Genomic DNA, 57,671 nt, shown 5'->3' with positions numbered 1-57,671 from the left:
CGAAGAAGTCTGCTCAGGCCTGACCGGCCACGCCGAAGTGGTGCTGGTGGTGTATGACAAGGCGCAAGTCAGCTACGAAGAACTGCTGGCGATGTTCTGGGAATTGCACAACCCGACTCAGGGCATGCGTCAGGGCAACGACATCGGCACGCAGTACCGCTCGGTGATCTACGCGACCTCGCCAGAGCAACTGGATGCCGCGCTGGCGAGCAAAGCGACCTATCAGGCTGAACTGTCGAAAGCGGGCCTGGGTGAAATCAGCACCGAGATCGAACAGGCACCGACCGTGTACTTTGCCGAGACGTATCACCAGCAGTATCTGGCGAAAAACCCGGAAGGCTACTGCGGGATTGGCGGCACTGGTGTGTGCATGCCACCGAGTCTGGCCGGTAACTAAGCCTTAAAGCAAAAGATCGCAGCCTTCGGCAGCTCCTACAGGAGTCGAGATCGTCCACAAATGTGTGAGCGTTCACCGAACCCTGTAGGAGCTGCCGCAGGCTGCGATCTTTTGATCTTGCCGTTGATCAGCTCTCGGCAATCAGCCAATCCATCTGCCAGCCACCCTGGGTCTGCCCCAGCTTCTTCGACAACCACGGCAGCAGCTCACGCAATTCTTCCTCCAGCCCCCACGGCGGATTGGCAATCGCCATCCCCGAGCCGTTCAGGCTGTTCGGCGTATCCAATGGATGCACCAGCAACTCCACGCGCAACAATTTCGGCGCGCCAGTGCCGGCCAGGTCCTGGTAGAAACGGCGCAAGGCACGCTGATCCTTCACCGGGTACCAGATCGCCGTCACGGTTTGACGCATCCGGCCAATGGCTTCTTTCATCGACGCCGCACAACGCTGCATTTCATCGAGCTGCTCGAACGGCGGATCAATCAACATCACCGCGCGCTTCTCCTGCACCGGCAACATCGCCCGCGCAACATGCCAGCCCTCGCCCAGATGCACTTTCACCCGACGATCGCCGGCCATGTTGTCTTTGAGCAGCACGCCGTCTTCAGGGTGCTTCTCGTTGAGCATCACCCGATCCTGCGGCCGGGTCAGACGCCGCGCCAGCTCCGGCGAACCCGGGTAGTAGCGCAACTGGCCATCCGGGTTCATCTCGTGCAGCACTTTCATGTAGTCGGCGGTCAGCGCCGGCAGGTCCGGCTGATCCCACAGGCGCGCAATGCCTTCCAGGTACTCGCCGGTACGGTTGGCCTGATCGCCCTGCAAGTCATACAGACCAATGCCGGCGTGGCTGTCGAGATAGGCAAACGGCTGCTCCTTGCGCGACATCAGGGCGATGAGGCGGGTCAAGGTCAGGTGTTTGAACACATCGGCGTGATTGCCGGCATGGAAGGCGTGACGATAATTCATGATTGCTCCTGCGAAGGCCGCGAAGTTTACCTTTTACCGGGCGGCAAGTCAGGGGTTGGTAGCCGAGCGGCCTCTTACATGTTAAGAATCTGACCCAACCCCATCGCCACAGGTCATTTATCTCGCTTAACAGGCAGGTACCCGCCGACAGGAAGTCCAACCCATGCGTCACCCGATCTTTTTCTCTCTGTGCCTGATCTGCTCAATGCACGCTGTTTCGGGCGAAAACCACATTGCGCAGGCCCGCCAAATGCTCAAGAACTACGGCTTGAGTCACTGCATCCTGAAGCCATTCAAAGAAAATTCAGCCTTGGAAAAGGACATCGGTCTGTCCGCTGGTGCTTACTCGTTCATGGGCAAAGGCATGCACTCCGTCCTGCAGAATGAAGACACGCTGCAAGTGCTGCACGATCCATATAAAGAAACCAGAAACTATGTGTATGCGGCCTACAAGCAGACACCATCGATCAGCAAACACTCGAACAGCAATGTCGTTTTTTATGGGTGCCTGGAGGTCTACAACTCAGAGGCTTTCGACAGTTTTATCAAGACACAGGATCGCTACATCGCAGACTGACTGCCGTACCCTCAACGTCAAAAGATCGCAGCCTTCGGCAGCTCCTACAGGGGATTTCATGTAGGAGCTGCCGAAGGCTGCGATCTTTTGATTTTGCTCCTGAAAATTCAGGAAGGCATCGCGCGCAACCGCTTGCCGATGACATCCAGCACATCACAGCCGTCGCGCAGCGGAATCACGCAGAGCTGGGCGAAGTCGCTGAGGATGACGGAGTCGCATTCGACCGAGCCGCGCATGCACATGTTTTCCAGGACCTGAATCACGGCGCGCAGGCGATGGTTGGCGGCGTCCAGGAGGATGTCGAGGGGGACGTGGGTGTCGATGAACAGGGTGGGCATGTCGCTGCAATTGCCGGTCAGGGCCATGAAGCGGTTGTCGGGATGGGGGATGATTTTTTCGTAGGGTGGATCGGGTTTTAGTGTTGGCATCTTTTATTAACCTAGGTGGATAAATTGTAGCTACCACCATCCTTCCTACAGGTTTGGGTGGCAGCCGTACGCGAGAGTAGGAAACTGAAGATCCACCAACTCAGCTCACGCCGAAGCGTGTCCCGCGCACAGCCGCCGCGAACGATGTTACGGGCACAAATTAAGTGCCGCAATCAAACGACAGCGATGATGCACGGTGGATCTAGGGTTCCTACACCCTGTCACCACTCTCGCAGTGACAACGAAAAGCCTACCCCTGCAACCCAACGCCCACCAGTTCATGAAAACCGCCGCAACTCGAAGGAAACGTCCGAGGCCTTCGCCCGGAAATTTCACACCGACTCTGCCAGCAAAAACTCCAATAACGCCGATTGCGACGATTCTTCCGACACTGCAACCCGGAAAAACTGCCTGACCTTGCAGCGCATAACAGCCTCGGGAAATGCCTCGTACAACGCCGGATGTTCCTCGCTCAGCCACTGCACAGCATTGCTGACCTGAACCTCATCACCATTCAAGGCCAACACCGAATCAGGCACCGTCCACCAAGGAAACACCCGCCCCGAAACCTGTGCCCTGCCCCCGACATCAACAGGCTGACCATTGATGAGTCCGCGCGCGACCACCGGCAACAGCTGCGCCGATTCCACTTCTTCAGACTGCAGGATCGGCAACAGAAACCGCCCATCCCAAAACCGGAAAAACACAGCCTTCCCGTCCGGCATCAGCACTTGCGTCAGGCTGCGAAAATGCTCGATCACCACTTCAAGGCTCGCCGAAGAAACCGCCAACCACCCCCAGTCGCGGGACTCGGTAGTCGCCACCCAATCCAGGAACTCACTGTCCGCCGCGACAATTCCCACGAAGGGCATCACCGCATCCCACTCGGCGTAGATCGTGTCCGCCCAAACCGGGCTCGGCGCCAACTGCATCGGCGGCTTGGCAGCGCTGGCATTACTGAAAATCGCAAACAACTGCTCCGACGGTTTCAGCGGCTGACGCGCCAGCCATGCGTGTGGGTCGAGACATTCAGGCTGCACAAACACCCTCCTTGCAGCGCTCACACTCTTCGCAGAATGGCGCGTCACCTTTGAGACTCATGATCTGCGCGGCCGCCAGCATCGCTGCCGGGGCCGCCACCAAATTTTCCGGCAGCCCCGGCACACTCGGCGCCGCGCTCATCGCCGCCATCGGCGCGCCACCCACCACAATCGGCACGCTGCTGAAAATTCCGCCGGGGCCGATGTTGATCCACTGCCCACCGGCCTGAATCGTTGCGCTGGCGCCACCATCAATCACCACTTGCTGGCCGGCGCTGACGTGGAATTGCGCACTGGCGCTGGTCGCCTGATTGCTCACGCGGATATGCCGATCGCCAACGACGGTCAGATGATCGTCCTGCCTCACTTCAGTCTGGCGTTGGCCATGGGTAATGCGTTGTTCGTCAGCCTTCAACTCATGCCTGGCGATGCCGGTGACGACGATGCTGCGCTGGTTGTCGACCTGCACTTGTTGATCATTCAACACATGCTGAGTCCAGTTGCGCTGGGCACGCAGGTAAATTTCCTCGGCGCCTTTTTTGTCCTCGATGCGCAGCTCGTTGTAGCCACCGCCACCGGGGCTGCTCTGGCTGCGGAAGATGCTGCGGGTCTTGTCCGCTGGCAAGTCCAGTGGCACCGGGGTCGCTGCGTTTGGCAGACACCCCATCACCAGCGGTTTATCCGCGTCGGCATCGATGAAACCGACCAGCACTTCCATGCCGACCCTTGGAATCAACACGCTGCCGTAACGATCGTGAGCCCAGCCAGTGGCAACTCGCAGCCAGCAACTGGCGTGCTCGTTGAGCTCTCCGTCGCGATCCCAGGCCAGTTGCACCTTGACCCGACCGTACTCATCGCAGTGGATTTCGCTGTCCTGCGGCCCGGTGACGACGGCCGGTTGATAGCCGAGCATCCGTGGCTTTTCCGGCCCCAAGGCTGGACGAAAGAACACGTCCCACGGCGTCGCGAGAAAGGTATTACGGTAACCACGGAATTCTTCCCCATCGCTGGTCACCGATTCCTCCAGCACTTGCGGCTGCCGACCACGGTGTTCAATGGCGGTAAGCAGCCACAGATCATTCCATACCTGACGCGGGTGCCCGGTCAGTTGCAGGAAATGTCCACAAGCCAATGCGGATTCATCGCTGATGCCTTCGGCTTGACGGTAATCGGCGATATGTCGCTCAAGTGCGCGCTGGGTGAGGTGCTTGCCGGTTTCACGGTCGTTGAATTGGCCGGGAAAGCGGTAATCCTCCAGCACCGGGTTCTGTTCGCCGTCGATGCGACTCTGCAGTTGCAAGCGCGGCTTCTCGAAGTTGTAGTCGCGCCGGGTGACCACACTGGTACGGGTTTGCACGCGAACATTGAAGCGCTGAATCGCCGGCGCCCCGCCTGCCATGCCAGTGCCCGGCAAATAAAGGGTCGGCTCGGCCAGGCGCGGGAACACCGTTTGATCGTCGCCGAACACCAACAGGTGGCCTTCGGGACTGTGCTGAAAATGGTAGTGAATGCCGACTTCGGCGCACAGGCGCTGGATAAACGCGAGATCACTCTCTGCGTATTGCACGCAATATTCGCGCACCGGGTATTCGCTGCCGAGGCGAAATTCGAAGGCATCACGCAGGATCGCGTGGTCCTTGAGAACCTGCGCAACGATCTGCGGCACGCTCTGGTGCTGGAATATCCGCTGATTGATGCGGTGCCCCAGGTACGTCAGACGCGGGACAAGGCTCAGGTGATAACGAGTAAGACGTTTCCCGGAGTCGCCCTGTCCGACCTGATAGATCTGACCGTGAATACCGGAACCATCCGCAGCAAAGCTCAGAAACGCCTGACGGTGCAGCAGGCTTTCGAGGTCCAGGTCCGGCCGCTCACTGACCAGTTCCAGCTCGAAGCGAAAGGGTTGGCTGATGGCTTCCGTGCCCGTGAACTCAAGGACTTTGAGGTCGTGCGGGGCGCCTTCGAGGGTCAACGTGAAACGCGGTTGATTGGCAGGCGCGAACATCCGATGTCTCTCTGCAGAATGAAGGGCGGGCGATTCTGCATGAGAGGCAAGGGAGGCTGGGTGGGTGACGGAAAAATCAGATTTGCCCTACTTTGACCGTCTAAATGCCCTACTCAAATTGCCGCATCCAACTACAGACAGATCCCTCGAACCCTGCACTGAACCCTGTGGGAGCTGGCTTGCCAGCGAAGGGGCCAGCACATTCAACAGATGCAGTGACTGACAAACCGCCATCGCTGGCAAGCCAGCTCTTACAGGGTTTTCCAGTGTTCTATAGAAAACACGGGCACAAAAAAACGGCCCGCCTCTTGTAGGAGACGGGCCGTTTTTAGTGAGCCTCAGCTCAGAACAATCACTTGTTCAGGTTGTAATCTTTTTCTGCCGCTTCGAAACGCTGCACCATGCCAGCCGTCGGCTTACCGAGCTTGCTGACGATGTAGATGACCAGGCTGGCGAGGATGAAGCCCGGGATGATTTCGTACAGACCCATCACGTCCAGCTGCTTCCAGGCGACCACGGTGATCGCGCCGACCAGAATACCGGCCAGTGCGCCGTCACGGGTCATGCCTTTCCAGATTACCGAGATCAACACAACCGGACCGAATGCTGCACCGAAACCGGCCCAGGCATAGCTGACCAGACCCAGTACCTGGTTTTTCGGGTTAGCGGCCAGTGCGATGGCGACCAGTGCAACCAGCAGCACCATGGCGCGACCGACCCAGACCAGCTCTTTCTGCGAAGCGGTCTTGCGAATGAACGCTTTGTAGAAGTCTTCAGTCAGGGCGCTCGAGCACACCAGCAACTGGCAGCTCAGGGTGCTCATGACAGCCGCGAGGATGGCCGACAGCAGAACCCCGGCAACCCATGGGTTGAACAGCAGTTTGGCCAGTTCGATGAACACGCGCTCGTGGTTCTCGGTCACAGGACCCGCTACTTCCGGGTGCGCCGAGAAGTAAGCAATACCGAAGAAGCCCACGGCCACGGTACCGCCCAGGCACAGGATCATCCAGGCCATGGAGATGCGACGCGCCTTGGCAATCGATTTGACCGAATCAGCGGCCATGAAACGCGCAAGGATGTGCGGCTGGCCGAAGTAGCCCAGACCCCAGCCCAGCAGCGAGATGATGCCGATGAAGGACGTGCCTTTGAGCATGTCGAAGTTGCTTGGATCTTGTGCTTCGATCGCCAGGAACGTGGTATCGACGCCGCCGGTGGCCAGCAGCACGATAATCGGCGTCAGGATCAGCGCGAAGATCATCAGCGTGGCTTGTACGGTGTCAGTCCAGCTCACCGCGAGGAAACCACCGACGAAGGTGTAGGCAATCGTTGCCGCAGCACCGGCCCACAGCGCAGTCTCGTAGGTCATGCCGAAAGTGCTTTCGAACAGACGGGCGCCAGCGACGATGCCCGAAGCGCAGTAAATGGTGAAGAACACCAGAATCACAACGGCCGAGATAATCCGCAGCAGGCCGCTTTTGTCTTCGAAACGGCTGGAGAAGTAATCAGGCAGGGTCAGTGCGTCGCCGTTGTGCTCGGTCTGCACGCGCAGACGGCCGGCAACGAACAGCCAGTTCAGGTAGGCACCGATGATCAGGCCGATGGCGATCCAGCTTTCGGAAAGACCGGACATATAGATGGCGCCCGGCAGGCCCATCAACAACCAGCCACTCATGTCGGAAGCACCGGCAGACAGAGCAGTCACGACGCTGCCCAGGCTACGGCCGCCCAGAATGTAGTCAGAAAGGTTGTTGGTGGAGCGATAGGCCATGAGACCGATCAGCACCATTGCTGCGATGTAGATCACGAATGTGATCAGGGTTGGATTACTTACGCTCATTGAGTTACGCCCTGGCTTTGTTTTTATGTAGCGGCGGTGGTGAACCGCTCGCAAACGACGACGTTTGGCAGACGATCCGGGATCCCGCGCATTTAAGACTGATGTTTCCCCAGGAAAGCCATCAGCCGGGTACATCGGGAATTCCGGTTGCACCTTGGGCGCGAATGCTATGCAACAAATCAAATAAGGTGCAACCAGTTTCGCGAGAATAAGTTGCACCTAGTCGGATTTATCGACGACGACCCCGTTTTTGCTCCCTTTTGTAACAGTTATGGCCTGTTGCTAGAAGCAAAAGCACCAAACAGGAGCAGCACTTTCGTACCAGAAAATATTTCCTGACGAGCTGCTTATATTTCCGACAAAAAAAGGGTTGCACCCGGTTGCACCTCATTCGGCGCACGGCTAATCTTGCCGCCAGCTGATGCCACGCAACTGTGGCAACCATGAGGATAAAAATATGGCTACCACCACCCTTGGGGTCAAACTCGATGACCCGACCCGCGAGCGCCTGAAGGCCGCCGCAACCTCGATTGATCGTACGCCGCACTGGCTGATCAAGCAGGCAATTTTCAATTACCTGGAAAAACTCGAGGGTGGTGCAACCCTGACCGAGCTGAACGGCTTGTCCGCCAAGGACGCCGACGACTCGGGCGAAGTCCACAACGATCACGCCCACCAGTGCTTCCTGGAGTTCGCAGAAAGCATTCTGCCGCAATCGGTGCTGCGCGCCTCCATCACTGCCGCTTACCGTCGCCCTGAGCCGGAAGTGGTACCGATGCTGATCGAGCAGGCTCGCCTGCCGGTCGCAATGGCCGAAGCCACCAACAAACTCGCGGCGTCCATCGCAGAAAAACTGCGCAACCAGAAAAGTGCCGGCGGTCGTGCAGGCATTGTTCAAGGTCTGTTGCAGGAATTTTCCCTGTCGTCCCAGGAAGGCGTGGCGCTGATGTGCCTGGCCGAAGCGCTGCTGCGTATCCCGGACAAGGGCACTCGCGATGCGCTGATCCGCGACAAGATCAGTACCGGCAACTGGCACCCGCACTTGGGCAACAGCCCGTCGCTGTTCGTCAACGCCGCCACCTGGGGTCTGCTGCTGACCGGCAAACTGGTGTCGACGCATAACGAAGCCGGCCTGACTTCGTCGCTGAGCCGCATCATCGGCAAGAGCGGCGAGCCGATGATCCGCAAGGGCGTCGACATGGCCATGCGCCTGATGGGCGAGCAGTTCGTGACCGGCGAGACCATTGCCGAAGCACTGGCCAACGCGAGCAAGTTCGAAACCAAGGGCTTCCGCTACTCCTACGACATGCTTGGTGAAGCAGCGCTGACCGAACACGACGCGCAAAAGTACCTGGCGTCGTACGAACAAGCGATCCACTCGATCGGCAAAGCCTCTCACGGTCGTGGGATTTATGAAGGCCCGGGCATCTCGATCAAGCTGTCGGCACTGCACCCGCGTTACAGCCGTGCGCAGTACGAGCGTGTGATGGAAGAGCTGTACCCGCGCCTGCTGTCGCTGACCTTGCTGGCCAAGCAATACGACATCGGCCTGAACATCGACGCTGAAGAAGCTGACCGTCTCGAACTGTCGCTGGATCTGCTCGAGCGCCTGTGCTTCGAACCGCAATTGACTGGCTGGAACGGCATCGGTTTCGTCATCCAGGCTTACCAGAAGCGCTGCCCGTATGTGATCGACTACGTGATTGACCTGGCTCGCCGTAGCCGTCATCGCCTGATGATCCGTCTGGTGAAAGGCGCGTACTGGGACAGCGAAATCAAGCGCGCCCAGGTCGAAGGCCTGGAAGGCTACCCGGTCTACACCCGCAAGGTGTACACCGACGTTTCCTACATCGCTTGCGCACGCAAACTGCTGTCGGTGCCGGAAGTCATCTACCCGCAGTTCGCCACGCACAATGCCCACACCCTGTCGGCCATTTACCATATTGCCGGTCAGAACTATTACCCCGGCCAGTACGAATTCCAGTGCCTGCACGGCATGGGCGAACCGCTCTACGAGCAGGTTGTAGGCAAAGTTTCCGAAGGCAAACTGAACCGTCCGTGCCGCGTGTACGCACCGGTTGGCACTCACGAAACCCTGCTGGCGTACCTCGTGCGTCGTCTGCTGGAAAACGGTGCGAACACCTCGTTCGTCAACCGCATCGCCGACCAGTCGATTTCGATTCAGGAGCTGGTGGCCGATCCGGTTGCTCAGATCGAGCAGATGGCGACCGTGGAAGGTGGCTTCGGCCTGCCGCATCCGCGTATCCCGCTGCCGCGTGACCTTTATGGTGCCGAGCGCGCCAACTCCAGCGGCATCGACATGGCCAACGAACACCGTTTGGCGTCGTTGTCCTGCGCTTTGCTCGCCACCGCACACAACGACTGGAAAGCCGCGCCGATGCTTGGTTGCGCTTCCAGCACCGAAACGCCTGCGCCAGTGCTGAACCCTGCGGATCACCGTGATGTGGTCGGCCACGTGCAGGAAGCTACGGTTGAAGACGTCGACAACGCTATTCAATGCGCCCTGAACGCTGCGCCGATCTGGCAGGCCACCCCGCCCGCTGAACGTGCCGCGATTCTGGAGCGTGCCGCTGATTTGATGGAAGGCGAGATCCAGCCGCTGATGGGCCTGTTGGCTCGCGAAGCCGGCAAGACGTTCGCCAACGCCATCGCCGAAGTCCGCGAAGCTGTCGACTTCCTGCGTTATTACGCGGTGCAGGCACGCAACGACTTCAGCAATGACGCCCACCGCCCACTGGGCCCAGTGGTGTGTATCAGCCCGTGGAACTTCCCGCTGGCGATCTTCAGCGGTCAAGTCGCCGCCGCTCTGGCTGCCGGTAACCCGGTACTGGCCAAACCGGCCGAACAAACCCCGCTGGTGGCGGCTCAGGCTGTGCGCCTGATGCTCGAAGCCGGGATTCCGGAAGGTGTGCTGCAACTGCTGCCGGGTCGCGGTGAAACCGTCGGCGCAGGCCTGGTCGGTGATGATCGCGTCAAAGGCGTGATGTTCACAGGCTCCACCGAAGTCGCGCGTCTGCTGCAACGCAACATCGCCGGTCGCCTCGACAACCAGGGTCGCCCGATTCCGCTGATCGCCGAAACCGGTGGCCAGAACGCGATGATCGTCGACTCGTCTGCTCTGACTGAACAAGTCGTGATCGACGTAGTGTCCTCGGCGTTCGACAGCGCTGGTCAGCGTTGCTCGGCCCTGCGCGTACTGTGCTTGCAGGAAGATTCTGCTGATCGCGTCATCGAAATGCTTAAAGGTGCCATGGCGGAATCCCGTCTCGGCAACCCTGAGCGTCTGTCCGTGGACATTGGACCGGTGATCGACGCCGAAGCCAAGGCCGGTATCGACAAGCACATCCAGGGCATGCGCGACAAAGGTCGCAACGTGTACCAGGTGGCTATCGCTGACACCGAAGAAGTCAAACGCGGCACCTTCGTCATGCCGACCCTGATCGAACTGGAAAGCTTCGACGAGCTGCAACGCGAGATCTTCGGCCCGGTGCTGCACGTGGTTCGCTACAAGCGCAAAGAGATCGACCAGTTGATCGGCCAGATCAACGCTTCCGGTTATGGCCTGACCCTCGGCGTGCACACCCGTATCGACGAGACCATCGCCAAGGTGATCGACAACGTCAACGCCGGTAACGTCTACGTCAACCGCAACATCGTCGGTGCTGTGGTCGGCGTGCAGCCGTTCGGCGGCGAAGGTTTGTCGGGTACTGGCCCGAAAGCCGGTGGCCCGCTGTACCTGTATCGCTTGCTGTCGACGCGTCCGACCGATGCTATCGAACAATCCTTCGCTCGCGGTGATGCTGCCGTAGCCCCGGACGTTCGCCTGCGTGACGCCATGAGCAAGCCGTTGACCGCCCTGAAAGCCTGGGCTGACAGCAACAAGTTCGCTGACCTGAGCACCCTGTGCGTTCAGTACGCCGCGCAATCGCAAAGCGGCATTACCCGCGTGCTGGCCGGCCCGACCGGTGAGAAGAACAGCTACGCGATCCTGCCGCGTGAACACGTGTTGTGCCTGGCGGATGTTGAAGGCGATCTACTGACCCAACTGGCCGCGGTACTGGCTGTAGGCGGTTCGGCGGTGTGGCCAGAGTCCGACATCAGCAAGGCATTGTTCGCACGTCTGCCGAAGGAAATTCAGGCGCGGATCAAACTGGTAGCCGACTGGAACAAGGACGACGTGGTATTCGATGCCGTTCTGCACCACGGCCATTCGGACCAGTTGCGCGGCGTTTGCCAGCAGATTGCCAAGCGTGCCGGCGCGATCGTTGGGGTTCAGGGCTTGTCCCAGGGCGAGACCAACATTGCGCTGGAGCGCCTGGTGATTGAGCGCGCGTTGAGTGTTAACACCGCTGCGGCGGGTGGTAATGCGAGTTTGATGACCATCGGTTAGTACCGAAAAACCGGGCACCTGCATAGGTGCCCGGCATGGCAACAATCCCTGTGGGAGCTGGCTTGCCAGCGATAGCGATGTGTCAGTCACCATTAATGTTGACTGATCTGCCGCCATCGCTGGCAAGCCAGCTCCCACAGTGTTTTGGGGTGTTTGTTAAGTCGGCGCTCTAGCCCAACATCACGCTTATCAATCTTCCTGTTCAGTGTTTATCAGCAAGCCTAGACTCGGCCCAACCCCAATTTCAGGTAGGCCGCCATGTCCGAGACGCTGCTCAGTTCCCGCAATCTGGCTTTCGAGCTGTATGAAGTCCTTGATGCCGAGGGCCTGACCCGGCGTGAGCGCTTTGCCGAGCACAACCGCGAGACCTTCGATGCCGCCATTGGCACCGCCCGCAACATTGCCGAGAAATACTTCGCGCCGCACAACCGCAAGGGTGATGAGAACGAGCCGCGCTACGAGAACGGTCAGGCGATTCTGATTCCCGAGGTGAAACCGGCGGTGGACGCTTTTCTCGAAGCCGGATTCCTCAACGCTGCGAGAAGTTTCGACGCCGGCGGCATGCAACTTCCTACACTGCTGTCGCAAGCCTGCTTCGCGCATTTCCAGTCGGCCAATGCTGCTTCGACTTCGTACCCGTTCCTGACCATGGGCGCGGCCAACCTGATCGAAAGCTTCGGCACGGATGAACAGAAGCAGCGCTTCCTGCAACCGATGATCGACGGCCGTTTCTTCGGCACCATGGCCCTGACCGAGCCGCACGCGGGCTCTTCGCTGTCGGATATTCGCACCCGCGCCGAGCCTGCGGCCGACGGCACCTATCGCCTCAAGGGCAACAAGATCTTTATTTCCGGCGGTGATCATCCGCTCTCGGAAAACATCGTGCACATGGTGCTGGCCAAGCTGCCAGACGCGCCGCCGGGGGTAAAAGGTATCTCGCTGTTCATCGTGCCGAAGTTTCTGGTCAATGATGACGGCACCCTGGGCCAACGTAACGATGTGCTGCTTGCCGGGCTATTCCACAAGATGGGCTGGCGTGGCACGACGTCTACCGCACTGAACTTCGGCGATAACGGTGAATGTGTCGGCTATCTGGTCGGTGAAGCGCATCGCGGTTTGAGCTACATGTTCCAGATGATGAACGAGGCGCGGATCGGCGTCGGCATGGGCGCGGTGATGCTCGGTTACGCCGGTTACCTGTATTCGCTGGAGTACGCTCGCGAACGTCCGCAAGGCCGGGTGCCGGACAGCAAGGATCCAACCACTGCGCCCGTGGCGATCATTCAGCACGCCGACGTCAGACGCATGCTGCTGACGCAAAAGTCCTACGTCGAAGGTGCCTTTGACCTCGGGCTGTATGCGGCGCGGTTGTTCGATGACACCACAACACTGGAAACCGAAGCCGAGCGCAAGCACGCCCATGAACTGCTGGATTTACTGACACCCATCGTCAAATCCTGGCCGTCGGAGTTCTGCCTCAAGGCCAACGAACTGGCGATCCAGATTCTCGGCGGCCACGGTTACACCCGCGAATACCCGGTTGAGCAGTATTACCGCGATAACCGTTTGAATCCGATCCACGAAGGCACCCACGGCATTCAGTCGCTGGACTTGCTCGGGCGCAAACTGGCGCAGAACGGTGGGGCAGGCTTGAAGCAACTGGTGCGGCTGATCGCCGACACCGCTGAACGCGCTGTTGCGTACGAATCATTAACCGCACTACGTGAGCCGTTGGAAAAACTGGTGGCGCGCCTGCAAGTGGTGACCATCGGTTTGCTGACCGATCTTGCCCAGGGCAAGGTCAACAGCAGCCTGGCGAATTCGGCGCTGTATCTGAAAGTGTTTGGCCACACGGTGATTGGCTGGCGCTGGCTGGAGCAGGCTATTCGCGCCGAGGAAGGCTTGGCCAAGGGCAATGCCGCGGACGCCGACTTCTATAAGGGCAAGTTGCAGGCGGCGCGGTATTTCCTGACGTGGGAAGTGCCGGGCTGTCACCACGAGTTGGCGTTGCTGGAGGCGCGGGATGATACGTGCCTGGCGATGCAGGATGCTTGGTTCTGATCTGGATTATGCGTGCGGCTGATACCGTCTTCGCGGGCAAGCCCGCTCCCACAGGGTTCTGTGGTGTTCACGCACCATGTGAACACGCCGCAATACCTGTGGGAGCGGGCTTGCCCGTGATGGGGGCGGAACTGACAGGACATCAGCTCAACCTGAACCCACCCATCTGCCGCGCCAGATCATCCGCCAGACGCTGCAACATCTGACAATCCTCGCGACACGCCCGAACCTCCCCCGCCGTCGCCCGGGCCAGATCGGAAATACCCTGTACGTTACGGTTGATCTCTTCAGTCACCGCTGACTGTTCTTCGGTCGCGGTCGCCACCTGATGGTTCATGTCGCTGATGCGCTCGACCTGCCCGGTGATTGCCGTCAGCGACGCACCGGTACGCTGGCTCGACTCGACCCCAGTGCCCGTCGCTGCTTGCCCGGTGCGCATCGATGACACGGCATTTTCCGCGCCCTGCTTGAGGCTGCCGATCATCAGTTGAATTTCGTCGGTGGACGCTTGGGTCCGTCGCGCCAACGTGCGGACCTCATCGGCTACTACAGCAAAACCACGCCCCATGTCACCCGCCCGGGCAGCCTCGATAGCCGCGTTAAGGGCGAGCAAATTGGTCTGTTCAGAGACGCCGCGAATCACCGCCAGCACCGAGTCGATCGATGCCACTTGCTGCGCCAGTTCACCCACCGCACCGGCCGCCAGGCCGATTTCATCGGACATGCTTTCAATGTGCCGAATCGAGCCGCCCACCACTTCCCGCGCTTGCATGGCTTCATCCCGCGCGTTTTGCGAAGCGAGTGCGGCGTTGCCGGCGTTTTGCGCGATTTCCTGCACGGTCAGGCCCATTTCGTGGACAGCCGTGGCGACCATGTCGGTCATTTCCTGCTGGCGACCGGAACGCTCGGCAGTGTTTTCCACCACTTTCGCCACCTGCCCCACCGCCGTGCGCAGGCGCTCGCTGGTGGTCAGGACTTCGCCAATCATTTCGCGCTGACTGTCGAGGAAGCGATTGAAGCCGCGCGCCAGGTCACCCAACTCGTCTGCACGACTGGAATCTAACCGATGGGTCAAATCCCCCCCACCGCTACCGATTGCCACCAACGCGGCTGTTACCTGACGGATCGGCCGCACCAGCCCCTGCGCCAGCCACACCACCAGCAGCAGGCATACCAGCGCCACTGCCAGACCGATTGCGCCGCTGATCCACATCGCCTTGCGGGCTTCGGCGTAGATCTGCGATTGCGGCACTTCGGCGACCAGCGTCCAGCCGAGATCGCGTAACGGCAGGCTGAAAGCGAGGAAATCCTCGCCGTCGCGCTGAAATGAGCGATTCGTCGCCACTTTCTGGCCCATGACCGCTTGCGCCGCTTCGGCGCCGATCTGCTCGTTCAAGGTGCGTTTACCACTGAACTGCGCTTCAGGATGAACCTGGATCAAACCGTCGGAACGCACGAGATAGACCTTGCCGCGCTCACCAAAGCTGAAATTATGGATCAGCTCCGACAGCTCTTTCATGCTCAACCCAAGGCCCGCCACACCGACGACTTTGCCAGCCTGTTCGACCTTCAAATCGATGAAAAGCGCCAGCTCTCCCGTCGCCACATCGTTGTCGATATTGAGGGTGCGCGGCTGATCGCTGTCGAGGAAGGAGTAAAACCAGGCGTCGGCCGGTTTGGTACGGCTGAGCGTGCGATCCAGGCCTTTTTCGCTGATGTAGTGATTGGATTCAGTGCCGATGATCAAAGCAGTAAATGCTTTATGTTCGGCGCGGATGCCTTCCAGATACTGCGCGAAGCCGGCCGTTTTGCTGCTGTCTTCACCGGCGGCCAGCCAGTCGCGCACCATCGAATTGCTAGCGATATCTTTCGCGGCGGTCAGCGGTTGTATGAGGATGCGTTCGATATCGTTGCGCGTCGCTTCAATGCTCGACGGCAGCGCTTGTTCGACCAGATAGCTCTGGGCGAGGCGGTTGACCACCAGGGTATAAATGCCAACCACGATCAGGATGCTGACCAGCAGGGCGGTGCCCATACTGAGAATCAGCTGCCATTGAATACTGCGTCGCCACAAATGCATGGAGCACCCCCAAAGAATAAGTGGCCGAAACAATGCAACAGCCGTGCCGATTGTATACAACTCAATCGACAATCTATTCTTTGGTTGTGCGCAACCCCATCAACCCTGATTGATGGTCTTGGCGATGGTGTCGACCGTGGCGCTGACTTGCTCTTGATAACGGTCGAGTTCTTGCTGGTGCTGTTTCTTCATTTCGATCTGCTGCGAGCACAGATTCATCGCCGCCAGCACCAGCAGGCGGTCGCCGATCAGCGTCGGGTATTTCCTTTTGGTGTCCGCCAACGCGGCCTTGAGCATGAGTGCGGCGTCCAGCAGGGTCTGTTCTTCCCCGGCCGGCGCCTTGATCGAATAGTCCTCCCCAAGAATGGAGACAACTTTTACCCCTGCTGTGTGGTGGCTCATGCGCTGACAGGACCTGCGTTGACGCGATCAACCAGGGCTTGAATGCGCGCGGCGGTGGCGCCGTGTTTTTCTTCCTGTTCCATCAGGTTCAGTTGCAGGCTTTCGTTTTCATCCTTGGCCTGGGCCAGTTCCGTGGACAGGGTCTGGTTGGTTTGCGAAAGGGTCTGGTTCTGTTGCACCAGGTCGCTGACGAGCTGTTCCAACTGGCTGAGGGATGCTTCCAACATTTTGATCTTCCAAGCGTTTTTCAAAGGGCGCGTACGATAAAGAAAAGTCGTCGTGGACGCTAGGTTTAAACCGGCGCAAAGCCTTGATTTTCCTGACGGCCGACCGTTCTCGCGAGTTTAAAAGACTGTGATCTGCCAATCTGGTTCCTGCACTTCGTCGCTCAAAGCGGGGTGCGACAAATCCGCACATGAACTAAAGAGTTCATTTGCCTGACCGATAAGTCATGCATTAGCAGTCTCAGCCCGCATGGATGCGGCCCTTTTCGGTACCCGCCCATGTCCCTCCGCAATATGAATATCGCCCCCCGGGCGTTCACTGGTTTCGCCCTGATCGGCGGCCTGATGTTGATTCTTGGTGTGTTCGCCCTGAACCAGATGGACAAAATCCGCGCGGCAGGCGAAGACATCGCCACCGAGAGCGTGCCATCGATCAAGGCCCTGGACGAATTCACTCAACTGACGCTTCGTCTTCGGGTGCTGTCGTATCGCTTGCTGATCAACCGTGAACCGGACGTCCAGCAAAAAACCTTCGAGCTCTTCGAACTGCGCAACAAGCAGATCGCCGACGCGCAACGCGCCTATGAGCCAATGATCGACGGCCCACAGGAACGCTCGGCTTACGACCAGTACGTGCAATTGCTCGCGCAGTACCGCCAGTTGGAAGACAGGATGAAAACCCTGTCGCGCAACAACCAGATCGATGAACTGCGGCAGATGCTCAATAGCGACTTGCTGAGCAATTCGGAAGCGGTGAATGCCGCGTTGGCGCGCTTGCTGGAAATCAACACCCAGCAAATCGCCGAAACTGATAAAGGTGCGTCTGACCAGTACTCCATGTCGTTCAACCTGGTGGTCACTCTGCTGATCATTGCCAGCGGCCTGACTGTACTGTTCGCCTGGTTGCTGACCAACAGCATCACCAAGCCAATCTCCAAAGCACTGGAAGCGGCAGAGACCATCGCCGAAGGCAATCTGACGCAGCCGATCCACGTCGACGGCAGCGACGAAGCCGGACGCCTGCTGGCGGCGATGGCCAAGATGCAATCGAAGCTGCGCGACACCCTGCAGCGGATTTCCGGTTCGGCCACGCAACTTGCCTCGGCCGCAGAAGAACTCAACAGCGTCACCGACGAAAGCGCCCGCGGCCTGACTCAGCAGAACAACGAAATCGAACAGGCGGCTACGGCGGTCAACGAGATGACCAGCGCGGTCGAAGAAGTCGCCCGCAACGCGGTAAGCACCTCGGAAGCCTCGAAGAACGCCACCACGTCAGCAGGCGACGGCCGTGATCTGGTGCAGGAAACGGTCAGCGCCATCGAACGCATGAGCGCCGACGTGCAGAGCACGGCGAGCCTGATCGGCGATCTTGCCAATGAATCCCGTGACATCGGCAAGGTGCTGGACGTGATTCGTGGCCTGGCTGATCAGACCAACCTGCTGGCGCTGAACGCCGCGATTGAAGCCGCGCGTGCCGGTGAGGCCGGTCGTGGTTTTGCGGTGGTGGCGGACGAAGTGCGTGCCTTGGCCCATCGCACACAGCAGTCGACCAGCGAGATCGAGCGCATGATCGGCAGCATTCAGAGCGGCACCGAACACGCTGTGGATTCGATGCGCAACAGTACTGAGCGTGCTGAGTCGACGCTGAACATCGCCCGTGGCGCCGGGATGTCGCTGGACACCATCAATACCGCCATCGTCGAGATCAACGAACGCAACCTGGTAATCGCCAGCGCCGCTGAAGAGCAGGCGCAGGTGGCGCGGGAAGTCGACCGTAATCTGGTGAACATCCGCGATCTGTCGGTGCAATCGGCGACCGGCGCGAATCAGACCAGTGCAGCGAGTAACGAGCTGTCGCGGCTGGCGCTGGATCTGAACAATATGGTTGGGCGGTTCAGCCTTTAATCGCCAAGAGCAAAGATCGCAGCCTGCGGCAGCTCCTACATGGGATTGATGTACACCCTGTAGGAGCTGCCGCAGGCTGCGATCTTTTGATCTACCAAAAACCTTTTTGACATCACCACATTTCAACAGGTTAGAATCGCTGGCACGCAGACTGCATGGTCAGTTTGCGCCCGTCTTTACGCTTCTGGAGTACTGCCTTTGAATGCGACGACCATCAACAGCCTGTTCTTGATCGGCGCGTTGCTGGTAGGCGCAAGCATTCTTGTCAGCTCACTCTCTTCCCGGCTCGGCATTCCGATTCTGGTCATTATTCTCGCGGTCGGCATGGCCGCCGGGGTCGATGGCGGCGGGATCATTTTCGACAATTACCCCACGGCTTATCTGGTCGGCAACCTCGCGCTGGCGGTGATCCTGCTCGACGGCGGCTTGCGCACGCGGGTATCAAGTTTCCGCGTGGCGTTGTGGCCGGCGCTGTCGTTGGCGACGGTCGGAGTCTTGATCACCACCGGACTGACCGGCATGGCAGCGGCCTGGTTGTTCGACCTGAACCTGATCCAGGGCCTGCTGATCGGCGCCATCGTCGGCTCCACCGACGCCGCGGCGGTGTTCTCGCTCCTCGGCGGCAAGGGCCTGAACGAACGGGTGAGCGCCAGCCTGGAAATCGAATCCGGCAGCAACGACCCGATGGCGGTGTTCCTCACCGTGACCCTGATCGACATGCTCGCCAGCGGCCAGACCGGTTTGCACTGGAGCCTGTTGACCCACCTGATCCGCGAGTTCGGTATCGGTGGCATGGTCGGGCTCGGCGGTGGCTGGTTGATGTTGCAAATGGTCAACCGGATCAACCTCGCCGCCGGCCTGTATCCGATTCTGGTGATCGCTGGCGGTCTGGTGGTGTTTGCCCTGACCAACGCCTTGCACGGCAGCGGTTTCCTCGCGGTGTACCTGTGTGGCCTGGTGATCGGCAACCGCCCGGTGCGCAGCCGTCACGGCATCCTGCACATGCTTGATGGCATGGCGTGGCTGGCGCAGATCGGCATGTTCCTGGTGCTGGGGCTGCTGGTCACGCCACACGATTTGCTGCCCATCGCCCTGCCCGCCCTCGGCCTGGCGCTGTGGATGATTCTTTTTGCGCGGCCGTTGTCGGTGATGGTCGGCCTGCTGCCGTTCAAGGCGTTCCATGGCCGCGAGAAAGTCTTTATTTCCTGGGTTGGCCTACGCGGCGCGGTACCGATCATTCTTGCGGTGTTCCCGCTGATGGCCGGGCTGCCGAACGCGCAGCTGTACTTCAACCTCGCCTTCTTCATCGTGTTGGTGTCACTACTGGTGCAGGGCACAAGCCTGCCGTGGGTCGCCAAACTGCTGAAGGTCACCGTACCGCCGGAGCCTGCGCCGATTTCGCGATCCGCACTGGAAGTGCACATCACCAGCGAGTGGGAGCTGTTCGTTTATAAGCTCGGCGCGGAGAAATGGTGCATCGGTTCGCCCCTGCGCGAGCTGAAAATGCCCGAAGGCACGCGCATCGCCGCGCTGTTTCGTGGCCAGCAACTGCTCCATCCGTCGGGTAGTACGGTGCTGGAAGTCGATGATTTGCTGTGTGTTATCGGCCATGAACACAACTTGCCGGCGCTCGGAAAACTGTTCAGCCAGGCGCCGCAACGTGGGCTCGACCTGCGTTTCTTCGGCGACTTCGTGCTCGAAGGAGACGCCCAGCTTAAAGCGGTTGCCGCGCTTTATGGCTTGCCGGCCGAAGGCATCGATCCGGACATGACCCTGGGCACCTTCATTGCCCACAAGGTCGGGGGGGCGCCGATCGTGGGTGACCAGGTGGAGTGGAACAACACCCATTGGACGGTGGCGGTCATGGACGGGAACAAGATTGCTAAAGTGGGCGTCAGATTCCCCGAAGGAAGTCGCCCGGGCCCCGGACTCTTCCTCTAAACTGCGTCCACTATCACTTGCTTGACCGGTCTCTATGCCTACCCTGCGCTCCTTTTTCGTCGCGGCCCTTCTGGGCCTGAGTCTTACTGTCGGCCCGCTGTACGCCGCCGAACCACCGTCGAGCCAATCCGTGCAGGCCAGCCTCGACAAGCTCGCCGACAGTAAACTGCCGGATGCCGATAAAAAGACTCTGCAAACTGTCCTGCAGAACACGCTCAATCATCTGAACAATCAGCGTGATTACGAACAGAAGCTGATCGATCTCAAGCAGCAACTGGCCTCCGCGCCCCGGCAGACCATCGAGAGCACCCGCGAACTGACGCGTCTCAAGGCCACTGCGGTGGTACCGGTGACCCAGCGCTTCCCCAAGGAGTCGATCCAGCAGCTGGAGCAAATCCTGACGGATCGCTCGACCCAGCAAAGTGATCTGCAAAAAGCCCTGGCCGAGGCCAACAGCCTGATCATCACCGCGCAGACTCGTCCCGAGCGGGCTCAGGCAGAAATTTCCGCCAGCCAGACGCGCATTCAACAGATCAACAACATCCTCAAGTCCGGCAAGGAAGCGGGCAAGACGGTCAGCGCCGAGCAGCGCGACCAGTTGAATGCCGAGCTGGCGGCGCTGAACGCGCTGATACCGTTGCGCCGCCAGGAACTGGCCGGCAATAACCAGTTGCAGGATCTGGGCAACGCTCAACATGACCTGCTGTCCGAAAAATCCGACCGCCTCGACCGCGAGATCCAGGAACTGCAGACCCTGATCAACCAGAAGCGTCTGGCGCAGTCTCAGGAAACCGTCACCCAGCAATCGATCGAGGCACAGAAGGCCGGCAGCAGCAGCCTGCTCGCCACTGAAAGCGCCGCCAACCTCAAACTCTCGGACTACCTGCTCAAGAGTACCGATCGTCTCAACGAAGTCACTCAGCAGAACCTGCTAACCAAACAGCAACTCGACACTCTGACCCAGAGCGACTCCGCCCTCGACGAGCAGATTGCCGTGCTCAAGGGCAGCCTGCTGCTGTCGAAGATTCTCTACAAACAGAAACAGGCTCTGCCCCGCCTGAAGGTCGACCGTGATCTGGCGGATCAGATCGCCGACATCCGCCTGTATCAGTTTGATGTCAGCCAGCAGCGTGAACTGCTGAGCAATCCGGCGTCCTATGTGGACAACCTGCTGACTACCCAGCCGCCGGAAGAGATTACGCCGCAGCTGCGCAAAAGCCTGCTGGACCTGGCCAACACGCGCGCCGACTTGCTGGAGCGGCTCAACCGCGAATTGAGCGCGATGCTCAACGAATCGATCACCCTGCAACTCAACCAGAAGCAACTGCTGAGCACCGCGCAAAGCCTGCGCGCGACCCTCGACGAGCAGATGTTCTGGATTCCCAGCAACAAGCCGCTGGACCTGGAGTGGATGCGCGGCGTGCCGGATCGCCTGAAGCGTCAGGTCGATACGTTGCCGTGGGCTTCCAGCCTGAGCGAGTTGACCGACGGTCTGACCCAGCGCCCGTTGCTGTTCCTGCCGCTGGCGCTGCTGATCGGCGCGTTGCTGTGGCGGCGCAAGAGTCTGTATGGGCGCCTGAACAAGGTTCACCAGGACATCGGCCACTTCAAACGCGACAGCCAGTGGCACACGCCGCAGGCGATCCTGATCAATATTCTGCTGGCGATGCCGGTGGCGCTGGGACTGGGCCTGTGCGGCCTGGCCTTGCAGATCGACGCCCGCGGACAGAACGCCAACATGGGCGCGGCGCTGCTGCAAATGGGTCAGGCATGGCTGGTGTTCTACACCGCCTACCGGATTCTGGCGCCAGGCGGCGTGGCCGAATTGCACTTCCGCTGGGAAAAACCCCAGGTCGAATTCCTGCAAGGCTGGGTGCGTCGACTCGGCCTGGTGGTCATGGCACTGGTGGCAGTGGTCGCGGTCGCGGAATTGCAGCCAGCGGCGCTGGCCGACGACGTCCTCGGCATGCCGGTGGTGCTGACCTGCTACGCGTTGATGGCATGGCTGCTCAGCCGTCTGCTGATCAGCAGCCCTACCCACCAAAACACCTCGCTGTTCCGCAAGGCTCTTGGCGTGATGTTTACCCTGCTGCCAATCGCGTTGTTCGTAGCCGTTTGCTTTGGTTACTACTACACCGCGCTGAAACTCAGCGATCGCTTGATCAATACGCTCTATCTGCTGATGTTCTGGCTGGTGATCGAAGCGACCTTCGTTCGCGGCCTCAGCGTTGCCGCACGGCGTCTGGCCTACCAGCGTGCCCTGGCCAAGCGCCAGGCTGCGAAAGAGGCCGGCGAAGGCGAAGCCGTAATTGAAGAGCCGACCCTGGACATCGAAAAGGTCAACGAACAGTCCCTGCGCCTGATCCGTCTGGCCCTGCTCGGCGGTTTCATCGCGGCGCTGTACTGGGTCTGGTCGGACCTGATCTCGGTATTCTCGTACCTCGACAACATCACCCTTTACGAATACACCAGTGGCACCGGCGCCAACATGAGCATGGTGCCGATCAGCATCGGCGACATGCTTGGCGCGCTGATCATCATTGGCATCACCTTTGCCCTGGCGCGCAACTTGCCCGGCCTGCTCGAAGTGTTCGTGCTGTCAAAACTCAATCTCGCGCAGGGCAGTGCTTACGCGACCACGACACTGCTGTCCTACGTGATCGCTGGCATCGGCTTCGTCACGACCCTGTCGACCCTCGGGGTGAGTTGGGACAAGTTGCAATGGCTGGTGGCGGCGCTGTCGGTCGGCCTCGGTTTCGGTATGCAGGAGATCTTCGCCAACTTCATCTCCGGCATCATGATTCTGTTCGAACGCCCGGTGCGGATCGGCGACACCATCACCATCGGCAACCTGTCGGGCACGGTGAGCAAGATCCGCATCCGCGCCACGACCATTACCGACTTCGACCGCAAGGACATCATTGTCCCGAACAAGACGTTCATCACCGGGCAACTGATCAACTGGTCGCTGACCGACACCGTCACCCGAGTCACGCTCAAACTCGGTGTCGACTACGGTTCCGATCTGGATCTGGTCAAGGAGCTGCTGCTCAAGGCCGCCCGGGAAAACCCGCGCGTGCTCAAGGAGCCGGAACCGCTCGTGTACTTCCTCAACTTCGGCGAAAGCACCCTCGACCACGAACTGCGCATGCACGTACGCGATCTGGGCGACCGCAACCCGGTGCTTGATGAGGTCAACCGCTTTATCAACCGCGAGTTCAAGAAGCAGCACATCAACATCTCGTTCCGCCAGATGGAGGTTTACCTGAAGAACCTGCATGGCCAGGAATACAAGTTGGTGCCCATCGAAGCGGAGACCAAAACCATCGTGCCGGTTGGCGCCGAGCAAAAACCGCTGCAAGATTCGCCACAAGAGCCTTTGCAAGAGCCGCCACCGACCAAACTCGACTAACCCGGTTAATCCCAGCAGAATGCTCGGACATTCTGCTGGAGCCGGCCCTTGAAAGCCCTCGACGAACTGACCTTCGACAATCGTTTCGCCCGCCTTGGCGATGCATTCTCCGCCCACGTGCTGCCCGAGCCGATCGACAACCCTCGTCTGGTCGTCGCAAGTCCCGCAGCGCTCGCCCTGCTGGATCTAGAGCCGGCCACCGCCGAAACGCAAGAGTTTGCCGAACTGTTCGGCGGCCACAAGCTGTGGGCCGATGCCGAGCCGCGAGCGATGGTTTATTCCGGACATCAGTTCGGCGGCTACACGCCGCAACTGGGTGATGGTCGCGGCTTATTGCTCGGCGAGGTCTACAACGCGGCCGGCGAGCACTGGGACTTGCACCTCAAGGGCGCAGGGCAGACGCCGTTTTCGCGCATGGGCGATGGTCGCGCCGTGCTGCGTTCGTCGATCCGTGAATTCCTCGCTTCCGAAGCGCTGCACGCGCTGAACATTCCGTCCTCGCGCGCAGCCTGCGTGATCGGCTCCGACACCCCGGTCTGGCGCGAAAAGCAGGAACGCGCCGCGATGGTGCTGCGTCTGGCGCCGAGCCATATCCGCTTTGGCCACTTCGAATATTTCTATTACACCAAGCGTCCCGAGGAGCAGAAGTTGCTCGGCGAGCATGTGCTGGCGATGCATTTTCCGCAATGCCTGGAGCAACCCGAACCGTACCTGGCGATGTTCCGCGAGGTCGTCGAACGCAACGCCGAACTGATCGCTAAATGGCAGGCCTACGGGTTCTGCCACGGCGTGATGAACACCGACAACATGTCGATCCTGGGCATCACCTTCGACTTTGGCCCGTTCGCCTTTCTTGATGACTTCGACGCCAACTTCATCTGCAACCACTCGGACGACCAGGGCCGGTATTCCTTCAGCAATCAAGTGCCTATCGGCCAATGGAACCTCAGTGCCCTGGCCCAGGCATTGACGCCGTTCATCAGCGTTGAAGCCCTGCGCGAAACACTTGGCTTGTATTTGCCATTGTTCCAGGCGCACTACCTCGACCTGATGCGCCGTCGTTTCGGGTTCACCACTGCTGAGGATGACGATCAATTGCTGCTGGAAAACCTGCTGCAATTGATGCAGAACAGCGGCGTCGACTACACGCTATTCTTCCGCCGGCTCGGTGATCAATCCGCAGAACTGGCCGTTGCTCAATTGCGTGACGACTTCGTCGACATCCAAGGCTTCGACGCCTGGGGCGAACGCTATGTGGCGCGGGTTGCCCGTGATGGCGCGCTCGATCAAGAGCAACGCCGCACGCGCATGCACGCGGTCAATCCGCTGTACATCCTGCGTAATTATCTGGCGCAAAAAGCGATTGATGCGGCGGAACAAGGGGACTATTCAGAGGTTCGCCGGTTGTATGCGGTGTTGAGCAAGCCATTCGACGAACAACCGGGGATGGAAAGCTATGCCGAGCGCCCGCCCGAGTGGGGCAAGCATCTGGAGATCAGTTGTTCGTCGTGATGGCATCAAACTGGCCAGGCGCAAATTGGAGCGCCGGCGCTGCCAATTGGTGCGGGCAGAGCGAGCGCTCAGGTCTGTGCGACCGCGAATCTCAATCGCGGTCGCAGGGCCTCGCCAGCGTTGAGTTACGCAGCTTGCGTGTGCGCAGAAGGCCGCTCGCCTTGCTTGAATAGCACGAAGTCGCGCTCTTCGCTGTCCGTTGCGGCGCTCTTGAGCAGGAACCCGATCACTAGCCCGCCGCCAAACAATACCCCCGAGAATCCCGGGAAAGGCGGTTTGGCAAAGAACATGAAATAGAGCGTCGCGAGCAGGCTGATCAAGAAATACGGCCCCAGAATCAACAACGCCAACTTACCGATACGGGTGGCCGTATGCAGTTTTTTGTCCAGCACCTGACGGTCGGCTTCATCAAGCAATAGATCCGAGCTGCACTGATAACAGTTGATGGGTTGCAACCGAACCAGTTCGAACGCTTGGTGATACGTCGGTTTGAGCGTGTAGTTGCAATGCCCGCAACTCATGCTCGCGTCCTTGTAAGGCGTGGAGTCGGTAGGCACAGCGGCCTCTTGGGTGTGGCTCATGACAGTTAATTCCCTTTAGTTGACAGCTACGGCTGAAAAAGCCGCGCGACATGCTAGCAGAGTGCGACTGTCATGGCGCTGCATGGTCTTGCCGTGCCCTTCAGATAAATACATCTACCGGCAGCTTGAAATAATCAGCCAACCAGCGGACCTGACGCAAATTGAGCTGGCGCTTGCCGCTCAGGATCTCCGAAATGACTGACTGAGGGCCAACACCGGGCAAGTCGCTCTGGGTCAAGCCATGTTCGCGCATCAGATATCCCAGCACTTCATAACCGGGCGGTTTGGGCATTGGATGATGCGTGTGATCCCACTCTTCGATCCAGTCCCCGATAATATCCACCAGGCTCATCAAAGGATGGGACTCATCATCGCCGGTCATTTCGAGTAACTCGTCGAGCGCTTGAACCAGTCTGTCGTAATCGCCTTCGTTTTTCGGCTTGCGCAGCAATGGCGAGACGAACTCCCAGTGCTCGGCGGCTTTTTTGATCAGAACACTCATGCCTATGCCTCCTTCCATTTACCGCGATCGTATTCGCGATGATCCAACACATGCTTGATGTACAACTTCTGCGGCCGATATCTGACATAGGCGATCAACCTCAGCTTATTACCGCCAATATCGAAAACATGAAATTCACCCACCTTGTCGATAGCCGGAAACAGCGCCCTCATCGCGGCAAAATCTAACGGTTTGCTGCCTTTCGCCACTTCAAGCCAGTGATCCAGTGCGGTGGCTGCATTAGGCCATCTGGCCTTCGCTTCTCGTATTCGTTTTGCAGTGATGACATGCATGCAACATCCTTATCGCATTCTGCTATAGAAAGTTAATCACAGATCGAAATTATCGCAAGTTGCGATACTACCGAGCAGACCAACGGACCCGCTCGGTGTGCTCCAGCCTAGGTGCAGCCTTGAAGCCTGCACGATTGAAAATATGAGCAAACGTCTCCAACTTACGCTTATCAGCTCTTCACCGGACTTTGCTCATGACCGACCCACTGCTCATCCCCTGCCCCACCTGCAACGGCCTCAACCGCATTCCCGCCGAGCGCCTCGCTGACCAGCCGAAGTGCGGTCGCTGCAAATCTGCGGTGCTGCTGAACAAACCCTTCGAACTCAAGCAAGACGATTACGCCAGCCAGATCAAGGGTGATCTGCCGTTGTTGGTGGACGTGTGGGCGGACTGGTGCGGGCCGTGCAAGTCGTTTGCGCCGATATTCGAGCAGGCGGCTGCGCAGTTGGCGGGCAAGTGCCGGCTGGCCAAGCTTGATAGCGAGGCGAATCAGCAGTTATCGGCGCAGTTGGGGATTCGCTCGATTCCGAGTCTGATTCTGTTCAAGAACGGTCGGGAGGTGGCGCGCCAGAGCGGGGCGTTTCCGTTACCGCAGTTGATGGCGTGGCTGCGTAGTCAGGGCATCTGACACACCCTGAAAACTCTGTGGGAGCAGGCTTGCCAGCGATGACACTGGATCAGGCACTTCAGATGCTGAACGTGCCGGCCTCATCGCGGGCAAGCCCGCTCGCACAGGTTTTGTGGGAGCTTCGAGAAGTCACGCGTCTTCGAGCAGGTTGTGCAACTCGACAAACTGCTGGGTCAGCTTGTGCCGCGGATCGAGGTGGATCAGCGGCATGCTCGCCTGATGCGATTCACGCATGCGCACTGAACTGGTCAGATACACCGGCAATACCGGCAAACCTTCGGCAATCAGCTCATCGAGAATCTGCTGCGGCAGGCTGGCCCGCGCTTGGAACTGGTTGACCACGATGCCTTCGATTTCCAGCCCTTCGTTGTGGTCTTCCTTCAATTCTGCAATTTCCGCCATCAATCCGTACAAGGCCTGACGCGAGAAGCTGTCGCAATCGAAGGGAATCAGCACGCGATCTGCCGCAATCAGCGCCGATACCGCATAAAAATTCAGCGCTGGGGGTGTATCGAGGTAAATCCGGTCGTAATCTTCGGACAACTCATCGAGCAATTTGCGCAGCTTGTTGATCTTGTGCTTCGCCTCAAGCTTCGGCTGAAGATCGGCCAGCTCGGCGGTAGCAGTGATGATGTGCAGGTTGTCGAACGGGGTTTCGTAGATATCCGCCTGATTCTTCTTCGAGAACGGCCCTGAAGACAGCGTTTGCTTGAAGAAATCGGCAATGCCCATCGGGATATCGTTGCCGGTGAGCCCCGTCAGATATTGGGTGGAGTTGGCCTGAGCATCCAGATCGACCAACAGTGTGCGATAACCCTCACTGGCGCTGACCGCTGCCAGATTGCAGGCAATGCTGGATTTGCCTACGCCACCTTTCTGATTGAACACCACGCGCCGCATGACAAAACCTCCGTGTATCAAAGAATGACCGAGTGTAGATGCGCGCCGCCTCGCTTCGCTACCTTCGCGGACATGGACTACAGGTCAGGTGCAATTTTCCGCGTGCAGGACCAGTAAAAACCACCAGCAATCGCCGAGATGGCCGACAGACAAGCCGCTGACAATCTGGATAATGGCCAAGTGACAGTTTTACCGCGAACCATTCGGTACATTTCACTGCACAAAATGTAACCAGCATTTGCTACACACCCGTGTCACCGGGATAATGCGCGCCACCCGGCGCCAAGCGCCACGTCAAGCCTGCTGCGGCTTTGGCGACTCACGCCTCAACAAAAAGCCCGCAGGGGCGGGATGAATGTCCGTGATCAACTTCAACATCGCCCAGTGGCGCGCATGGGCCCCGGGGCTCGATAGCGTGGACGCATGGCAAGCCTGGAGCCGACAACCGGTCGTGCTCCAGAGCAGTGATGCCGCGCCCGATGTGTCGTTCTTGCCGGCCATGCAACGCCGCCGCCTCAGCCGACTGGCCAGAATGGCTTTCAGTGTCGGCTGGCCACTGGCCGACGGACGGGAAAATCTGCCGCTGGTGTTCGTCTCGCGACACGGCGAGACCCCGCGCACTTACGAGATCCTCAGCGACCTTGCCAAAGACGAACCGCTGTCGCCGACGCAATTCAGCCTCTCGGTGCACAACGCGATCATCGGCCTATGGTCGATCATGCGCGGCGAAACCAGCGAAATGACCGCCCTCGCCGCCGCTGGCGACGGTCTCGAACACGGCATGCTCGAAGCCGCAGCCCTGCTCAATGAAGGCGCTCCGGCGGTGTTGCTGGTGATTACCGAAGAACAGCCGCCCGCAGCCTATTCGGCGTGGATCGACGATGTGCCGTTTCCTTACGCGCTGGGTCTGTTGCTCACTCCCGGTACCGACTGGCGGCTGACCCTGAACAGCACCACCGAAGCACGGTCCAAAGCGCACTGGCCACACGCGCTCAACTTGCTACGCACCCTGCTCGGCCAGCAGCCCCTTTGCCAACATGCCTGGAAAAATCGCGTATGGACCTGGCAACGCAACCCGTGACCGAGAAGAACCGCGACGCCTACTACTGGCGTCTGCTGGCCACCGCGGCGAGTTTCGCGCTGTTCGGGCTGGGCGGGCTGTGCCTGCGCGTGCTGGTTTTCCCGGTGCTCGGCTGTCTGCCCGGTGATGCCCTGAAGCACCGTCAGCGTGCGCGGCAGACCGTCAGTCGGCTGTTCTGGTTTTTTGTCCGATTCATGGCTCGCACCGGCGTATTGACCTACGACATTCAGGGCGCTGAGCGTCTCGGTCGTCCAGGGCAGATGATCATCGCCAATCATCCGTCGTTGATCGATGTGGTGTTCCTGATCGGTCTGGTGCGCCAGGCCAACTGCGTAGTGAAGAAAAGCCTGTGGGAAAACCCCTTCACCCGTGGCCCGCTGCGCAGCACCGAATACATCAGCAACGACGGCAGCATGGACATGCTCGATGCGGCCGCCGAGTCCCTGCAAAACGGCCAGACCCTGATCATTTTCCCTGAAGGCACCCGTACTCAACCGGGCCAGGCACCAGCCTTTCATCGGGGGGCTGCGGCGATTGCCCTGCGGGGTGCGAAAATCCTTACGCCGGTGGTTATCAAGGTCAACCCGACCACCCTGACCAAAGCCGAGCCCTGGTATCGGATCCCCAGCCGCCGCGTGCACTTCAGTTTTCGTGTCGGGGCCGATATAGATCCACAGGCATTCGCAGCACAAGGCCCGGCACCGCAGGCCTCGCGCAAGCTCAACGACTATTTGCATTCTTACTTCATCAAGGAGCTCGCCGAAGATGAGCGATCTACACCGTGAGATTAAATTGCTGATCATCGACGCCCTCGGCCTCGAAGACATCAGCGTCGACGACATCGGCGACGATCAAACATTGTTCGGCGAAGGCCTGGGCCTGGATTCTGTCGACGCACTGGAACTGGGTCTGGCGATCCAGAAAAAGTACGGCATCAAGATCGACGCCGACGCCAAAGACACCCGCAACCATTTCTCCAACGTGGCGAGCCTTGCGGCCTTCGTCATGGCAAAACAGGCAGCTTGAGACCGGACCATGCAAACTCGTGACGATATTTTCAACACCCTGCGTGATGCCCTGGTCGAGCTGTTCGAACTGGATCCCTCCCGTGTAAGCCTGGATTCCAACCTGTATCAGGATCTGGAGATCGACAGCATCGACGCGGTCGATCTGATCGACCACATCAAGCGCCAGACCGGCAAGAAGATCGCCGCCGAAGAATTCAAATCAGTGCGCACTGTCGGTGACGTGGTCGAGGCGGTCTACCGTCTGGTTCACCCGGCCGCATGAGCCGACTGATCGGCCTCGGCCTGTTGCTGGCCGGTCTGCTGTATCCCTTTGCGGTGTATTTCGGCATGGAGCACTTTGCCCCGTGGCAGTTCGGCCTGCTGTTGGGCAGCCTGTGGCTGGCGCGAGCACTGGTCGGCGAACGCAAACCCGGCAGTCTGTGGATGGCCTGCGTGGCGATGATGTTTTGCCTGTTGCTGGCGCTGTTCGACAGCCCGCTTTTGCTGCGCTGGTATCCGGTGCTGATCAGCGGTTTCATGCTGGTGCTGTTCAGCCTGAGCCTGAAATACGGCCCGCCGATGGTCGAACGCCTGGCGCGGCTGCGTGAACCGCATTTGCCGGCCAACGCAATTGCCTACACGCGCAAGGTCACGGTGGCCTGGAGCGTGTTTTTCTTCTGCAACGGTTTGTGCGCCGCGCTCCTGACCCTGTGGGCGCCGCTGAGTTGGTGGATGTTGTACACCGGCCTGATCTCCTACGGATTGATCGGCCTGATGTTTGCCATTGAATGGCTGATACGACAACGGGTAAGAGGCCGTACATGAACTGGATAAAACTTGAGCAACTGTTGCTCAAGGCGTTGCCGGCGCGGGCGATCAGCCAGGCCCCGGCATTGGATCACGCACAGCTGTGCGAGCAGGCGTTGAGCTTGGCTGCCGGCCTGCAGGCCCAAGGCGTGCAGCGTTTGGCCGTACATCTGGAAGATGCCGCCGACCTGGCCATCGCCCTGCTCGGTGCCTGGCGCGCTGGCGTCAGCGTATTGCTGCCCTCGGACTTGCAAGCGCAAACCCGCCAGCGCTGGTCCGGCGAAGTGGATCTGTGGCTGACCGATCAAACCGGCGACAGTGGTTTAGCTCAATTCCATCAGACGCCACTTCCCGGCGCCGAGCTGGATCTGGATCAGTGTCGCTTGAGCCTGTGCACTTCCGGCTCCAGCGGCGAGCCCAAGCGCATCGACAAGACCCTGCGCCAGCTGGCCAATGAGGTCGAGGCGCTGGAACAGCTGTGGGGCGCGGATCTCGCCGAGGCATGCATCATCGGCAGCGTCGCCACCCAGCACATCTACGGTTTGCTGTTTCGCGTGCTGTGGCCGCTGTGCGCCGGGCGAACGTTCGTGCGCAAACAACTGGCATTCCCCGAAGACCTGCAACGCGCCAGCCGCGAGTATCCAGCCTTCGCCTGGGTTGCCAGCCCGGCGCTGCTCAAGCGCATGGGCGACAACCTCGACTGGCTGGCCCTGAGCGCTGTGCGCCGGGTGTTTTCCTCGGGTGGCGCACTGCCTGTAGACGCGGCTCAAAGCCTGCAGCAACGCTTGCAACAGTGGCCGACTGAAATCCTCGGCAGCTCGGAAACTGGCGGCATCGCCTGGCGTCAGGGTAAGCAGCTGTGGCAGCCGTTCGCCGGTGTCGAATTGAGTCAGGACAACGACGGTGCACTGCTGATCGCCTCACCGTACCTGCCTGCCGGGCATGTCGAACACACCGCCGATGCAGCACGCATTGCCGCCGATGGCCGTTTCGAACTGCTGGGTCGACTGGACCGAATCGTCAAACTCGAAGAAAAACGCATTTCCTTGCCGATGCTTGAGCAAGCCCTGGTCGCCCACGATTGGGTTGCCGAAGCGCGCTTGGGCGTTGTTCAGGAAAATCGTGCGTCCCTCGGCGCCTTGCTGGTGCTCAGCGAGTCCGGCCTGTTTGCTCTGCGCGAACACGGTCGACGTAGCCTGACCGAAGCCCTGCGCCAGCACTTGAAAGAGCACTGCGAAGCTTTGGCCCTGCCACGTCGCTGGCGATTGCTGCGGCAAATGCCGCTCAACAGCCAGGGCAAACTGCCGCAGGCGGATATCGAGGCGCTGCTGCTCGGCCCTCGTCCGAAAGCCCCCGAGGTGCTGGAGCAAACCGAAACGGACGGCGAATGGAGCCTGCAACTGAGCGTGCCGCCGGATCTGGCGTACTTCAGCGGCCACTTCCCCAAAGCCCCCGTGTTACCCGGCGTGGTGCAAGTGGAATGGGCACTGAACCTCGCTCGGCAACTGCTCAACCTGAGCGGTGCCTTCGCTGGCATGGAAGTGCTGAAATTCCAGCAACTGGTGCGTCCCGGCGATGAAATCCAGCTGCACCTGCGCTTCGATCCCGAACGCGGCAAATTGTATTTCGCCTATCGCAATGACATGGCGACCTGCTCCAGTGGCCGCATCCTTCTGGAGACTGGCAATGCATAATCCCTGCGCCGTGATCCCGGTCTACAACCACGAAACCGCAATCACCGCCGTTGTCGACGCCCTGCTCGCCCAAGGTCTGCCGTGCCTGCTGGTGGACGACGCCAGCAAGCAGTCCTGCGCGCGGGTGCTGGACGTGCTGGCCGAGCGCGACAACGTGCATCTGGTGCGGCTAACCATCAATCAGGGCAAGGGCGGCGCGGTGATGACCGGCCTGCGCGAAGCCTCGCGCCTGGGCTTCAGCCACGCGCTACAGGTCGACGCTGACGGTCAGCACGATCTGCAAGACGTTGCCCGCTTCGTTGAGGAGTCCCGCGCACATCCGCAAGCGATGATCTGCGGCTATCCGCTGTTCGACGAAAGCGTGCCCAAGGGCCGCTTGTACGCGCGCTACCTGACCCACGTGATGGTCTGGATCAACACACTGTCGCTGCAGATCCGCGATTCTATGTGTGGCTTTCGCGTCTATCCGGTTGCAGCGACGCTGGCGGTGATCGACTCGGCCAAGGTCGGCAAACGCATGGATTTCGACTCGGACATTCTGGTGCGCCTGGCGTGGCGCAATCAGCCGATGCGCTGGCTGGAAACCAGCGTGCATTACCCGCTGGATGGCGTCTCGCACTTCCGGCTGTTCCATGACAACGCGCTGATTTCGAGCATGCACACGCGGCTGTTCTTCGGCATGTTGCTGCGCTTTCCGGTGATCCTCTGGCGACGGTGGCGGACATGACCGTCGATACCGAAAAGAAACACTGGGCCGACCGCGAGGAACGCGGCAGTTTCCTGCTGATGAAATTCACCGCGCTCGCCGCCAAGGTGCTTGGTCGCCGCCTGCTGAGCCCGTTGTTATACGGCATCGTCCTGTACTTTTTCCTGTTCGGCCGCACGGCCCGACACAGCGCCCGGCAATACCAGCAGCACCTGGCCGACTGGAGCCAACGAGAAGACCTGCGCCCAAGCCATTGGCGGGTGTTCGGCCAGTTCATGGCATTCGCCGATTCGCTACTCGACAAGCTCGACGTGTGGAACGGCAAGCTGCGCATCGAGCAAATCGAAATCATCGACCCGGCGCTGCTGCGCACTCAGTTGCGCGGCAGTCGCGGGCAATTGCTGGTCGGCGCACACCTGGGCAATCTCGAAGTGTGCCGGGCGCTGGCGGAGATCGGCGAAAAGGTCACGATGAACGTGTTGGTGCACACCAAGCACGCCGAGCAGTTCAACCGCTTGCTGGGGGAAGCCGGGGCGACCAATCTGCGCCTGATCCAGGTCAGCGAACTCGACCCGGTGATCATGCTGCAACTGCACGAACGCCTGGAGCGCGGCGAGTGGCTGGCGATTGCCGGCGACCGTGTGCCGCTGCACGGCGGCCGTAGCGTGACCGTGGACTTCCTCGGCCATCCGGCGCCATTCCCGCAAGGCCCATGGCTGCTGGCCGGGCTCCTCAAATGCCCGGTCAATCTGCTGATGTGCCTCAAGCAACCCGACGGCCATTATCGCCTGACCCTCGAACCCTTCGCCGACGCCGTAGTGTGGAAGCGCAGCGAGCGCGAGCAGGTCATTCATCAGTGGGCCACCCGCTACGCGCAGCGCCTGAGTCACTATTGCCTTGAAGCTCCGCAGCAATGGTTCAACTTTTACCCTTTCTGGAAGACCGATGACGACGCCAACCCATGAGCCGGTAACCTTCGGCGAACGCCCTCTGCGCATCGAAGACGTGCTGGCCCTGGCCAACCGTCAGGCGCCCGTACAGTTGCAGAGCGACGCCGCGTACCGCGAGCGGATCGCCAAGGGCGCACGGTTCCTCGATTCGCTGCTGGACAAGGAAGGCGTGATCTACGGCGTGACCACCGGTTACGGTGATTCCTGCGTGGTCGCGGTGCCGCTGCATCACGTCGAGGCGCTGCCGCGTCATCTCTACACTTTCCACGGTTGCGGATTGGGCAAACTGCTCGACGCCCAAGCCACCCGCGCAGTGCTGGCGGCGCGTTTGCAGTCGCTGTGCCACGGCGTTTCCGGGGTGCGCATTGAACTGCTCGAGCGCCTGCAAGCCTTCCTCGAATACGACATCCTGCCGCTGATTCCCGAAGAAGGCTCGGTTGGCGCCAGCGGCGATCTGACGCCGCTGTCCTACGTCGCGGCAACCCTGTCCGGTGAGCGTGAAGTGATGTTCCGTGGCGAGCGCCGTCAAGCGGCCGACGTCCATCGCGAACTCGGCTGGACGCCGTTGGTGTTGCGCCCCAAAGAAGCGTTGGCACTGATGAACGGCACCGCCGTGATGACCGGCCTCGCCTGTCTCGCCTACGCCCGCGCCGATTACCTGTTGCAACTGGCTACCCGCATCACCGCGCTGAACGTCGTGGCACTGCAAGGCAACCCGGAGCATTTCGACGAACGCCTGTTCGCCGCCAAACCGCATCCGGGGCAGATGCAAGTGGCCGCGTGGCTGCGCAAGGATCTGGCGATCGACGCGCCGACCGCGCCGCTGCACCGTTTGCAGGATCGCTACTCGCTGCGCTGTGCTCCGCATGTCCTCGGCGTGTTGGCCGACAGCCTGAACTGGCTGCGCTCGTTCATCGAGATCGAACTCAACAGCGCCAACGACAACCCGATCATCGACGCCGAAGCCGAGCGTGTGCTGCACGGCGGGCACTTCTACGGCGGGCACATCGCGTTCGCCATGGACAGCCTGAAAAACCTCGTGGCCAACGTCGCCGACCTGCTCGACCGTCAACTCGCGCTGCTGGTCGATGAACGTTACAACCACGGTTTGCCGAGCAATCTGTCCGGCGCCACGGCGGATCGGGCGATGCTCAACCACGGCTTCAAGGCTGTGCAGATCGGCACCAGCGCCTGGACCGCCGAGGCGTTGAAAAACACCATGCCGGCCAGCGTCTTCTCGCGCTCCACCGAGTGCCACAACCAGGACAAAGTGAGCATGGGCACCATCGCTGCCCGTGATGCGATCCGCGTGCTGGAGCTGACCGAACAGGTCGCCGCCGCCACGCTCCTCGCCGCGAACCAAGGCGTATGGCTGCGCGCGCAAGCCGAAGACGCCCGAGCGCTGCCGCCTGCGCTGGCCGCCATGCACGAAGAACTTGCCAAGGACTTCCCGCCGGTCATCGAAGACCGCGCACTGGAAGGCGAACTGCGCCTGTGCCTGCAACGCATCGCTGCGCAACACTGGAGGCTGCATGCGTAGCGCCGGAGTACTGCACGCCGATACGGAAATCCTCGTCCCGTTCTTCGACGTCGACACCATGCACGTGGTCTGGCACGGCCATTACGTCAAATACCTCGAAGTAGCGCGCTGTGCGTTGCTCGACAAGATCGGCCACAACTACACGCAAATGGTTGAATCCGGTTACGCCTGGCCGATCATCGATCTGCAACTGCGCTACGTGCGTGGCGCGGTGTTCGGTCAGAAGCTGAACGTGCGCGCCAGCCTGGTCGAGTGGGAAAACCGTCTGAAGATCAACTATCTGATCACCGACCTGCAAAGCGGCGAACGCCTGACTCGCGCAAGCTCCGTGCAAGTGGCAGTCGAAGTGAGCAGCCGCGAGATGCAGCTGGCTTCACCAAAAGTCTTCACTGATGCCGTGGAAAGGATGCTGCGATGAACCTGTTTTCTAAAAGTCTTGGTGCGCTGGTGCTGCTGGCGGTGTCATCACTGGCCCACGCCTTTGACCTGCAACAACTGAGCGCACAACTGGCCAAGCCGGACGTGATCCACGGCCAGTTCGTCCAAGAAAAACACCTGCGCGCCCTGCCCCAGCCGCTGATCAGCAAGGGCAGTTTCGTCCTCGCAAAAAACCAGGGCCTGCTCTGGCTGCTGAAAACCCCGCTGCAACAGGATTACCGCATCAGCGCCAAAGGCATTGCCCGGCGTGACGGCAACGGCTGGCAACTGCTGCCGAACAAGAGCGCCGGGGCCGAGCAGAACCGTTTGTTTCTCGCTGTGCTGCAAGGTGACAGCAGCGGCCTGCAACGCGACTTCGAACTGGCGCTCAGTGGCGACGCGCAACGGTGGAAACTCACCTTGACCCCACGTTCGCTGTTGCTCAAGCAAGTGTTCAACCAGATCAACATTGACGGCGGCGAACTGGTGCAAACCATCGAACTGCTGGAAACCCAAGGCGACAGCACCGTGCTGCGCATGCAGGACAGCACCGCCGGCCAACCGTTGAGCGACGCGGAGCAACATGACTTTGCCGAGTGAACGCAAGCTGCCCTGGCTGTTCCTGATTCTGCTGCTGGCGGTGGTCGCGCTGGCCGGTTGGCAGTGGCGTGACGGTGCGCCGTTGTCCGCCAACCTGATGGAACTGGTGCCGGGCACTGACCCCGACGCCCTCGAACTGCGCGCCGAACAACGCATGCAGGAGCCTCTCAACCGCGAAATGCTGGTGCTGGTCGGCCACGCCGATCGCCAGCAAGCAGTGGCCATGGCGCAAACGCTGGGCGAGCAATGGCAAGCCAGCGGACTGTTCGAAAAAGTGCAGTGGAACCTGCAAGCAGACCTCCCGGCCTTGCGCACGCAATTGCTGCAAGGGCGGCTTGCGATGCTCTCGGCGAATGATCGGCAACTCCTGATCGAACATCCCGACGCCTTCATTCAGCAACGGGTGCAGGCACTGTTCGACCCGTTCAGCGGTTTCAGTCTGGTGCCGAGTCAGGACGACTGGCTGGGCCTGACTGCACGCATCCAGAACAGCCAGCCGCAACACGGCGCGGTGCAGTTGGACATCGGCAGCGGTGCATTGGTCGCCGATGCCGACGGCAAGAGCTGGGTGCTGTTGCGCGCACGCACCACCGGCAATGCCTTCGACATGAACCTGCCGCTGCAAGTGGCCGATCTGCTTAAGCACAGTCGTGATCAGGCCGCGAAATCCGACGTGCAGCTTCTGGCCGCCAGCGGTCTGTTGTACGCGGCCAGTGGTCAGCAACAGGCCACTCGCGAGATGACCTGGGTGGGCGGCGGCGCCACAGTCGGGATTCTGCTGTTGCTGCTTTTGGCGTTCCGTCGCTGGCGCGTGTTGTTGGCATTTGTGCCGGTGCTGGTGGGCATGTTGTTCGGTGCCGTGGCGTGTGTGGCGCTGTTCGGCCATATGCACGTGATGACATTGGTACTCGGTTCCAGCCTGATCGGCGTGGCGGTGGATTACCCGCTGCACTATCTGTCGAAGAGCTGGAGCCTGAAACCGTGGCGCAGTTGGCCCGCCTTGCGCCTGACCCTGCCCGGGCTGACGCTGAGTCTGATCACCAGCGCCATCGGTTATCTGGCGCTGGCGTGGACGCCCTTCCCGGCGCTGACGCAAATCGCCGTGTTCTCCGCCGCCGGCTTGCTTGGCGCCTATCTGTCGGCGGTGTGCCTGCTGCCGGCGCTGTTGAAGAATGTCGAACTGCGCCCGGCGCAATGGCCGCTGCATCTGGCCAAACGGCTAATAAACCTGCGGGAAAAACTGCTGGAGCGCATCTGCACGCCAATACTGCTGGCGCTGTTGATCGCCTTCTGTGTTGGCGGTCTCGTGCAACTGCAAAGCAAAAACGACATCCGCCAATGGGTCGGCGCGCCACAGCAACTGACCGACGAAGCGCAGACCATCGCACGCATCACCGGGTATCAGCCGACCAGTCAATTCTTCCTGGTGCGCGCGGCCAATCAGCAAGAACTGCTCGCACGACAAGCGGCACTGAGCGAACGTCTGGAGCAACTGGTCAACCTCGACAAGCTGCAAGGTTTTCTGGCGCTCGATCAACTGGTCAGCCCGCCAAGTCAACAAGAGCAAGTGCGCCAAGCGCTGAACAAGCTTCCACAGTTCTGGCAGCCGCTGCTCGATCTCGGCGTGCCGGTAACGGCCCTGCAAAACGAGTTGCAGCAGTTGCAAACATTGTCCTTTGAGGACATCGACGCCGCGCTGGTCGGTCCGCTCGGCGAGCCCTACCGCACGCTGTGGCTTGGCCCGACCGAAGAGGGCGTGGCGGCGATCACCAGTCTGCAAGGCCTGAACAATTCTTCGCTGCTGCGGGTGCAGGCGCTGGATTTACCGGGGGTGGTGCTGGTGGATCGCCTCGGGGAATTGAACAGTGTTTTCGCCGCCACGCAGATCAGCGCGGCAGAACTGAAACTCGCCTCCTGCGTGTTGATCGTGCTGGTGTTGATCCTGCCGTTTGGTCTCGGCGGCGCCCTGCGCATCGTCACGCTGCCGTTGCTGGCAGCGCTGTGCAGTCTGGCCAGCCTCGGTTGGCTCGGCCAGCCGCTGACATTGTTCAGCCTGTTCGGCCTGCTGCTGGTGACAGCGATCAGCGTCGATTACGCGATTCTCATGCGTGAGCAAGTCGGCGGCGCGGCGGTGAGTCTGCTCGGCACGTTGCTGGCGGCCGTGACGACGTGGCTGTCATTCGGTTTGCTGGCGGTATCGAGCACGCCAGCAGTGAGCAACTTCGGCTTATCGGTCAGCCTCGGTCTGGCCTTCAGCTTCATGCTGGCACCGTGGGCCGGGCGTCACCCTCACACCGCAACAGTCGCGGAGCCGGCAGCATGATGGTCGTCGGATTCTGGCTGCTGGCCCTGGCGCTGTTCTTTGTCGCGACCCGCGTCGGTCGCCACTTCGGCCTGATTCCGATTGTCAGCCAGTTGCTGGTGGCGAGTTTCGGTTTGCCGCTGCTGATGTATTTCTGGATCGAACCGGGCTGGCAGCTCAGCGGCGCCGAACTGATTGCGCCGACGTGGCTGAAAGACCTCTACAGCCTGAGTTTTGCCCTGTTGCTCGGGCACATCCTCAGCGATGTGATCGACCTGCGTCTGGATCGCCAGAGCGTGAAAATCGCCTTACCGAGTTTCGCCGTGCCGTTCGCCTGTGGCCTGGCGACCGCCTATTGGCTGCTGCCGGCGCAACCGTGGCTCAACTCGTTGGCCATCGGTCTGGTGTTCGCCATCACGGCCATTCCGGTGCTGTATCTGTATCTGCGCCACATCGACTACCCGCCCGCCGCCACGCGGCGGCTGGTGCAAACCGCGATCCTGATCGATCTGACCTGCTGGACCCTGTTCGGCCTCGCCCAAGGCAGTTTGCACCTGAGCAGTCTGTTGCTGCCGCTGGGGCTGGCGTGCGTGCCCTTGCTGCTGCGTTTGTTCGGTGTGCAGCGACCGCTGACTTATAGCCTCGGCTTCTTCGCGTTATTGGTGCTGGCCGAGCACTACAAACTCAATGCGCTGATTTTCGGCATCGGCTACCTGTTGTGCATGGCCACGCTGAGAATACCGCTGGTGCTGCCGTTGCCGGCGCGCTGGATGAGCCGTTTGCAGACGTGGATCGCGATCCCGTTGATCCTCACGTTCGGCATCGTGCAGATCGACGTACACGCCGCCCTCGCCAGCCTTGGCGCGCTGCAATGGGCGGCACTGCTGCTGGTGCCGATTGCCAGTAAACTGCTTGGCAACTGGCTTGGCCTCGGCTGGGCCGGTGCCTCGTTCGAGGGTGCCAGTCGCTGGCGGGAAAGCGTGCTGCTGAACATTCGCGGCCTGAGCGAAATCGTCTTTCTCAACTTGCTGTTGCAACAACAGCTCATCACGCCGGCGCTGTACTTCGCGCTGATGCTGATGGGCCTGATCGCGACGTTGCTGCCAGCCCTCATCGGCCTGCATCGCGCCCCATTGAATTCGAACAACCCACTGCCCCGGAGCTCACGTGCCAATCGTTGAAATGGAATCGCGTCAGGTCGTGATCATCGGCGCAGGCCCCTCGGGCGCCATCGCCGCCGCCCTGCTCAAGCGCAAAGGGCACGACGTGCTGGTGATCGAGCGTCAGCACTTCCCAAGGTTTTCCATCGGCGAAAGCCTGCTCAGCCATTGCCTGGACTTCGTCGAAGAAGCCGGCATGCTCGACGCCGTCAACGCCGCCGGGTTCCAGCGCAAGACCGGCGCTGCGTTTGCCTGGGGCGAGCGCTACAGCGCGTTTGATTTTGGCGACACCTTCACCAACGGCAAGCCGACCACGTTCCAGGTGCAGCGCGCCGACTTCGACAAACTGCTGGCCGATCAAGCCGCTTTGCAAGGCGCCGAGATTCGCTATGGCGATGCCATCGTCAGCGTCGATTTCAACCGGGCAAAACCGCAGTTGGATGTGCGCCGCGAAGACGGCAGTGAATACCGCGTCGAAGCGGATTTCGTGCTGGATGCCAGCGGTTACGGTCGCGTGCTTTCACGCTTGCTGGATCTGGAGGCGCCGTCGAATTTCCCGGTGCGCCAGGCGGTGTTCACTCACGTCGAAGATCACATCGACAACCCGGCGTTCGACCGCGAAAAAATCCTCGTCACCACACATCCGCAGCATCGCGATATCTGGTTCTGGACCATCCCGTTCAGCAATGGTCGCTGCTCGGTCGGCGTGGTCGCCGCTGCCGAACACTTCGAAGGTCGCGATACCGATCTTGACGCCTGCCTGCGCGGTTTCATCGCCGAAACGCCAAGTCTGGCCGGCGTGCTCAACAACGCCGTGTGGGATACCCCGGCGCGCACCCTCGGCGGCTACGCAGCCAACGTCAAAACCCTGCACGGCCCGGGCTTTGCGTTACTCGGCAACGCGGCGGAATTTCTCGATCCGGTGTTCTCCTCCGGCGTAACCATCGCCATGCGTTCGGCGAGCATGGCGGCGGCGGTGTTGCATCGTCAGTTGCAGGGCGAAACGGTGGATTGGCAAAGCGAGTTTGCCGAGCCGCTCAAACGCGGCGTCGACACCTTCCGCTGCTATGTCGAGGGCTGGTACGCCGGGACCTTCCAGGACGTGATTTTTTATGAACAGAGCCAGGCCGACATTCGCCGGATGATCTGCTCGATTCTCGCCGGTTATGCCTGGGATGAACGCAACCCGTTCGTCAGCGAAGCTCGGCGCCGGTTGAAGATGATTTCCGAACTTTGTGCAAAGGACGCCCCATGAATTACCTGAGCGACAGCTACGTCGAGGAAACCCGCTTCGGTTTCTGGTTCCTGCGCAGCCACACCTGGCAGCATCACGTATTGCGCGTGGCAATCAACGATCTGCGTGGGCTGTTCAGCGAAGCACCGCCGGCAAACCCGGTGCTGCTCGATGCCGGTTGCGGTCAGGGCAAATCGTTCGGCCATTTGCGCCAGACCTTTGCACCTCAACGTTTGATCGGCATCGATGCCGATCCGCACAGCCTTGAATTGAGCGCCGAAGAAGCGGCGCGTCAGGGATTGCAAGTCGAGCTGATCGGCAGCGATTGCGCAACGCTCAACGTGGCGGACGCCAGTGTCGATCTGCTGTTCTGCCACCAGACCTTTCATCATCTGGTCGAGCAGGAAAAGGCCTTGGCCGAGTTTTATCGGGTGCTCAAGCCTGGCGGTTATCTGCTGTTTGCCGAATCGACCGAGGCTTACATCGATACCTGGGTGATTCGCTGGCTGTTCCGCCATCCAATGCACGTGCAGAAAAGCGCCGCGCAGTATCTGGGGATGATTCGCGAGCAGGGTTTTGAGTTTGGCGAGCGCAATGTTTCGTACCCGTATTTGTGGTGGAGCCGGTCGAAGGATTTCGGTTTGCTGGAGCGGTTTGGATTGCTCAAGCCCAAACCGTTCGGGCAGCGGGAAGAGACGCTGGTGAACGTGGTTGCGCGCAAGCCGCTGGAAGGTGAGATCTGATGTACGGCAGTCGATCAGTACACAACCCACCCTGTGGGAGCTGGCTTGCCAGCGATAGCGGTGGATCAGTCATCCTCAATATTGGACGTGCCGACGCAATCGCTGGCAAGCCAGCTCCCACAGGTTTTTGGGTGTTGCGACTGTTTTCGTTGGTCTGCATCGCGCTGCTAGGTGCCTGCGCAACTCAGGCACCACTACCAACGGGCAACCCGACTCTACCGCTGCCCCTGCAACTGCACATCGAACGCAACCTCGCCGAACAACGCCAGGACTGGCTGCTGGTGATCCAGCGTGAAGGTTCCGGCATCCGCTGGTCGATGATGGACCCGCTGGGCATTCCCCAGGCACGTCAGCAACTGATCGACGGGCGCTGGCAGGCCGATGGCCTGCTGCCGCCCAATCCCGAAGCCCGGGAGTTGTTCGCCGCGTTGCTGTTCGCCCTGACCCCGTCCGGCGAACTCCTGCGAAACTACCCCGCCGCGCAGCAACAGGGCGAGCAACGCTCCCTGCCAGCGCGCTGGAATATCCGCTACTCACAACCGTTGAGCTTCGAATTGAAACTGCCTCAAGGCCCGCACTACAGCGTCTCCCCCCTCGGTGAACCGACGCCATGACCGCCTACTTGAATGCCCTCGGCGTAATCTGCGCACTGGGCCGCGACAAGCATGAAGTTGCGCACAACCTGTTCGCTGGCGACTGCTCCGGCATGCGTCGCGAATCCGGCTGGGTGCCAGAGCGTGAGTTGCCAGTGGCCGCCGTGCACGGTGAGCTGGCAGCGATTGCGCCAGAACTCGCCGACCAGCGCAGCCGCAACAATCAGCTTTTGCTGGAAGCCGCGTTGCAGATCCGCGATGACATCGACCGGGCCATTGAGACTTATGGCCGCGAGCGCATCGGCGTGGTGCTCGGCACCAGCACCTCGGGCATTGACGAAGCCAGTCGCGGTCTGGCGCATTTCCTTCGTGAACAGCAGTTCCCGAGCGGATACGACTATCGGCAGCAGGAACTCGGCGCCCCGGCGAATTTTCTTGCCGACTGGCTACAACTGAGCGGTCCGGCCTACGTGATTTCCACCGCGTGCACTTCCAGCGCACGCGCCCTGATGAGCGCGCAGCGCCTGCTCGATCTCGGTCTGTGCGATGCAGTGCTCTGCGGCGGCGTCGATAGCCTGTGCAAACTGACCCTCAACGGTTTTTCATCGCTGGAAGCGGTATCCGATGAGCGCTGCAACCCGTTCTCGGCCAATCGCAACGGCATCAACATCGGCGAAGCCGCGGTGCTGTTCGTGATGAGCAAGCAACGCGGGGAGGGTCCGGCCATCGCCCTGCTCGGCGCTGGCGCCAGTTCCGATGCGCACCATATCTCGGCGCCGGAACCGAGCGGGCGCGGCGCGCTGCAAGCGATGCAAAAAGCCTTGAGTCGCGCGCAATTGCAGCCCGGGCAAATCAACTATCTGAACCTGCACGGCACCGCAACCCAACACAACGACGCCATGGAAAGCCTGGCGGTCGCCACGCTGTTCCCCGACGGCGTGGCGTGCTCGTCGACCAAACCAATGACCGGTCACACGCTCGGTGCTGCCGGCGCGCTGGAAGCGGCGTTCTGCTGGCTGAGCCTGAGCGCTGACAACCCAGGCCACGCGCTACCGCCGCACGTCTGGGACGGCCAACCCGATCCCGACCTGCCAGCGCTCAAGTGGGTGACCGCAAGTGAACCCCTGACGTCCATTGCACCCCGCTACCTGATGAGCAACTCGTTTGCCTTCGGGGGCAACAACGTCAGCCTGATTATCGGAGACGCCCCATGACTGACTGGCCGCTCGCCGAACTGCTGCCTCACGCAGGCGACATGATCCTGATCGACAAGATCATCCGCTTCGACGAAGAACAGATTTACACCTGCCTCACGGTCAAGCCTGACGGCCTGTTCAGCCTGCCCGACGGCAGCCTGCCGGCGTGGGTCGGCGTCGAGCTGATGGCACAAAGCGTCGCCGCGTTCGCCGGTTGTCATGCACGGCGCAAAGGCAATCCGGTGGAACTGGGTTTCCTGCTCGGCACACGTAAGTTCGAGTGCAACGTCGAAGCGTTTCCGGCCGGCAGCGAGTTGACCGTCCACGGCATCCGCTCGCTGGAAGATGACAACGGCATGGGCGTGTTCGAATGCCATATCACTGCGCCCGGCATCCAGGCCAGCGCCCGACTGAATGTGTTCCGCCCGCCGCAACCGTCCCAATATCTGCAACAGACACAGGAGTCGAACGATGACTGAATCCGTACTGGTCACCGGCTCCAGCCGTGGCATCGGCCGCGCCATTGCCTTGCGTCTGGCGCAGGCCGGCCACGACATCATCCTGCATTGCCGCAGCGGCGTCGCCGAAGCCCAGGCAGTGCAGGCTGAAATTCAAGCGCTGGGCCGCAACGCGCGCATCCTGCAGTTCGATGTCGCCGACCGTGAAACCTGCAAAACCATTCTCGAAGCCGACGTTGAAACCCACGGTGCCTATTACGGTGTGGTGCTCAATGCCGGGCTGACCCGCGACGGTGCCTTCCCAGCCCTGAGCGACGACGATTGGGACGTGGTGCTGCGCACCAACCTCGACGGTTTCTACAACGTCCTGCACCCGGTGATGATGCCGATGATCCGTCGCCGCGCCGCTGGTCGCATCGTTTGCATCACTTCGGTGTCGGGATTGATCGGCAACCGTGGCCAGGTCAACTACAGCGCCTCCAAGGCCGGTGTCATCGGCGCCGCAAAAGCGTTGGCGATCGAACTGGGCAAGCGCAAAATCACCGTTAACTGCGTCGCGCCAGGCCTGATCGACACAGCGATGCTCGACGAAAACGTGCCGGTGGAAGAATTGATGAAAATGATCCCCGCGCAACGCATGGGCACCCCTGAAGAGGTGGCCAGTGCGGTGAATTTCCTGATGTCGGCGGAAGCTTCGTACATCACCCGCCAGGTCCTGGCGGTCAACGGAGGCTTGTGCTGATGAAGCGCGTCGTTGTCACCGGCATGGCCGGCATCACTTCGCTGGGCAGCGACTGGCAGACCATCGCTGGCAACTTCGCGGCCAACCGCAGCGGCATCCGCCGGATGGACGAGTGGGATCGCTTCAGCGAACTGAACACCCGTCTCGCCGGCCCCATCGATGATTTCGTCGTCCCGGCGCACTGGACCCGCAAGCAACTGCGCAGCATGGGTCGGGTTTCGCGTCTGGCTGTCGGTGCAGCGGAACAAGCCCTGGCCGACGCCGGCCTGCTCGGCGACGCATCGATCAAGGACGGGCGCATGGGCGTGGCCTGCGGGTCCTCCACCGGCAGCACCGACGAGATCAAGGCGTTCGGCAACATGCTGCTCAACTCGGTGGCCGAGGGCCTCAACGCCAACTCCTACGTGCGCATGATGCCGCACACCACAGCGGCGAATATCAGCATCTTCTTCGGCCTCACCGGTCGTCTGATTCCGACGTCCAGCGCCTGCACCAGCGGCAGTCAGGGCATCGGTTATGCCTACGAGGCAATCAAGTTCGGACGCCTGCCGCTGATGCTCGCCGGCGGCGCCGAAGAACTCTGCCCGACCGAAGCGATGGTGTTCGACGCGCTCTACGCCACCAGCCTGAAAAACGACGAGCCGCAGACCAGCCCACGTCCGTACGACAAGGGCCGCGATGGTCTGGTGATCGGTGAAGGTGGCGGCATGCTGGTGCTCGAAGAGCTGGAACACGCCCTTGCTCGCGGTGCACATATCCACGCCGAGATCGTCGGTTTCGGCAGCAACGCCGACGGCCAGCACACCACACGCCCGGAACAAACCACCATGCGCCGTGCGATGGAACTGGCGCTCGAAGACGCCGGGCTCACACCGGATGCGATCGGTTACGTCAATGGCCACGGCACCGCTACAGAACAGGGCGATATTGCCGAAACACTGGCGACCAGCAGCTTATTCGGTGAACGCATGCCGATCAGCTCGCAGAAGAGTTTCCTCGGCCATACGCTGGGGGCCTGCGGAGCGCTGGAGTCGTGGTTCAGCATCGAAATGCTCAACCGCGACCTGTACGTGCACACGTTCAACCTCGATGAGGTCGATCCGCACTGCGGCAAGCTCGACTACCTGCGCGGTGAATTCCGCCAGATGAGCAACGAATACGTGATGAACAACAATTTCGCTTTTGGTGGCGTCAACACCTCGTTGATTTTCCGCCGCTGGCACTGACCGCTACACGTTTGGAGTGAAGGGAATGACTCAGTTTCACCGCATCGCCGCCCTGCTGGCCCTGGCTTTTGTACTCGGCGGTTGCACCAGCAAACCGGTGTACAACGCCAAGGAAGAGTTCTCCAGCAACCTGGGCTTCACCGAATCACAGATGAGCCGCGCCATCGTCACTGCGCTCAATGATCGCCAATGGGTCGTGCAATCGGTGCGTCCGGGCATGATCAAAGCCGCGATCACCGTGCGTGGTCGTCATCACGCCGAAGTCGACATCCCGTTCACCCCGACTTCGTTCGAAATCGACTACCGCAGCAGCTACGGCCTGAATGCCAAGGACGGCAAGATCCACGGCAACTACAACCGCTGGGTCAACCGTCTGCGCGACAACGTCCTCAAAGAGCTGTCGATCAACCCGGACATCGAAGCCGTCAACAGCCTTGGCATCATCAAGCAAGGCGCCGACGAGCCGACCTACCTCAGCTTCCGCGAAGGCGTCAAACGCGCCACCGACGCCGGCCTGCTCGACGGCAGCGTCAAGTTCTACCTGGCCGGCGAAACCCTGCCAAAACAGGTACGCAAACTCGACACCGTCAGCAGCAGCCGCAAGACCAACGGCTCGAACAAGTCCGACGAAGACGCCTGCTTCTGGGCCCTGCAATCGGCCCTCGCAACCCTGCAGAACGCCGCCAAAAAGGCCGACGCCAACGCCGTGATCAACATCGCCAGTGTCGACCAGCGCGACCTCTACAAAGACACCGAAAAATTCCAGTGCCGCGCCGGGCTGGTGGTGTCGAGTGTGGCGTTGCGTGGGGATTTGGCGCACGTGGATTGATGGAACTGTAGAAACGACAAAGGGCGCCTTTCGGCGCCCTTTTTATTTTGCCCATCTACACTCGTTCAAGCAGGCAACCGCACCACACCTGCCAGAACGGCGAGCCCCAGTCGATCAAACACTCGCTGCTCTCTTTCACCGTCAAGGAGATGACCATGCAAGTGAAAGCCCTGATCGCCGCAACGCTCTTCTGCCTGCTCCCCAGCGCCAGCCACGCCACCAATCTGATGTACATGCCGTTCGAGACCGTGCTCTCGGATGCGCTTCGTGCCGGGCGGCTGGATGGCAGTGTGAAGTTTTATCTGGTTGGCAATGGGCCGCTGGGAACTCAACAGTTGCTAAGGAGGGGCGTGGTCAGTGATCTGAGTACCAACGGGTTCAACAAGAGTGATCAGTTCTCGTGCGAGTGGGTGTTGCAGTCAAACCTGATCAAGTTGCAGGCCGAGGCCAAGCGGGTCGGGGCGAACGCGGTGACCAATATCGTCAGTTATTACGACCAGCATGTGCGCAAGGATTTGAATACTTACGAGTGTCGAGCGGGGATTTTTGTCACGCGGGTGGCGTTGAAGGGGGATTTGGTGCTGTTGCCTTGAGCCTTGCGGTGTTTGAGCGGACGCCATCGCTGGCAAGCCAGCTCCCACAGGGTTCTGGGTGTACACGGAGAATGTGAACAACACTGAAACCTGTGGGAGCTGGCTTGCCGGCGATTGACGGCATAGCCGTCAGGCTTCTTCGACCTTACTTGTGAGGAGGTCGACAAACGCCTTGGCCATCGGCGATTTCTGATCCTTGCGCTGTACAAGCCATACGGCCGATACCGCTGCCGGGTCGAGCAGCGGCCGGTAGACCACGCCGTCGATGCGCATCCGCTGGTAGGACGCCGGCAACACCGACACGCCCAACCCCGCCGCCACAAGACCGATGATGGTCATGGCTTCGCCGGCCTCTTGGGCAAAATGCGGGCTGAAACCGGCGTCGCGCGCCAGGCTGAGCAGTTGTGCGTAGAGACCGCTGCCATAACTGCGCGGGAAGAACACGAAAGGCTCCGGCGCCAGTGCCGAGAGAAACAACCCCTCCTCGCTGCCCTGAGCCAACGGATGCTTGGAACTGAGCACCGCTACCAGCGGCTCGCGCATCAATTCCACCACGCTCAATGAATCCGGCAAACCCAGCGGGCGCATGATGCCGACTTCAATTGATTCGTCGACCAGCGCCTCGGCAACCTGGGTGCTACTCATCTCACGCAAATGCAGATGCACCGCCGCAAACCGCTGGCGAAATGCAAAGATCGCCTGCGGAATGGTCGAGTTGAACGGCGCCGATGAGGTGAAGCCGATCTTCAGTTCCCCGAGCTCACCAAGTTGCGCACGACGGGCGACATCCGCCGCTTTGTCGACTTGCGCCAGCACCAGCCGCGCCTCTTCCAAAAACAATCTGCCGGCCTCACTCAGCTCGACCCGACGATTGGTCCGTTCAAACAGACGTGCACCGACCTCTTGCTCGAGCGCCTGAATCTGCTGGCTAAGCGGTGGCTGGGAGATGCCCAGCACCTGTGCTGCGCGGCCGAAATGCAGTTCTTCGGCGACGGCGATGAAGTAGCGCAGGTGACGCAATTCCATAAAAACCCCATTAGGTCGTTAAAGCTATCAAACAGGTCGAACAATATATTGGATAGAAACATTAGCCAGCTATATGATTTTTTCATTGCCTGCCCGGCTGCGCTCTCCGAGGTCCGATGTGAAAACTGCCACCGCCCCCCTTGCCCATGAGGTTCCGCCTGCAGCGGACGATGTCGTCGCCGAACTGCAAGAGATCTACATCGAAAAAGGCACACCGATGTTCATGCGCACGGTGCTGGCGCTGTTCAGCGGCGGGTTCGCGACGTTTGCGCTGCTGTATTGCGTACAGCCGATGATGCCGTTGCTGTCTCATGAATACGGAATCAACGCGGCGCAGAGCAGCCTGATTCTGTCGGTGGCCACCGGTATGCTCGCCATTGGCTTACTGATCACCGGGCCGATTTCCGATCGGGTCGGGCGTAAACCGGTCATGGTTGCCGCGCTGTTCGCGGCAGCGCTGTGCACCATGGCCAGTGCAATGATGCCGAGCTGGCACGGCGTGCTGATCATGCGCGCGCTGATCGGCTTGTCGTTGAGCGGCCTGGCGGCGGTGGCGATGACCTATCTGAGTGAAGAAATTCATCCGCAACACATCGGCCTTGCCATGGGTTTGTACATCGGCGGCAACGCAATTGGCGGGATGAGCGGACGCCTGATTACCGGGGTGTTGATCGACTTCGTCAGTTGGCACACGGCGATGCTGGTGATTGGCGGTCTGGCGATGATTGCGGCGGCGGTGTTCTGGAAGATCCTGCCGGAGTCACGCAACTTCCGCTCACGCTCGCTGCATCCGCGCAGCTTGCTTGACGGTTTCACCATGCACTTTCGCGATGCCGGTCTGCCGCTGTTGTTTCTTGAAGCGTTCGTACTGATGGGCGCGTTTGTCACGCTGTTCAACTACATCGGCTATCGCTTGCTGGCCGCACCGTACAACCTCGATCAAGTGTTCGTCGGTTTGCTCTCGGTGGTGTACCTGTCAGGGATCTACAGTTCGGCGAAAATCGGTTCGCTGGCGGACCAACTGGGGCGGCGCAAAGTGTTGTGGGCAACTATCGCGCTGATGTTTGCCGGTCTCGCGTTGACCATGTTTACACCACTGCTGCTGGTGATTGTCGGCATGTTGATTTTCACCTTCGGCTTCTTCGCCGCGCATTCGGTAGCGAGCAGCTGGATCGGCCGTCGGGCGATCAAGGCCAAGGGCCAGGCGTCGTCGCTGTACCTGTTCAGCTATTACGCCGGGTCAAGCATTGCCGGGACAGCGGGCGGGGTGTTCTGGCATTTGGGTGGGTGGAACGGGATTGGACTGTTTATCGGCGCGCTGTTGCTGGTGGCGCTGTTGATAGCGTTGAAGCTGGCGAAGTTGCCGCCATTGGGTGGTGTGAAGGCCTGACCCAAAACCAGTGTGGGAGCGAGCCTGCTCGCGAAAGCGGTGGATCAGTCAGCAAATTTATTGACGCAAACTGCGCATTCGCGAGCAGGCTCGCTCCCACATTTGCTAAGCGTCCGACTGTGGATTACGCATACAAAAACGCCCGGCATTGGCCGGGCGTTTTTTATTGCGTATCGATCACTCGTGATACTGAGCCGACAACTCATGCACCGCGCGCAGGAAGGCACCGGCGTGTTCCGGGTCGACTTCCGGGGTGATGCCGTGGCCGAGGTTGAACACGTGGCCGCTGCCCTTGCCGTAGCTGGCGAGGATGCGCCCGACTTCGGTGCGGATTGCTTCCGGCTTGGCGTAGAGCACGGTCGGGTCCATGTTGCCTTGCAGGGCAACCTTGTCGCCAACACGAGCGCGGGCGTTGCCGATGTCGCAGGTCCAGTCCAGGCCCAGTGCGTCGGCGCCGGCCTCGGCGATGCTTTCCAGCCACAGGCCGCCGTTCTTGGTGAACAGGATCACCGGCACCTTGCGACCGTCGTTTTCGCGGATCAAACCGCTGACGATTTTCTTCATGTAGGCCAGCGAGAATTCCTGATACGCCGCCGCCGACAGATTGCCGCCCCAGGTATCGAAGATCTGCACCGCTTGCGCGCCAGCCATGATCTGGCCATTGAGGTACGAGGTCACCGACTGCGCCAACTTGTCCAGCAGCAGGTGCATGGCTTGCGGGTTGTCGTAGAGCATGGCTTTGGTCTTGCGGAAGTCTTTCGACGAGCCGCCTTCAACCATGTACGTCGCCAGTGTCCACGGGCTGCCGGAAAAGCCGATCAGCGGCACACGGCCGTTCAACTCACGACGGATAGTGCTGACCGCGTCCATCACATAGCCGAGGTCTTTGTGTGGATCCGGGATAGGCAAAGCTTCGATGTCGGCCAGGGTGCTGACGACTTTCTTGAAGCGCGGGCCTTCACCGGTCTCGAAGTACAGACCCTGGCCCATGGCATCGGGGATGGTGAGGATGTCGGAAAACAGGATCGCCGCGTCCAGTTGTGGATAGCGGTCGAGCGGTTGCATGGTGACTTCGCAAGCGAACTCCGGATTCATGCACAGGCTCATGAAGTCACCGGCGTGGGCACGGCTGGCGCGGTATTCCGGCAGGTAGCGGCCGGCCTGACGCATCATCCACACGGGGGTGACGTCTACGGGTTGCTTGAGCAGGGCGCGGAGGAAACGGTCGTTCTTCAGGGCAGTCATGTCGGCATCCGGAAAAAAAGTGCGGGCATTTTCTCAGAGCGCGAGGGAAAAGGCACGGATGCAGGTCAGCCTTTTGTCTATCGGGTCAATTTATTGCGTTGGAATGCAGACTTTGTAACGCCACAAAACACTGTGGGAGCTGGCTTGCCAGCTCCCACAGGTATTGCAGTGCAGCTTAAAACGGTTTTAGACGCCCAGGTAATCAAGGATCCCTTCGGCGGCATTACGGCCTTCGAAGATTGCCGTCACTACCAGGTCGGAACCGCGCACCATGTCGCCACCCGCAAAGATCTTCGGATTGCTGGTCTGGTGCTTGTACTGACCTTGCTCAGGCGCAACGACGCGGCCCTGGCTATCCGTCTGAATTTCGAACTGTCCGAACCAAGGCGCCGGGCTCGGACGGAAACCGAAGGCGATGACCACGGCGTCGGCCGGGATGATCTCTTCGGAGCCCGGGATCGGCTCGGGGCTGCGACGGCCACGGGCGTCCGGTTCGCCGAGACGGGTCTCGACCACTTTCACGCCTTCGACCCGGTCTTCACCGACGATGGCGATCGGCTGGCGGTTGTAGAGGAATTTCACGCCTTCTTCCTTGGCGTTCTTCACCTCTTTGCGCGAGCCGGGCATGTTCGCTTCGTCACGACGATAAGCGCAGGTTACCGACTTGGCACCCTGGCGGATCGAGGTGCGGTTGCAGTCCATCGCCGTGTCGCCACCACCGAGCACCACAACCTTCTTGCCTTTCATGTCGACGAAATCTTCCGGCGACTTTTCAAAGCCCAGGTTGCGGTTGACGTTAGCGATCAGGAAGTCCAGCGCGTCATAAACGCCCGGCAAGTCCTCACCGGCAAAACCGCCCTTCATGTAGGTGTAAGTACCCATGCCCATGAACACGGCATCGTATTCGGCGAGCAGTTGTTCCATCGTCACGTCAGTGCCGACTTCGGTGTTGAGCCGGAACTCGATGCCCATGCCGGTGAAGACTTCGCGACGATTGCTCAGCACGCTCTTTTCCAGCTTGAACTCGGGGATACCGAAGGTCAGCAGACCACCGATTTCCGGGTTCTTGTCAAACACCACCGGGGTCACACCGCCACGCACCAGTACGTCGGCACAGCCCAGACCTGCCGGGCCAGCACCGATGATCGCGACACGTTTGCCGGTCGGTTTGACCTTGGACATGTCCGGGCGCCAGCCCATGGCGAACGCGGTGTCGGTGATGTACTTCTCGACCGAACCGATGGTCACTGCACCGAACCCGTCGTTAAGGGTGCAGGCACCCTCGCACAGACGATCCTGAGGGCAAACCCGGCCGCAGACTTCCGGCAGGGTGTTGGTCTGGTGCGACAGCTCGGCGGCCTGAAGGATGTTGCCCTCGGCCACCAGCTTCAGCCAGTTGGGAATGAAGTTGTGCACCGGGCACTTCCATTCGCAGTACGGGTTGCCGCAACCCAGGCAGCGGTGGGCCTGATCGGCCGACTGCTGGGGTTTGAAAGGTTCGTAGATCTCGACGAACTCTTTCTTGCGTTGACGCAACAGTTTCTTCTTCGGATCTTTGCGCCCGACATCGATGAATTGAAAGTCGTTACTGAGACGTTCGGCCATCTTCAAAACCTCATAACAGCAGCTTCAAGCTACTAGCTTCAAGCTGCAAGAAAATCACTCTGCAGGCACATCGCGCACTGCTGTTAACTTGCGGCTTGTCACTTGCCGCTTGCAGTTGCGCCGTTATTGCGGACTCGCACGAGTACTGGAGAGCAGAGATTTCAGGCTCGCCGCTTTCGGTTTGACCAGCCAGAAACGGCGCAAGTAGTCATCGAGGTTTTCGGCGAGTTCACGACCCCACTCGCTGTCGGTTTCCGCGACGTACTCGTTCAGCACGTTTTGCAGGTGGCTGCGATAGGATTCCATCGCCTCACCACTGATCCGCTGAATTTCCACCAGTTCGTGGTTGACCCGGTCAACGAAGCTGTTGTCCTGGTCGAGCACGTAGGCGAAACCACCGGTCATGCCAGAGCCGAAGTTGTAACCGGTCTTGCCCAATACGCAGACGAAACCACCGGTCATGTACTCGCAGCAGTGATCGCCAGTGCCTTCTACAACCGTGTGGGCACCGGAGTTACGTACGGCGAAACGCTCGCCTGCGGTGCCAGCGGCGAACAGCTTGCCGCCAGTGGCGCCGTACAGGCAGGTGTTGCCGATGATGGCGCTGTTCTGAGTCTTATAAACGCTGCCCTTGGGCGGCACGATGGTCAGCTTGCCACCGGTCATGCCTTTGCCGACGTAGTCGTTGGCGTCGCCTTCCAGGTACATGTTCAGACCGCCGGCGTTCCACACGCCAAAGCTCTGACCGGCCGTCCCTTTGAAGCGGAAGGTGATCGGCGCCTTGGCCATGCCTTGGTTGCCGTGCTTGCGGGCGATTTCGCCGGAGATCCGCGCACCGATCGAACGGTCGCAGTTGCAGATGTCCAGTTCGAACTCGGCGCCGCTGAGGTCGTTGATCGCCGACGTCGCCAGATCGACCATTTTCTCGGCCAGCAGGCCCTGATCGAATGGCGGGTTGCGCTCAACCTGGCAGAACTGCGGCTTGTCCGCCGGGATGTGATCGCTGCCCAGCAGCGGAGTCAGATCCAGGTGATTTTGCTTGGCGGTCTGGCCTTCGAGGATGTCCAGCAGATCGGTGCGACCGATCAGCTCTTCGAGGGAGCGCACGCCAAGCTTGGCCAGCCACTCACGGGTTTCCTCGGCGACGTAGGTGAAGAAATTCACCACCATGTCGACGGTGCCGATGTAGTGATCCTTGCGCAGCTTCTCGTTCTGAGTGGCAACGCCGGTGGCGCAGTTGTTCAGGTGGCAGATGCGCAGGTATTTGCAGCCCAGCGCGATCATTGGCGCGGTGCCGAAGCCGAAGCTTTCGGCGCCAAGGATCGCTGCCTTGATCACGTCGAGGCCGGTTTTCAGGCCGCCGTCAGTCTGCACCCGGACTTTGCCGCGCAGGTCGTTGCCGCGCAGAGTCTGGTGGGTTTCGGCCAAGCCGAGTTCCCACGGTGCGCCCGCGTACTTGATCGAGGTCAGCGGCGAAGCACCGGTGCCACCGTCGTAGCCGGAAATGGTGATCAAGTCCGCGTAGGCCTTGGCCACACCGGCGGCGATGGTGCCGACGCCAGCTTCAGCGACCAGTTTCACCGAGACCAGCGCCTTCGGGTTGACCTGCTTGAGGTCGAAAATCAGTTGCGACAAATCTTCGATGGAATAAATGTCGTGGTGCGGCGGTGGCGAAATCAGCGTCACGCCAGGCACTGCATAACGCAGCTTGGCGATCAGCCCGTTGACCTTGCCGCCTGGGAGTTGGCCACCCTCGCCCGGCTTGGCGCCCTGGGCGACCTTGATCTGCAGCACTTCGGCGTTGACCAGGTATTCCGGCGTCACGCCGAAACGGCCAGTCGCGACCTGCTTGATTTTCGAGCTCTTGATGGTGCCGTAACGCGCCGGGTCTTCGCCGCCTTCGCCGGAGTTGGAACGCGCACCAAGGCGGTTCATGGCTTCGGCCAGGGCTTCGTGAGCTTCCGGCGACAGAGCGCCCAGCGAGATACCGGCAGAGTCGAAGCGCTTGAGCACCGATTCCAGCGGTTCGATTTCACTGATGTCCAACGGCGTGTCGAGGGTCTTGACCTTGAGCAGGTCGCGAATCATCGACACCGGACGGTTGTCCACCAGCGAGGTGTATTCCTTGAACTTGGCGTAGTCGCCCTGCTGCACAGCGGCTTGCAGGGTGTTGACCACGTCCGGGTTGTACGCGTGATATTCGCCACCGTGGACGAACTTCAGCAGACCGCCCTGCTGGATCGGCTTGCGCGGGCTCCAGGCCTCGGCAGCGAGGGCTTTCTGCTCGGCTTCGATGTCGACGAAACGCGCACCCTTGATGCGGCTCGGCACGCCACGGAAGCTCAGGTCGCACACTTCTTCGGACAGGCCAATGGCCTCGAACAACTGCGCACCACGATACGAAGCGATGGTCGAGATGCCCATCTTCGACAGAATCTTGAGCAGGCCTTTGGTAATGCCTTTGCGGTAGTTCTTGAACACCTCGTAGAGGTCGCCCAGCACTTCACCGGTACGGATCAGGTCGCCCAGCACTTCGTAAGCCAGGAACGGATAAACCGCCGAGGCACCGAAACCGATCAGCACCGCAAAGTGATGCGGATCACGCGCGGTAGCGGTTTCAACGAGGATGTTGGAGTCGCAACGCAGGCCTTTTTCGGTCAGGCGATGGTGCACCGCACCGGTCGCCAGCGAAGCGTGGATCGGCAGTTTGCCCGGGGCGATATGACGATCGCTCAGAACGATCTGGGTACGTCCGGCACGCACGGCTTCTTCAGCCTGATCGGCGACGTTGCGGATCGCCGCTTCGAGGCCGACGCTTTCGTCGTAATTGAGGTCGATGACCTGCCGCTCGAAACCCGGGCGATCAAGGTTCATCAGCGAACGCCACTTGGCCGGGGAAATGACCGGCGAGCTGAGGATCACGCGCGAGGCGTGTTCCGGCGACTCCTGGAAAATGTTGCGCTCGGCACCGAGGCAGATTTCCAGCGACATCACGATCGCTTCACGCAGCGGGTCGATCGGCGGGTTGGTGACCTGCGCGAACTGCTGGCGGAAATAGTCGTACGGCGTGCGCACGCGCTGGGACAGCACGGCCATCGGCGTGTCGTCGCCCATCGAACCAACGGCTTCGTAGCCTTGCTCGCCAAGCGGACGCAGTACCTGATCGCGCTCTTCGAACGTGACCTGATACATCTTCATGTATTGCTTGAGCTGATCGACGTCGTAGAAAGCCGAACCGTGGTCGTTGTCTTCCATGGTCGCCTGAATGCGCAGGGCATTCTTGCGCAGCCATTGCTTGTACGGATGACGGGATTTGAGACGGTTGTCGATCGCATCGGTGTCGAGGATCTGCCCGGTTTCGGTATCCACGGCCAGGATCTGGCCCGGGCCTACGCGGCCCTTGGCGATCACGTCTTCGGGCTGGTAATTCCAGACGCCGATTTCCGAAGCAACGGTGATGAAACCGTTGGTGGTGGTAACCCAGCGCGCCGGGCGCAGACCGTTACGGTCGAGCAGGCAGACCGCGTAGCGACCATCGGTCATGACCACGCCGGCCGGGCCGTCCCACGGCTCCATGTGCATCGAGTTGTACTCGTAGAACGCACGCAGATCCGGGTCCATGGTTTCGACGTTCTGCCACGCAGGCGGAATGATCATCCGCACGCCACGGAACAGGTCGATGCCGCCGGTGACCATCAGCTCAAGCATGTTGTCCATGCTCGAGGAATCGGAACCGACACGGTTAACCAGCGGGCCGAGTTCTTCCAGATCCATCAGATCATTGGTGAACTTGGTACGACGGGCCTGAGCCCAGTTACGGTTACCGGTGATGGTGTTGATCTCGCCGTTGTGGGCGAGGAAGCGGAATGGCTGAGCCAGCGGCCATTTCGGCAGGGTGTTGGTGGAGAAGCGCTGGTGGAACACGCAGATCGCGGTTTGCAGGCGCTCGTCACTCAGGTCCGGATAAAACGCGGCCAGATCGGCCGGCATCATCAAACCTTTATAGATGATGGTCTTGTGCGAAAAGCTGCAGATGTAGTGGTCGCTGTCGACAGCGTTGGTCACCGACGAACGGCGACGGGCGCTGAACAGCTTGACCGCCATGTCTTGATCGCTCAGGCCTTCGCCGCCGATGTAAACCTGCTCGATTTGCGGCAGGCGTTCAAGGGCCAGGCGGCCGAGGACGCTGGTGTCGATTGGCACTTTGCGCCAGCCGATCAGTTGCAGTCCTTCGGCGAGGATCTCGCGGTTCATGTTCTCGCGAGCGGCTTCAGCCTTGGCCGAATCCTGGTTGAAGAAGACCATGCCCACGGCATATTGCTTGGGCAACTCGACGCTGAAGGTTTCCTGAGCGATAGCGCGCAGAAAGGCGTCGGGCTTTTGAATCAGCAGACCGCAACCGTCACCGGTCTTGCCGTCGGCA

48 protein-coding genes and 2 pseudogenes (2 of these 50 only partly in view) are annotated in these 57,671 nt (G+C 60.4%); 33 read left to right on the top strand and 17 right to left on the bottom strand.

The window, feature by feature from the left end; all coding sequences use genetic code 11:
- Window positions 1–397: the 3' portion of a peptide-methionine (S)-S-oxide reductase MsrA gene (gene msrA / locus AB4P97_RS26430; RefSeq protein WP_047299451.1), read on the top strand. 269 nt of this gene lie to the left of the window's left edge; only the last 397 of its 666 coding nucleotides appear in the window; the start codon falls outside the window, past its left edge; its stop codon occupies window positions 395–397.
- A 127-nt stretch (window positions 398–524) separates the two neighbouring features.
- Here the strand turns inward: msrA and AB4P97_RS26425 are convergent, their stop codons facing one another.
- Complete coding sequence (locus AB4P97_RS26425) at window positions 525–1,364, bottom strand: 23S rRNA (adenine(2030)-N(6))-methyltransferase RlmJ (protein WP_047299449.1); 840 nt, start codon at window positions 1,362–1,364, stop codon at window positions 525–527.
- A gap of 163 nt (window positions 1,365–1,527) precedes the next feature.
- Between AB4P97_RS26425 and AB4P97_RS26420 the strand changes: the two genes are divergently transcribed.
- Entirely contained in the window at window positions 1,528–1,941 is a 414-nt protein-coding gene (locus tag AB4P97_RS26420) for a hypothetical protein (RefSeq protein ID WP_042557316.1), read from the top strand.
- 107 nt (window positions 1,942–2,048) lie between these two features.
- On the opposite strand, the gene AB4P97_RS26415 is transcribed toward AB4P97_RS26420, so the two are convergent.
- The 4 genes from AB4P97_RS26415 to putP all read right to left on the bottom strand — a co-directional run bounded on the left by AB4P97_RS26415 (window position 2,049) and on the right by putP (window position 7,251).
- Entirely contained in the window at window positions 2,049–2,369 is a 321-nt protein-coding gene (locus tag AB4P97_RS26415) for a hypothetical protein (protein ID WP_047299446.1), read from the bottom strand.
- 332 nt (window positions 2,370–2,701) lie between these two features.
- Window positions 2,702–3,409 (bottom strand): DUF4123 domain-containing protein, encoded by a 708-nt coding sequence (locus AB4P97_RS26410; protein WP_395601808.1) that lies wholly within the window; start codon window positions 3,407–3,409, stop codon window positions 2,702–2,704.
- Window positions 3,399–5,414: a type VI secretion system tip protein VgrG gene (locus AB4P97_RS26405; protein ID WP_395601807.1), complete on the bottom strand. Its 2,016-nt coding sequence runs from the start codon at window positions 5,412–5,414 to the stop codon at window positions 3,399–3,401. The genes AB4P97_RS26410 and AB4P97_RS26405 overlap by 11 nt, the downstream gene beginning before the upstream one ends.
- A 352-nt stretch (window positions 5,415–5,766) precedes the next feature.
- Window positions 5,767–7,251, bottom strand: coding sequence for a sodium/proline symporter PutP (gene putP / locus AB4P97_RS26400; RefSeq protein ID WP_047299443.1), 1,485 nt, complete (start codon window positions 7,249–7,251; stop codon window positions 5,767–5,769).
- A gap of 457 nt (window positions 7,252–7,708) precedes the next feature.
- On the opposite strand from putP, the gene putA reads away from it, so the two are divergent.
- Both putA and AB4P97_RS26390 read left to right on the top strand, forming a co-directional pair.
- The gene (gene putA, locus AB4P97_RS26395) at window positions 7,709–11,662 is read left to right on the top strand and encodes a trifunctional transcriptional regulator/proline dehydrogenase/L-glutamate gamma-semialdehyde dehydrogenase (protein ID WP_200613855.1); all 3,954 of its coding nucleotides are present in this window, start codon (window positions 7,709–7,711) and stop codon (window positions 11,660–11,662) included.
- A 258-nt stretch (window positions 11,663–11,920) separates the two neighbouring features.
- Window positions 11,921–13,723, top strand: a complete 1,803-nt coding sequence (locus AB4P97_RS26390; RefSeq protein WP_042557310.1) for an acyl-CoA dehydrogenase — start codon at window positions 11,921–11,923, stop codon at window positions 13,721–13,723.
- A 142-nt stretch (window positions 13,724–13,865) separates the two neighbouring features.
- On the opposite strand, the gene AB4P97_RS26385 is transcribed toward AB4P97_RS26390, so the two are convergent.
- The 4 genes and pseudogenes from AB4P97_RS26385 to AB4P97_RS26370 form a co-directional block, all read right to left on the bottom strand.
- Window positions 13,866–14,573, bottom strand: coding sequence for a methyl-accepting chemotaxis protein (locus AB4P97_RS26385; protein ID WP_395593818.1), 708 nt, complete (start codon window positions 14,571–14,573; stop codon window positions 13,866–13,868).
- 204 nt (window positions 14,574–14,777) lie between these two features.
- Window positions 14,778–15,758, bottom strand: a pseudogene (locus tag AB4P97_RS26380) (cache domain-containing protein); the annotation flags it as partial.
- Between the two features lie 144 nt (window positions 15,759–15,902).
- Window positions 15,903–16,205 (bottom strand): cell division protein ZapA, encoded by a 303-nt coding sequence (locus tag AB4P97_RS26375; protein WP_047299440.1) that lies wholly within the window; start codon window positions 16,203–16,205, stop codon window positions 15,903–15,905.
- Window positions 16,202–16,432: a hypothetical protein gene (locus AB4P97_RS26370; RefSeq protein ID WP_042557307.1), complete on the bottom strand. Its 231-nt coding sequence runs from the start codon at window positions 16,430–16,432 to the stop codon at window positions 16,202–16,204. Before AB4P97_RS26370 ends, AB4P97_RS26375 begins: the two co-directional genes overlap by 4 nt.
- Window positions 16,433–16,708: 276 nt before the next feature.
- Here AB4P97_RS26370 and AB4P97_RS26365 point away from each other — a divergent pair.
- The 5 genes and pseudogenes from AB4P97_RS26365 to selO all read left to right on the top strand — a co-directional run.
- Window positions 16,709–17,431: pseudogene (locus tag AB4P97_RS26365) on the top strand (MCP four helix bundle domain-containing protein); the annotation flags it as partial.
- Between the two features lie 30 nt (window positions 17,432–17,461).
- A complete protein-coding gene (locus AB4P97_RS26360) occupies window positions 17,462–18,334 on the top strand; it encodes a methyl-accepting chemotaxis protein (RefSeq protein WP_371042268.1) in 873 nt (290 codons plus the stop codon).
- A 198-nt stretch (window positions 18,335–18,532) separates the two neighbouring features.
- Window positions 18,533–20,275 carry a potassium/proton antiporter gene (locus AB4P97_RS26355; protein WP_042557305.1) on the top strand — a complete coding sequence of 581 codons (1,743 nt, stop codon included), beginning with the start codon at window positions 18,533–18,535 and terminating at the stop codon, window positions 20,273–20,275.
- A 34-nt stretch (window positions 20,276–20,309) separates the two neighbouring features.
- Window positions 20,310–23,687, top strand: a complete 3,378-nt coding sequence (gene mscK / locus AB4P97_RS26350) for a mechanosensitive channel MscK (protein ID WP_042557304.1) — start codon at window positions 20,310–20,312, stop codon at window positions 23,685–23,687.
- A 48-nt stretch (window positions 23,688–23,735) separates the two neighbouring features.
- Window positions 23,736–25,199 (top strand): protein adenylyltransferase SelO, encoded by a 1,464-nt coding sequence (gene selO / locus AB4P97_RS26345; RefSeq protein ID WP_395601806.1) that lies wholly within the window; start codon window positions 23,736–23,738, stop codon window positions 25,197–25,199.
- A 125-nt stretch (window positions 25,200–25,324) separates the two neighbouring features.
- Here selO and AB4P97_RS26340 read toward each other — a convergent pair whose 3' ends face one another.
- The 3 genes from AB4P97_RS26340 to AB4P97_RS26330 form a co-directional block, all read right to left on the bottom strand.
- The gene (locus AB4P97_RS26340; RefSeq protein ID WP_042557301.1) at window positions 25,325–25,780 is read right to left on the bottom strand and encodes a hypothetical protein; all 456 of its coding nucleotides are present in this window, start codon (window positions 25,778–25,780) and stop codon (window positions 25,325–25,327) included.
- A gap of 100 nt (window positions 25,781–25,880) precedes the next feature.
- Complete coding sequence (locus AB4P97_RS26335) at window positions 25,881–26,282, bottom strand: type II toxin-antitoxin system HigA family antitoxin (protein WP_042557300.1); 402 nt, start codon at window positions 26,280–26,282, stop codon at window positions 25,881–25,883.
- A 2-nt stretch (window positions 26,283–26,284) separates the two neighbouring features.
- On the bottom strand, window positions 26,285–26,575 hold the full coding sequence (locus AB4P97_RS26330; protein WP_042557299.1) for a type II toxin-antitoxin system HigB family toxin: 291 nt from the start codon (window positions 26,573–26,575) through the stop codon (window positions 26,285–26,287).
- Window positions 26,576–26,769: 194 nt separating this feature from the next.
- Between AB4P97_RS26330 and trxC the strand changes: the two genes are divergently transcribed.
- Entirely contained in the window at window positions 26,770–27,204 is a 435-nt protein-coding gene (gene trxC / locus AB4P97_RS26325) for a thioredoxin TrxC (RefSeq protein ID WP_042557298.1), read from the top strand.
- A gap of 129 nt (window positions 27,205–27,333) precedes the next feature.
- Here trxC and AB4P97_RS26320 read toward each other — a convergent pair whose 3' ends face one another.
- Window positions 27,334–28,104, bottom strand: coding sequence for a ParA family protein (locus AB4P97_RS26320; RefSeq protein ID WP_042557297.1), 771 nt, complete (start codon window positions 28,102–28,104; stop codon window positions 27,334–27,336).
- Between the two features lie 355 nt (window positions 28,105–28,459).
- Here AB4P97_RS26320 and AB4P97_RS26315 point away from each other — a divergent pair, with 355 nt between their 5' ends.
- The 22 genes from AB4P97_RS26315 (at window position 28,460) to AB4P97_RS26210 (ending at window position 47,982) form a co-directional block, all read left to right on the top strand.
- Window positions 28,460–29,185, top strand: a complete 726-nt coding sequence (locus tag AB4P97_RS26315) for a beta-ketoacyl synthase chain length factor (RefSeq protein WP_042557296.1) — start codon at window positions 28,460–28,462, stop codon at window positions 29,183–29,185.
- Complete coding sequence (locus AB4P97_RS26310; RefSeq protein WP_042557295.1) at window positions 29,161–29,970, top strand: 1-acyl-sn-glycerol-3-phosphate acyltransferase; 810 nt, start codon at window positions 29,161–29,163, stop codon at window positions 29,968–29,970. The genes AB4P97_RS26315 and AB4P97_RS26310 overlap by 25 nt, the downstream gene beginning before the upstream one ends.
- On the top strand, window positions 29,951–30,211 hold the full coding sequence (locus AB4P97_RS26305) for a phosphopantetheine-binding protein (RefSeq protein ID WP_047299425.1): 261 nt from the start codon (window positions 29,951–29,953) through the stop codon (window positions 30,209–30,211). The genes AB4P97_RS26310 and AB4P97_RS26305 overlap by 20 nt, the downstream gene beginning before the upstream one ends.
- 9 nt (window positions 30,212–30,220) lie before the next feature.
- Entirely contained in the window at window positions 30,221–30,475 is a 255-nt protein-coding gene (locus tag AB4P97_RS26300) for an acyl carrier protein (protein ID WP_042557293.1), read from the top strand.
- Window positions 30,472–31,017: a membrane protein gene (locus tag AB4P97_RS26295; RefSeq protein ID WP_042557292.1), complete on the top strand. Its 546-nt coding sequence runs from the start codon at window positions 30,472–30,474 to the stop codon at window positions 31,015–31,017. Before AB4P97_RS26300 ends, AB4P97_RS26295 begins: the two co-directional genes overlap by 4 nt.
- Window positions 31,014–32,693 (top strand): acyl-CoA synthetase family protein, encoded by a 1,680-nt coding sequence (locus tag AB4P97_RS26290; RefSeq protein ID WP_042557291.1) that lies wholly within the window; start codon window positions 31,014–31,016, stop codon window positions 32,691–32,693. Before AB4P97_RS26295 ends, AB4P97_RS26290 begins: the two co-directional genes overlap by 4 nt.
- On the top strand, window positions 32,686–33,420 hold the full coding sequence (locus AB4P97_RS26285; protein WP_042557290.1) for a glycosyltransferase family 2 protein: 735 nt from the start codon (window positions 32,686–32,688) through the stop codon (window positions 33,418–33,420). The genes AB4P97_RS26290 and AB4P97_RS26285 overlap by 8 nt, the downstream gene beginning before the upstream one ends.
- Window positions 33,417–34,364: a glycosyl transferase gene (locus AB4P97_RS26280; protein ID WP_042557289.1), complete on the top strand. Its 948-nt coding sequence runs from the start codon at window positions 33,417–33,419 to the stop codon at window positions 34,362–34,364. The genes AB4P97_RS26285 and AB4P97_RS26280 overlap by 4 nt, the downstream gene beginning before the upstream one ends.
- On the top strand, window positions 34,345–35,889 hold the full coding sequence (hutH, locus tag AB4P97_RS26275; RefSeq protein ID WP_042557288.1) for a histidine ammonia-lyase: 1,545 nt from the start codon (window positions 34,345–34,347) through the stop codon (window positions 35,887–35,889). The genes AB4P97_RS26280 and hutH overlap by 20 nt, the downstream gene beginning before the upstream one ends.
- Complete coding sequence (locus AB4P97_RS26270; protein WP_042557287.1) at window positions 35,882–36,307, top strand: thioesterase family protein; 426 nt, start codon at window positions 35,882–35,884, stop codon at window positions 36,305–36,307. Before hutH ends, AB4P97_RS26270 begins: the two co-directional genes overlap by 8 nt.
- A complete protein-coding gene (locus AB4P97_RS26265) occupies window positions 36,304–36,906 on the top strand; it encodes an outer membrane lipoprotein carrier protein LolA (RefSeq protein ID WP_042557286.1) in 603 nt (200 codons plus the stop codon). The genes AB4P97_RS26270 and AB4P97_RS26265 overlap by 4 nt, the downstream gene beginning before the upstream one ends.
- The gene (locus AB4P97_RS26260; RefSeq protein ID WP_042557285.1) at window positions 36,890–39,229 is read left to right on the top strand and encodes an MMPL family transporter; all 2,340 of its coding nucleotides are present in this window, start codon (window positions 36,890–36,892) and stop codon (window positions 39,227–39,229) included. Before AB4P97_RS26265 ends, AB4P97_RS26260 begins: the two co-directional genes overlap by 17 nt.
- Complete coding sequence (locus AB4P97_RS26255; protein ID WP_042557284.1) at window positions 39,226–40,389, top strand: hypothetical protein; 1,164 nt, start codon at window positions 39,226–39,228, stop codon at window positions 40,387–40,389. The genes AB4P97_RS26260 and AB4P97_RS26255 overlap by 4 nt, the downstream gene beginning before the upstream one ends.
- Entirely contained in the window at window positions 40,376–41,623 is a 1,248-nt protein-coding gene (locus AB4P97_RS26250) for an NAD(P)/FAD-dependent oxidoreductase (protein ID WP_042557283.1), read from the top strand. Before AB4P97_RS26255 ends, AB4P97_RS26250 begins: the two co-directional genes overlap by 14 nt.
- A complete protein-coding gene (locus tag AB4P97_RS26245) occupies window positions 41,620–42,345 on the top strand; it encodes a class I SAM-dependent methyltransferase (RefSeq protein WP_042557282.1) in 726 nt (241 codons plus the stop codon). Before AB4P97_RS26250 ends, AB4P97_RS26245 begins: the two co-directional genes overlap by 4 nt.
- A gap of 131 nt (window positions 42,346–42,476) precedes the next feature.
- Window positions 42,477–42,959 carry a hypothetical protein gene (locus tag AB4P97_RS26240; RefSeq protein ID WP_395601805.1) on the top strand — a complete coding sequence of 161 codons (483 nt, stop codon included), beginning with the start codon at window positions 42,477–42,479 and terminating at the stop codon, window positions 42,957–42,959.
- A complete protein-coding gene (locus AB4P97_RS26235; RefSeq protein WP_395601804.1) occupies window positions 42,956–44,152 on the top strand; it encodes a beta-ketoacyl-[acyl-carrier-protein] synthase family protein in 1,197 nt (398 codons plus the stop codon). The genes AB4P97_RS26240 and AB4P97_RS26235 overlap by 4 nt, the downstream gene beginning before the upstream one ends.
- Window positions 44,149–44,613, top strand: a complete 465-nt coding sequence (locus tag AB4P97_RS26230; protein WP_042557279.1) for a hotdog family protein — start codon at window positions 44,149–44,151, stop codon at window positions 44,611–44,613. The genes AB4P97_RS26235 and AB4P97_RS26230 overlap by 4 nt, the downstream gene beginning before the upstream one ends.
- On the top strand, window positions 44,606–45,334 hold the full coding sequence (fabG, locus tag AB4P97_RS26225) for a 3-ketoacyl-ACP reductase FabG2 (protein WP_042557278.1): 729 nt from the start codon (window positions 44,606–44,608) through the stop codon (window positions 45,332–45,334). Before AB4P97_RS26230 ends, fabG begins: the two co-directional genes overlap by 8 nt.
- Complete coding sequence (locus AB4P97_RS26220) at window positions 45,334–46,560, top strand: beta-ketoacyl-ACP synthase (protein ID WP_395601803.1); 1,227 nt, start codon at window positions 45,334–45,336, stop codon at window positions 46,558–46,560. Before fabG ends, AB4P97_RS26220 begins: the two co-directional genes overlap by 1 nt.
- Window positions 46,561–46,585: 25 nt before the next feature.
- Window positions 46,586–47,389 carry a hypothetical protein gene (locus AB4P97_RS26215; RefSeq protein WP_042557276.1) on the top strand — a complete coding sequence of 268 codons (804 nt, stop codon included), beginning with the start codon at window positions 46,586–46,588 and terminating at the stop codon, window positions 47,387–47,389.
- Window positions 47,390–47,544: 155 nt separating this feature from the next.
- Window positions 47,545–47,982, top strand: a complete 438-nt coding sequence (locus tag AB4P97_RS26210) for an excinuclease (RefSeq protein ID WP_395601802.1) — start codon at window positions 47,545–47,547, stop codon at window positions 47,980–47,982.
- A 129-nt stretch (window positions 47,983–48,111) separates the two neighbouring features.
- Here AB4P97_RS26210 and AB4P97_RS26205 read toward each other — a convergent pair whose 3' ends face one another.
- Complete coding sequence (locus tag AB4P97_RS26205) at window positions 48,112–49,008, bottom strand: LysR substrate-binding domain-containing protein (protein WP_395601801.1); 897 nt, start codon at window positions 49,006–49,008, stop codon at window positions 48,112–48,114.
- Window positions 49,009–49,126: 118 nt separating this feature from the next.
- Here AB4P97_RS26205 and AB4P97_RS26200 point away from each other — a divergent pair, with 118 nt between their 5' ends.
- Window positions 49,127–50,398 carry an MFS transporter gene (locus AB4P97_RS26200; RefSeq protein WP_042557273.1) on the top strand — a complete coding sequence of 424 codons (1,272 nt, stop codon included), beginning with the start codon at window positions 49,127–49,129 and terminating at the stop codon, window positions 50,396–50,398.
- A 177-nt stretch (window positions 50,399–50,575) separates the two neighbouring features.
- Here AB4P97_RS26200 and hemE read toward each other — a convergent pair whose 3' ends face one another.
- The 3 genes from hemE to gltB all read right to left on the bottom strand — a co-directional run.
- Entirely contained in the window at window positions 50,576–51,643 is a 1,068-nt protein-coding gene (hemE, locus tag AB4P97_RS26195) for a uroporphyrinogen decarboxylase (protein WP_007909440.1), read from the bottom strand.
- A gap of 186 nt (window positions 51,644–51,829) precedes the next feature.
- Window positions 51,830–53,248, bottom strand: coding sequence for an FAD-dependent oxidoreductase (locus AB4P97_RS26190; protein WP_042557272.1), 1,419 nt, complete (start codon window positions 53,246–53,248; stop codon window positions 51,830–51,832).
- A 123-nt stretch (window positions 53,249–53,371) separates the two neighbouring features.
- On the bottom strand, window positions 53,372–57,671 hold the 3' portion of the coding sequence (gene gltB / locus AB4P97_RS26185) for a glutamate synthase large subunit (RefSeq protein WP_047299402.1). The gene runs 146 nt beyond the window's last position; 4,300 of the gene's 4,446 nt are visible here — the last part of the coding sequence; its start codon lies off the right edge, out of view; it ends in the stop codon at window positions 53,372–53,374.

Source organism: Pseudomonas sp. A1230 (assembly GCF_044218825.1).
Lineage (GTDB): Bacteria > Pseudomonadota > Gammaproteobacteria > Pseudomonadales > Pseudomonadaceae > Aquipseudomonas > Aquipseudomonas iridis.
Note: the sequence above shows the minus strand (reverse complement) of the source record. Positions and strands in the feature narration are given on the sequence as shown.

Coding starts and splice junctions, on each gene's coding strand:
- AB4P97_RS26425 (WP_047299449.1), bottom strand. CDS start 1,364: ATGAATTATCGTCACGCCTTCCATGCCGGCAATCACGCCGATGTGTTC.
- AB4P97_RS26420 (WP_042557316.1), top strand. CDS start 1,528: ATGCGTCACCCGATCTTTTTCTCTCTGTGCCTGATCTGCTCAATGCAC.
- AB4P97_RS26415 (WP_047299446.1), bottom strand. CDS start 2,369: ATGCCAACACTAAAACCCGATCCACCCTACGAAAAAATCATCCCCCAT.
- AB4P97_RS26405 (WP_395601807.1), bottom strand. CDS start 5,414: ATGTTCGCGCCTGCCAATCAACCGCGTTTCACGTTGACCCTCGAAGGC.
- putP (WP_047299443.1), bottom strand. CDS start 7,251: ATGAGCGTAAGTAATCCAACCCTGATCACATTCGTGATCTACATCGCA.
- putA (WP_200613855.1), top strand. CDS start 7,709: ATGGCTACCACCACCCTTGGGGTCAAACTCGATGACCCGACCCGCGAG.
- AB4P97_RS26390 (WP_042557310.1), top strand. CDS start 11,921: ATGTCCGAGACGCTGCTCAGTTCCCGCAATCTGGCTTTCGAGCTGTAT.
- AB4P97_RS26385 (WP_395593818.1), bottom strand. CDS start 14,573: ATGGGCCTGACCGTGCAGGAAATCGCGCAAAACGCCGGCAACGCCGCA.
- AB4P97_RS26375 (WP_047299440.1), bottom strand. CDS start 16,205: ATGAGCCACCACACAGCAGGGGTAAAAGTTGTCTCCATTCTTGGGGAG.
- AB4P97_RS26370 (WP_042557307.1), bottom strand. CDS start 16,432: ATGTTGGAAGCATCCCTCAGCCAGTTGGAACAGCTCGTCAGCGACCTG.
- AB4P97_RS26360 (WP_371042268.1), top strand. CDS start 17,462: ATGGCCAAGATGCAATCGAAGCTGCGCGACACCCTGCAGCGGATTTCC.
- mscK (WP_042557304.1), top strand. CDS start 20,310: ATGCCTACCCTGCGCTCCTTTTTCGTCGCGGCCCTTCTGGGCCTGAGT.
- AB4P97_RS26340 (WP_042557301.1), bottom strand. CDS start 25,780: ATGAGCCACACCCAAGAGGCCGCTGTGCCTACCGACTCCACGCCTTAC.
- AB4P97_RS26335 (WP_042557300.1), bottom strand. CDS start 26,282: ATGAGTGTTCTGATCAAAAAAGCCGCCGAGCACTGGGAGTTCGTCTCG.
- AB4P97_RS26330 (WP_042557299.1), bottom strand. CDS start 26,575: ATGCATGTCATCACTGCAAAACGAATACGAGAAGCGAAGGCCAGATGG.
- trxC (WP_042557298.1), top strand. CDS start 26,770: ATGACCGACCCACTGCTCATCCCCTGCCCCACCTGCAACGGCCTCAAC.
- AB4P97_RS26320 (WP_042557297.1), bottom strand. CDS start 28,104: ATGCGGCGCGTGGTGTTCAATCAGAAAGGTGGCGTAGGCAAATCCAGC.
- AB4P97_RS26315 (WP_042557296.1), top strand. CDS start 28,460: ATGTCCGTGATCAACTTCAACATCGCCCAGTGGCGCGCATGGGCCCCG.
- AB4P97_RS26310 (WP_042557295.1), top strand. CDS start 29,161: ATGGACCTGGCAACGCAACCCGTGACCGAGAAGAACCGCGACGCCTAC.
- AB4P97_RS26305 (WP_047299425.1), top strand. CDS start 29,951: ATGAGCGATCTACACCGTGAGATTAAATTGCTGATCATCGACGCCCTC.
- AB4P97_RS26300 (WP_042557293.1), top strand. CDS start 30,221: ATGCAAACTCGTGACGATATTTTCAACACCCTGCGTGATGCCCTGGTC.
- AB4P97_RS26295 (WP_042557292.1), top strand. CDS start 30,472: ATGAGCCGACTGATCGGCCTCGGCCTGTTGCTGGCCGGTCTGCTGTAT.
- AB4P97_RS26290 (WP_042557291.1), top strand. CDS start 31,014: ATGAACTGGATAAAACTTGAGCAACTGTTGCTCAAGGCGTTGCCGGCG.
- AB4P97_RS26285 (WP_042557290.1), top strand. CDS start 32,686: ATGCATAATCCCTGCGCCGTGATCCCGGTCTACAACCACGAAACCGCA.
- AB4P97_RS26280 (WP_042557289.1), top strand. CDS start 33,417: ATGACCGTCGATACCGAAAAGAAACACTGGGCCGACCGCGAGGAACGC.
- hutH (WP_042557288.1), top strand. CDS start 34,345: ATGACGACGCCAACCCATGAGCCGGTAACCTTCGGCGAACGCCCTCTG.
- AB4P97_RS26270 (WP_042557287.1), top strand. CDS start 35,882: ATGCGTAGCGCCGGAGTACTGCACGCCGATACGGAAATCCTCGTCCCG.
- AB4P97_RS26265 (WP_042557286.1), top strand. CDS start 36,304: ATGAACCTGTTTTCTAAAAGTCTTGGTGCGCTGGTGCTGCTGGCGGTG.
- AB4P97_RS26260 (WP_042557285.1), top strand. CDS start 36,890: ATGACTTTGCCGAGTGAACGCAAGCTGCCCTGGCTGTTCCTGATTCTG.
- AB4P97_RS26255 (WP_042557284.1), top strand. CDS start 39,226: ATGATGGTCGTCGGATTCTGGCTGCTGGCCCTGGCGCTGTTCTTTGTC.
- AB4P97_RS26245 (WP_042557282.1), top strand. CDS start 41,620: ATGAATTACCTGAGCGACAGCTACGTCGAGGAAACCCGCTTCGGTTTC.
- AB4P97_RS26235 (WP_395601804.1), top strand. CDS start 42,956: ATGACCGCCTACTTGAATGCCCTCGGCGTAATCTGCGCACTGGGCCGC.
- AB4P97_RS26230 (WP_042557279.1), top strand. CDS start 44,149: ATGACTGACTGGCCGCTCGCCGAACTGCTGCCTCACGCAGGCGACATG.
- fabG (WP_042557278.1), top strand. CDS start 44,606: ATGACTGAATCCGTACTGGTCACCGGCTCCAGCCGTGGCATCGGCCGC.
- AB4P97_RS26220 (WP_395601803.1), top strand. CDS start 45,334: ATGAAGCGCGTCGTTGTCACCGGCATGGCCGGCATCACTTCGCTGGGC.
- AB4P97_RS26215 (WP_042557276.1), top strand. CDS start 46,586: ATGACTCAGTTTCACCGCATCGCCGCCCTGCTGGCCCTGGCTTTTGTA.
- AB4P97_RS26210 (WP_395601802.1), top strand. CDS start 47,545: ATGCAAGTGAAAGCCCTGATCGCCGCAACGCTCTTCTGCCTGCTCCCC.
- AB4P97_RS26205 (WP_395601801.1), bottom strand. CDS start 49,008: ATGGAATTGCGTCACCTGCGCTACTTCATCGCCGTCGCCGAAGAACTG.
- hemE (WP_007909440.1), bottom strand. CDS start 51,643: ATGACTGCCCTGAAGAACGACCGTTTCCTCCGCGCCCTGCTCAAGCAA.
- AB4P97_RS26190 (WP_042557272.1), bottom strand. CDS start 53,248: ATGGCCGAACGTCTCAGTAACGACTTTCAATTCATCGATGTCGGGCGC.